This window comes from Burkholderia sp. Ac-20353 (genome assembly GCF_017104785.1).
In the GTDB taxonomy this organism is placed as follows: domain Bacteria; phylum Pseudomonadota; class Gammaproteobacteria; order Burkholderiales; family Burkholderiaceae; genus Burkholderia.
In genome coordinates this window covers 1-51,356 of sequence record NZ_JAAGPL010000046.1, presented here as the reverse complement: position 1 = coordinate 51,356, position 51,356 = coordinate 1, and the positions used below count along the sequence as shown (strand labels likewise).

The following is a 51,356-nucleotide window of genomic DNA, read 5'->3' as shown; positions in this document are numbered from 1 at the left end:
CGGGCGCGACAGCAGGCGGGACAGCCGGCGCAAATGCCGCGGCGCCCGACGCCGCACCCGGCGCGGCAGCGCCCGCGGGCGAGAAGGCGACTGCCGTGCCGGCGGCGGACGGGCAGGGCAAGGTCGCGCAGATCAAGCGATTCGAAGTGACGGGTTCGCTGATCCGGCAGTCCGACAAGGTCGGCTTCAACCAGGTGCAGACGATCACGCCGAAGGAAATCACGAGCAGCGGCGCGGTGACCGTGGCCGACTTCCTGCGCGATGCCGCGGCAAACTCGGCGAACAGCTGGGGCGAAGGCCAGTCGGGCAACTTCGCGGCCGGCGCGGCCGGCATCGCGTTGCGCGGCCTCTCCGAAAAGTACACGCTGGTGATGGTCGACGGACAGCGCGTCGCGCCGTTCGCGTTCTTCTCGAACAGCGTCGACTCGTTCTTCGACCTCAATACGTTGCCGCTCAACGCGATCGAGCGCATCGAGATCGTGAAGACCGGTGCGGTGTCGCAATACGGCTCGGACGCGATCGGCGGCGTGGTGAACATCATCACGAAGCACAACTTCCGCGGCCTGCAGCTCGACGGCAGCATCGGCAGCGCGATCAACGCGGGCAACGGCGATGGCACGACCAAGTTCGGCGTGCTCGGCGGCTTCGGCGACCTGAACGCCGATCGCTTCAACGTCACGGTGGCGGCCAGCTACTACAAGTCCAACGGCTTCACGCTGGCCGATCGCGATTCGACCCGCGACCAGGACTTCACGGCCAGGCCGGGCGGTTTCTCGCTGCTCGCACCGTCGTACTGGAACCTGGCCAACGGCAGCGCCCAGGCGCTGAACGGCGGCTGCCCGTTTGGCGGGGCGGTCCGCCCGGCCGCACCGAACTCGCTGTCGGCCGGCCTGCCGGGCACGGTCTGCTCGTACAACACGGCGGAAAGCACGTCGATCCTGCCGATGACCGAGCGCCTGAACGCGAAGCTGCATGGCGACTTCAAGATCAACGACACGACGACGGCGTTCGCGGATTTCCTCGAGAGCTACAACACCACCACGACCAACGACGGCCTGTGGAACAACGTCATTGGCAACCCGCAGAACCCGGCACTCATCTGGAATCCGCAGACGCAACTGCTGTCGCCGTTCAACACGGTCGTGCCGGTGTCGAACCCGTACAACACGACAGGCGCGGCGACGCCGCTGACCTACGCGTTCCCGAATACGGTCGCGCAGAAGACGTGGGCCAATTACTGGCGCGCGGCCACCGGCGTGAAAGGCTCGTTCACGCTGCCGAACGGCGACTGGGACTGGGCAACGTCCGTCAGCCATTCGCAGAGCACGGTGTCGAACGTGTTCACGAACCAGCTCAACGTGAACGTGCTGAACAACATCTACCAGAACGGCACGCTGAACTTCGCGAACCCGAGCGCCACGCCGAATGCGTTCAACGGCCTGTACCAGGAGGCGAACACCCTCGGCATCTCGAAGCTCGACACGATCGACGCGACGCTGTCGACGCCGACGCTGTTCCACCTGCCGACGGGTGATGTCGGCTTCGGCCTCGGTGCGCAGTTCACGCACCAGAGCGAAATGCTCACGCCGGGTTCGGAATACATGCAGGGCACCGTCGTCACGCCGAACCTGGAGACGGTGGACGGCCAGCGCAATGTCGCGGCGATCTACTACCAGATCAACATCCCGATCCTGCAGAACCTGACGTTCAGCCAGTCGGGCCGCTACGACCACTACACGGACGTGGGCGGTGCATTCTCGCCGCGCTTCGCGTTGCGCTACCAGCCGATCCAGGCCCTCACGCTGTATACGTCGTATAACCGCGGCTTCCGCGCGCCGACGTTCGTCGAGGACAGCAAGTCGCAGACGCTCGGCATCCAGATCGACCCGGCCACCGGCCAGAACTACACGTCGATCACCGTCGGCAACCCGAATCTCGCGCCCGAGCGCACGCGCAACCTGAACATCGGCTTCCAGCTGTCGCCGAGCCGCTACACGGACTTCGGCTTCGACTGGTACAAGATCCGCATCGACAACGTGATCGGCCAGGGCAAGCCGTCGCAGATCGCGACCGACCCGGTGACGGGGCAGCTGTTGTACAAGGTGATCCCGTACCAGAACCTCGGCTACCTCGATACGAACGGCTTTGAAACGACGTTCCGTCAGTCGGTGCCGGTGAAGGGCGCGGGCACGTTCACGCTGTCGGGCGACTGGGCGTACATCAAGGACTACAAGATCGGCTTCCCGGGTGCGGCACCGGTCAACGGCGCGGGCAACAACTTCACGATCACGCAGCCGTTCGGCGGCAGCTTCCCGCGCTGGCGCGGCAATACGACGCTGGACTGGAACTACCACGGCTTCGATACGGCGCTGACGTGGCAGTTCACGGGCCCGTATGCGCAGAACCTGATGGCGGCGCCGGCCAAGGTGGGTTCGTACAGCCAGTTCAACCTGATGATGACCTACACGGGCTTCAAGAACTGGACGATCTACGGCGGCATCGACAACATCTTCAACCGCACGCCGCCGTTCGACCCGCTCTTCGCGAACGGTACGCTGAGCCAGAGCGGCTACGACACGTCGCTGTACACGTATATCGGCCGTTTCGCGCAGGTCGGTGCGACGTACAAGTTCTGACTGTGATCGTGCAGACCTGACAGGCTTTCGACGGGCCGCTCCACATCCCTGTGATACCCACCCCTTGGGAGCGGCCTCTTTTTTGCCTGGCAGCGTCGTGGCATGCAGTAGCATCGAAACATTCCGCGGCAAGCGGGACGAGACCGGCCAAAGCGCGGCCGAAGCGCGGCGGACCGGCAGTGTGCGTCCGGCAACCCGAATTCACCTCGCGCGGGTCACGACCGCAGCGATTGCAAGCAGGCGAACGATGAGCGTGTTCAGATGGCGCAGGTCGGGCAGGACCGGCCCGATACGGCAGGGGCTGATGATCGTGCGGAACGGCGTGCGGAAAGGCGTGCGGATGGCGGTGCTCGTGTGCGCCGCGCTCGCTGCCTGTATCGCGGCGCCGCGCGTGGCGTTCGCGGCGGCGGCGATCGCGCAGTACGGTCAGCCGAAGTATCCGGCAGATTTCACGCATTTCGCCTATGCCGACGCGGACGCGCCGGACGACGGCACGCTCAACTTCGAAAACTACAACGAGGCGCAGAGCTACGACTCGCTCAATCCGTTTCTCGTGCGCGGATCGCCCGCGCCGGACATCCAGAACCTGATGTTCGATACGTTGATGCAGCGCAGCTGGGACGAACTCGCGTCCGAATACGCGCTGATCGCGGACGACGTCACGGTGGCGCCCGACAGGAATTCCGCGACGTTCCACGTCAATCCCGCCGCGCGCTTTTCGAACGGCGACCCGATCACCGCGGCCGACGTCAAGTATTCGTTCGACACGCTGACGAGCCCGCAGGCATCGCCGCTCTTCAACGCGCAGTTTTCGGTCATCCGGCGCGCGGTGGTCGTCGACGACCATACGATCCGCTTCGAATTCAAGCGCCCGGAGCGTGACGCCGCGCTGATCGCGGGCGACCTGCCCGTATTCTCGCCGAAGTGGGGACGACGCCCGGATGGTACGCGGCCGCCGTTCGACCAGATCGCGAACGTGCCGCCGATCGCGAGCGGACCATACCTGATCGAGCAGCGCAGGAACGACAGGCAGATCGCCTACGTGCGCAATCCGCACTACTGGGCCGCGCACCTGCCGTCCCGACGCGGGATGTTCCGGTTCGCGCGCGTGTCGTTCAAGCTGTATCTGGACCAGTACACCGAGCTCGAAGCGTTCAAGGCCGGCGACGTCGACGCGCGGATGGAGTACAGCTCGACCCAATGGGCGCGCAAGTACGTCGGCAAGAATTTCCGCAACGGGATGCTGAAGAAGGGCGAATTCCCGGACGGCCCCGCGCAGATGCAGGGCTTACTGATGAACCTGCGCAAGCCGATGTTCGCGGACGTGCGCGTGCGGCATGCGCTCGCGCTGGCGTTCGATTACGACTGGATGAACCGGATGATGTTTTACGGTCAGTATCGCCGCACCAACAGCTTCTGGGACGCGAGCCCGTTCGCGGCGTCAGGGATGCCGAGCGAAAAGGAGCTCGCGCTGCTCGAGCCGTACCGGTCCATGCTGCCTGCCGAAGTGTTCGGCCCGATGGTCCGGCAGCCGTCGACGGTGCCGCCCGGCTCGCTGCGCGACAACCTGAAGGCGGCCCGCGACCTGCTCGCGCAAGCGGGCTGGCACTATCGCGACGACGCGCTGCGCGACGCGAACGGCACTCCGATGACGATCGAGATCATCGACGACCAGCCGGGCATGGATCGCCTGATCCTGCCATACATCCAGGCGCTCGCGACGCTCGGCATCCAGGCAACCATGCACGAGATCGACAGCGCGTTGTACCAGAAGCGCCTCGACAGCTTCCAGTACGACATGACGACGTTCATCTATCCGCCCGTGACGATTCCCGGCGCCGAGCTGACGCGCCGCTTCGGCAGCGCGGCGGCGTCGCAGCCGGGCTCGGAGAACTATCCGGGCGTGCAGTCGAAGGCGGTCGACGCGCTGATCCGGGCGGCGCTTTCGGCCGACACGCTCGACGATCTCGAGACGGCCACGCACGCGCTCGACCGCGTACTGATCAACCTGTACGTGCTCGTGCCGGAGTACTACCTGCCGAACGCACGCATTGCGTACAAGGCGACGCTCGGCCATCCGGCGATCGTGCCGGACTCCTATCTATACGAGGACTGGATCGTGAACTACTGGTACGTGAAGCGAGCGGCCGGCGGCGGGCCGGCACAGAAGCCCGGTCCGGGCGCATGACGGGGAGGCGCGATGCTGGCTTATATTCTCAGACGCCTGTTGCTGATGATCCCGACGCTGATCGGCGTCGTGACGATCACGTTCGTGGTCACGCAGTTCGTGCCGGGCGGGCCGGTCGAGCAAGTGTTGATGCAGTTGCGCCACGGCGGATCGCGCGGCGGCGAGGCGAGCGGTGGCGGTGGCGGCTATCACGGCAGTCAGGGCGTCGATCCGCAGCAGATCGAGCAGATCAGGAAGCAGTTCGGCTTCGACAAGCCGCCGCTCGCGCGCTACGTGTTGATGCTGAAGAGCTATGCGAGCTTCGACCTCGGGCAATCGTATTACGCGCACCGGAGCGTGTGGGACGTGATTCGTTCGAAGCTGCCGGTGTCGATCACGCTCGGCTTGTGGACGGTGATCCTGACGTATCTCGTGTCGGTGCCGCTCGGCATCGCGAAGGCGGTGCGCAACGGCTCGCGGTTCGACACCACCACGAGCGTGCTGGTGCTGGCCGGCTACGCGATTCCCGGCTTCGTGCTGGGCGTGCTGCTGCTGATGCTGTTCGGCGGCGGCACGTTCTGGCAGGTGTTTCCGATGCGCGGCCTGACCTCGGACAACTTCGACGAGCTGACGCTCGTCGGCAAGGTGCTCGACTACCTGTGGCACGTCGCGATGCCGGTGACGGCGTCGGTCGTCGGCAATTTCGCGATCGTCACGATCCTGACGAAGAACACCTTCCTCGAAGAGATCGGTCGCCAATACGTGCTGACCGCGCGCGCGAAGGGTGCGCCGGAGCGCGACGTGCTGTGGAAACACGTGCTGCGCAACGCGGCGATCCCGCTGCTCACGGGGCTGCCGGCTGCGTTCGTCGGCGCGTTCCTGAACGGCAACCTGCTGATCGAGACGCTGTTTTCGCTCGATGGCATGGGACAGCTGTCGTATGACTCGGTGATCCGCCGCGACTACCCGGTCGTGCTCGGCTCGCTGTTCCTGTTCACGCTGATCGGCCTCCTGACCAAACTCATCGCTGACGTCTGCTATGTCCTCGTCGACCCCCGCATCCAGTTCAACCGCCTGGACCACTGATCCCGCGAGCGTCGCGTGCGCGGCGTCGCCGTCGCCTTGGCGGCGCACGTGGCTGAGGTTTCGCGCGCAACGGCTCGGCTACTGGAGCCTCGTGATTTTCGCGGCGCTGTTCGCGATCAGCCTGTGCGCCGGCGTGCTGTCGAACGATCGGCCACTGATGGTGCGCTACGCGGGGCATTACTTCTTCCCGATCGTAACGGACTACCCGGAAACGCAGTTCGGCGGCGACTTCCCGGCGAAATCCAACTACCTCGATCCGTATATCCGCGCGAAGCTCGAAGCGAACGGCAACTTCGCGATCTATCCGCCGAACCGCTACCGCTACGACACGATCGACTACTTCGCGTCGCGCCCGTATCCGGCGCCGCCGTCGGCGAGCAACTGGCTCGGCACCGACCAGTTCGGCCGCGACGTGCTGTCGCGGCTGCTGTACGGATTCCGGCTGTCGGTGCTGATGGCGTTCGCGCTGACGGTGTCGGGTGTCGCGCTCGGGGTGCTGGCGGGCGCCGTGCAGGGCTTCTACGGCGGCCGCACGGACCTGATCGGGCAGCGGCTGATCGAGGTCTGGAGCGCGTTGCCCGACCTGTACCTGCTGATCATCTTCGCATCGATCTTCGAGCCGTCGCTGTGGCTGCTGTTCATCCTGCTGTCGATGTTCGGCTGGCTCGCGCTGTCCGACTACGTGCGTGCGGAGTTCCTGCGCAACCGCGCGCTCGACTACGTGAAGGCGGCCCGTACGATGGGGCTCTCGAACTGGCAGATCATGTGGCGGCATGTGCTGCCGAACAGCCTGACGCCCGTGATCACGTTCCTGCCGTTCCGGATGAGCGCGGCGATCCTGTCGCTGACGAGCCTGGACTTCCTCGGCCTCGGCGTGCAGCCGCCGACGCCGAGCCTCGGCGAATTGCTGCAGGAGGGCAAGAACAACCTCGATGCGTGGTGGATCTCGATTTCGGCGTTCGCGGTGCTGGTGGCGACGCTGCTGCTGCTGACATTCATGGGTGATGCGCTGCGCAATGCGCTCGACACGCGCGCGCGCGGTTCGGCTTACGGTGGGGAACAGTGATGGCGAACGCGTTGCTGGAGATCGAGCGGTTCTCGGTGCACTTTGGCACGAAGATGGCCGTGCAGGACCTCAGCCTGTCGATCGGCCGAGGCGAGCGGGTCGCGCTTGTCGGCGAGTCGGGGTCGGGCAAGAGCGTGACGGCGCTGTCGATCCTGCGGCTGGTGCGGCACGCGACGCTCACCGGCCGCATCCTGTTCGACGGCGACGACCTGCTCGCGAAGACGGAGCAGCAGATGCGCGGGATCCGCGGCGCGGACATCGCGATGGTGTTCCAGGAGCCGATGACCGCGCTGAATCCGCTGTACACGGTAGGCCGGCAGATCGCGGAAAGCCTGCGGCTGCACGAAGGGTTGCGGCAGTCGGACGCGCGCGAGCGCGGCATCGAGCTGCTGCGCCGCACCGGGATTCCGGAGCCGGAGCGGCGGATCGACAGTTACCCGCACCAGTTGTCGGGCGGGCAGCGGCAGCGGGCGATGATCGCGATGGCGCTCGCATGCCGGCCGCGGCTGCTGCTGGCGGACGAGCCGACCACGGCGCTCGACGTGACGGTCCGGCAGCAGATCGTGGACCTGCTGATCGAACTGCAGGAGCAGGAAGCCGCCGCACGCGGGATGGCCGTGATGCTGATCACGCACGACCTGAACCTCGTGCGGCGCTTCGCGCAGCGGGTCGCGGTGATGCAGCACGGCGTGCTGGTGGAGACGAATACGACCGACGCGCTGTTTGCGAATCCGCAGCATCCGTACACGCAACGGCTGCTGGACAGCGCGCCGCGGCGGGCGATCGGGCCCGTCGCGGCCGATGCGGCGCGCCTGCTCGACGTGAAGGATCTCGCCGTCGACTACCAGATGCCCGCGAAGGGGTGGCGCGCGGTGTTCGGATCCACCGCGTTCCGCGCAGTACACGACGTGAAGCTGAGCCTGCGGCGCGGCGAGACGCTCGGCATCGTCGGCGAATCGGGATCGGGGAAATCGACGCTGGCGTCCGCCGTGCTCGGGCTGCAGCGGCCGGCGGCGGGCGGGATCGACATCGACGGGCTGCCGCTCGCGTCGCTGCGCACGGCGCGCGGCCGGCGCACGCTCTACGGCCGGATGCAGGTGGTGTTCCAGGATCCGTTCGGCTCGCTGTCGCCGCGCATGACGGTGGAGCAGATCGTCGGCGAGGGGCTGGCCGTGCACCAGCCACAAATGGCCCACGACGCGCGGCGCGCGCGGATTGCCGCGTTGCTGAACGAGGTCGGCTTGCCGGCGGAAGCGATGCTGCGGTATCCGCACGAATTCTCCGGCGGTCAGCGGCAGCGGATCGCGATCGCGCGCGCGCTGGCGGTCGAGCCGGAACTGCTGGTGCTGGACGAGCCGACCAGTGCGCTCGACGTGTCGATTCAGCAACAGGTGCTGAGCCTGCTGACGAATCTGCAGAAGAAGTACCAGCTGAGCTACCTGTTCATTACGCATGATCTCGCGGTGATGCGCGCGATGGCGCACCGCGTGATCGTGATGAAGGCGGGGCGCGTGGTCGAGGAGGGCGACACGCTCGACGTGCTGAATGCGCCGTCCCATCCGTATACACGGGCGCTGCTCGCGTCGTCGATTCTGACGCCGGAGCGGGCCGGGTAGCGCGCCGATGCCGTCGTTCTTCATCGACCGTCCGGTGTTTGCATGGATCGTCGCGCTCGCGATCGTCGTCGCGGGCGTGCTCGCGATCCCGCAACTGCCGATTTCGCAGTATCCGCGCCTCGCGCCGCCGCGCGTCGTGATCACCGCGACGTATCCGGGCGCGTCGACCGAAACGGTCGACGGCAACGTCGGCAGCATCATCGAAGAGAGTCTCGACGGCGCCGACGGACTGCTCTACTACGAGACCAGCAGCGACGGCCACGGCAACCTCGAGATCGACGTGACGTTCTCGCCGGGCACCGATCCGGACCTCGCGGTGGTCGACGTGCAGAACCGCCTGAAGCAGGTCGAACCGCGGCTGCCGCAGCAGGTCGTGCAGCAGGGGATCAGCGTGTTCAAGGCCGCGAACACGTTCCTGATGCTCGTCACATTGACGTCTGCCGACGGCACGCGCGATTCCGCGCAGCTCGGCGAATACCTGAACCGCTATCTGCTGCGCGAGCTCAAGCGGGCGCCCGGTGTCGGCTCGGCCGAGCTGTGGGATGCCGGCGAGGCGCTGCGGGTCTGGCTCGATCCTGTGAAGCTTCGCGAGTATGCACTCGGCGCCGACGACGTGATCGCGGCGATCGGCACGCAGAACGCGACGGTGACGGCCGGCGCGGTCGGCGACGCGCCGTTCGCGAGCGGCCAGCAACTGACGGCATCGGTAATCGTCAAGGGACAGCTCGCGTCGCCTGGCGAGTTCGGGCAGATCGTGCTCAAGTCGAAGCCGGACGGCTCCACGGTGCGCGTGGCCGACGTCGCGCGGGTCGAGATCGGTCGCGACGATTATTCGTTCTACTCGCGACTCAACGGCAAGCCCGCGGCGACCGTCGGCATCCAGCTCGGCCCGCGCGGCAACGCGCTCGAAACGTCGAATGCGATCCGCGCGCGCGTCGCCGAGCTGTCGAAAGCGCTGCCGCCCGGCGTTCGCATCGAGATCCCGTTCGACGGTGCGCATTTCGTGACGCTCGCGATCCGGGAAGTCGTGCTGACGCTCGTCGAGGCCGTCGTGCTGGTGTTCTGCGTGATGTGGCTGTTCCTGCGCGACCTGCGGTATACGCTCGTGCCGACGGTCGTGATTCCGGTGACGCTGATGGGCGCGTTCGTCGCGATGTGGGCATTCGGGCTGTCGATCAACGTGTTCACGATGTTCGGGCTGGTGCTCGCGATCGGCATCCTGGTCGACGACGCGATCGTCGTCGTCGAGAGCGTGCATCGCGCGATGGAAGAGGAGCACGCGTCGCCGCGCGACGCGACGCGCCGCGCGATGGGGCGGATCGGCGGTGCGATCGTCGGCGTCACCGCGGTGCTGACGGCGGTGTTCGTGCCGATGGCGTTCTTTCCGGGCAGCGTCGGCGGAATCTACCGGCAGTTCGCGGTGTCGATGATCGCGTCGATGCTCGTGTCGTCGTTCATGGCGCTGTCGCTGACGCCCGCGCTGTGTGCGAATCTGCTGAAGCCGTTGGCACACGATGCGCACGACGCGAACGCAGGCAAGCGCGGCCGGCGGCGCGATCGCACGGGTTTCGGCGCGCGGCTGTCGGCGCGCTTCACGGCGACCTTCTCGGCGGCCTTTGCCGCAACCTTCGCGCGCGCCGAGGCCGGCTATCGGCGCATCGTCGTGCGTGCGGTGCGGCGCGTCGGGATCGCCGTTGCCGTCTACATCGCGCTCGTGGCCGCGTGCGGGTTGCTGTACTGGACGATGCCCGGCGGCTTCCTGCCGGTGGAGGACCAGGGTGAGCTGCAGGTGATGATCCAGTTGCCGGCCGGCGCCACGCAGACGCGCACGCTTGCCGTCGTCGAGCGCGTCGAGGCCGTGCTGCGCGCCGAACCGGCGGTCGCGAACGTGACGAGCGTGATCGGCTGGAGCTTTGCCGGCAGCGGGCAGAACGTCGGAATGGCGTTCGTCGAGTTGCGGGACTGGGCGAAGCGCGACGTCGACGCGATCGCGTTGCGCGACCGGCTCAACGCGGCGTTCGGCACGATCCTCGACGGCGAGGTCGACGTGTCGCTGCCGCCGTCGGTGCGCGGCATCGGGCACGCGGACGGCTTCACGTTCCGGCTCGAAGACCGCGGCGGCGTCGGAATGGCGGCGCTGCGCGCGGCGCGCGACGCGCTGGCCGAGCGCGCGAAGGCGGACCCCGCGCTCGCGTCCGTGCATTCCGAAGACCTGCCGGACGGCCCGCGCATCGAACTCGACGTCGACCGCGCGAAGGCCTACGCGCTCGGCGTGCCGTTCGAGCGGATCGCAGGCCTGCTCGGCGGCACGTTCGGTTCGATCTACGTGGACGATTTCCCGGCGTCGGGCCGGATGCGCCGCGTGATCGTCGAAGCGGATCCGGCCGCGCGCGCGACCGATGCGCAGCTGATGACGCTGATGGTGCCGAACCGGACTGGCGACATGGTGCCGCTGTCGGCGCTCGCCGCGCCGCACTGGACGACCGGCCCCGTGATGCTGAGCCGCTACAACGGCTACCCGTCGCTCGACATTACGGGGCGGGCGGCGAGCGGCTACAGTTCGGGCGCGGCGATGGCCGAGCTCGAGCGACTCGCGGCGACGCTGCCGGTCGGCGTCGGCTATGACTGGGTCGATGCCGCACGCGAGGAGCAGGCCACCGCGCGGCAGACACCGCTGCTCGTCGGGCTGTCGGTGCTCGCGGTGTTCATGGCGCTCGCCGCGCTGTACGAGAGCTGGACGGTTCCGCTTTCGGTGCTGACGATCGTGCCGCTCGGCGTGATCGGCGCGGTTGCGGCCGCGCTGCTGCGCGGGATGCCGAACGATATCTATTTCAAGGTCGGGATGATCACGGTGATCGGGCTGTCCGCGAAGAACGCGATCCTGATCGTGCAGTTCGCGCGCGACCGGGTCCGGCACGGCGTCGCGCCGAGGCAGGCGGTCGTCGACGCGGCAGCCGCGCGCTTGCGCCCGATCGTGATGACGTCGATGGCGTTCCTGCTGGGCGTCGTCCCGCTCGTGCTCGCAACGGGAGCGGGCGCCGAGAGCCGGCGCTCGATCGGCACGGGCGCGTTCGGCGGCGTGCTGACGGCGACCGTGTTCGGGCTCGTGTTTGCGCCGGTTGCGTTCCGGATCGTCGTGTCGCTCGGGCAGCGCAGGCGGCGCGGGGCGCGTGTCGCGGAGCCCGGTGTCGACGCGTGCGAGGCCGAGGCGGTGGGGGAGTAGGCGGGATGCGCGTCATGCAGCGCTTCCCTTATCCGGAATGCTCATATTGTTCTGCGTATTTGTTGGTGGCAGCGCTACTCGTGAATTTTCATAATCGTGGTTTCATACGGCGGGATAAGTCGCGGGTAGCCACGTTGAATTCAGATGTCTACCGTACTTGATCGAAACTGCCGTCTCTGAATTTAGATCAAGGTTCATGAGGAGGCGGTTGATGTCTGAAGTCGCACCTTCGCCGGAGCGTGGCGATCGTTTTGTCTATGTATCAGCGAAGGACCCGCTGGCTCAGCCTCTGTTCGATGAGCTGAAATACGAATACAGCAGCCGGTACGCCGCTTATATTCCGGAAGAAGAGCTTGGCAAGGAGCTTGTACGCTATCCGGCCGAGGCCTTTTCCCCGCCGCAGGGTGCGTTTCTGCTTCTGTTGAGAGACGGGGTGGCCATCGCAGGTGGCGCCTTCATGCGTCATCACACGCCCGGCACGGCCGAATTCAAGCGCATCTGGGCCAGTCGCGCGCATCGTCGTCAAGGCCTCGCGCGGCGCGTGTTGGCCGAGCTCGAAGCGCAGGCCGCACGGCAAGGCTACACACGCATCCATCTGGGAACCGGGCCACGTCAGCCTGAAGCGGTAGGGCTTTACCAGTCTTCGGGCTACACGCTGCTGTCGTCGCATGATTTTGGTGAAGACCAGCCTCCCGGCGTGCTGTTCGAAAAATACCTGCTGCCCGTTCCGCTTGCGCATTCGAGCGGTCGGGATTGAGCCGATGACTCGCGAGGTAGTGCGCGAATCAGCACTGGATGATGTTGCAGGGCCAATTGCCGAGGCGCGACCTTCGGGCTCGATCGAAACGCGAGCTCGACGGCGAGACGCCCGCGATCTCCCCGATGACGCGAACGTCAATGCGAACATCGTGCTGGGCATCTGCGTCGCGATGGGCTTCACCACGCTGCTGGATCAGGCGATCTTCACACTTGCGGTGCCGAGGCTGAGGGATGGGCTGCATGCGTCGACATCCGAGATCCAGCTGATCACATCGATTTATTCGATCGCGTTTGGTGTTGCGCTCGTTCCTGCCGGTCGCCTTGGCGACGCAATCGGGCGACGCCTGCTGTTTCTCATCGGGCTCGCGATGTTTACGGGCTTCAGCGTGCTGGGCGGGCTGGCAGGTGGTGCGCAGACGGTGATTGTCGCGCGCGTGCTGCAGGGGCTCGGCGCGGGGATCATCAATACGCAGATATTCGGCTTGGTCCAGGATCTGTTCAAGGGGACGGCGCAAGCCAGGGCACTCGGACGCTATGCGTCGGCAGGCGGACTGGCGGGGCTCGTCGGGCCGATTCTCGGCGGGCTGGTTCTTGCCTCCACACCGCCCGATATCGGTTGGCGATTACTGTTCCTGGTCAACGCCCCGTTTGGCATTGCCGTGTTTTATCTGGCACTACGGCATTTGCCGCGCAACCGGCTATCGCATGCCCGATTCTCGATCGACCTGGGCGGGTTGATCCTGCTATCCACCATAGCGCTGGCGCTCATGCTCGCGACCCTGGTCGGGGGCGCCGGGTTGCCACGACAGAGCACATGCGTCGTCGTGGCGATTGCCGGGTTGCCGCTATTTGCCGTCTGGGAAACCTGGTACCGGCGTCGCGGCGGCACGCCAATCCTGGCACGCGGCTTGATCCGTTCGCGCGAGTATGTGCTGGGGACGTTCGTTGCGATGTGCCAGTTCGCGGCGGGCGTAACGCTGGGGATGGTCAGTGCATTGTTCTTTCTCGATGGCTTGCAGGTCAGCCCTTTGCTTTTTGCCGCACTGTCGATTTCGTCAGCGATCGGCTCGGTCGTATCGGCCGCGTGGAGCTGGCGTTTCGTCGGGCGATTCGGTCGTGCCGGAATTGCGATCGCAATCGGCATCTATGCGACCGCTGTAGCCGCGCAGGGCATGGCGATTGCATATTTTCCGGCTCGCTGGATCGTGCTTTCCTATCCGGTGATCGGATTGTTGCAGGGGCTTGCGGGCGGCCTGATTCATGCGCCGAATCAGGCGATGACGCTTGCCGAGATCGGGCAGGACGAAGGGCGCGGACTTGCCGCAGGGTTTCTGCAGTTGTCGCAGCGCCTCGCCTGTTCGATCGGGATGTCCTGGGGGATCGGTGTTTTCCTCGCGAAAGCATCGTCGTCGGCGACGCTGGACGCATACCGGGAAGCGTTCGCCGATGTGTTGATGCTCGTATTGCCGCTGGTCGGCGGCGCATTGGCGGCGGCATGTATCGACTGGATACGCAGGCGAGCACGGCATCCCGTATCGTGATTTTTACAATATGTAATCCTCATTGTTTAAGGTTTGCGGGAATAACGATCTGGAAAATACTTGGTTCTCGCGTGAATGGTTGTCCGGCACTATTTGAAACCGGATCGGTCGCTTGGTCGCTCGTTCGGGGCACAACGATCGGATGAACACTTTTTCGGGGTATCACGAGATGAATCGTCGTCGCAGGATCAATCTGGTATTGGCAGGGACGTTTGCCGTGGTGGCGATCGGAGTCGCAGGCATTGCGCAATCAGCGACGTCATTGAACCTGAGCCCCGATCAGCACGACCGACCCCGTGCTACGCCGGATGCAGCGGCGATCAAGTTGATTCCCGGGAATTTCCGGTTTGTCGAAAAGGGTGTGCTGACGGTCGGTATTGCGGTGGCAAATCCGCCGATCAGTACGTACGCGACGGATGCGAAGACGGTTGTCGGGGCTGATCCGGATCTCGCGCAGCTGGTTGCGGATGAACTCGGCCTGACGCTCAAGCTCGTTCCGCTTGCCTGGGAGGACTGGCCGCTTGCCGTCGCGTCCGGCAAGGTGGACGCGGTGCTGTCGAATGTGACCGTGACCGAGGCGCGCAAGCAGAAGTTCGACTTCTCGACCTACCGGCGCGACGTGCTGGGTTTTTACGTCGCACAGAGCAGCTCGATCAAGCAGATTCGCGAGCCGAAGGACATCGCGGGGCTGCGCGTCATTGGCGACTCCGGAACCAACCAGGAAAAGATTCTGCTGGCGTGGGACAAGGACAATGTCGCGCATGGCCTGAAGCCGATCCACGTGCAGTATTACGACGACCCGTCGGTGCGGATGCTGGCCTTGGTGTCGGGTCGTGCCGATGCGATTTTCAGTGTCAATACTGCCCTTGCTTATCAGGTGAGCCAGGGCGCGAAGATCAAGTCGGTCGGCACGGTCAGCGGCGGTTGGCCCCGTACGGCCGAATTGGCCGTCACGACCCGCAAGGGCAGCGGGTTCGCTACCCCCATTACCTACGTGATCAATGACCTGATCCAGAACGGCAAGTACCGCCAGGTGCTGGACCGCTGGAATCTCGGCAGCGAGGCAATCGACAAGGCCTCGACCAATCCTCCGGGGCTGCCGGATCTCTGATTTGGCTTGACTGGTTGGAGATGGGCCAGAGCACGGGTCCATTTCCATAAAACAATACGTACTGCGAATAGTATGGCCATCTTCCGGATGGCCAGCCATTGATAACGAGCGGAGAAATCATGCAGCACACGCGGGGTGAAGGGGTTTCGCTGAAAACGCGCAGGACAGTGATATCGGTTGCGGTCGCAGCAGGCGTATTCCATGGAGCGGCTTGGGCACAGGAAGGGAGCGACGGCGCTGCTGCCGCGGCGACGCCCGCGAGCAGTTCGGCGGTGCCTGCATCGCCAGCTCGACAAGCGACGGAGGGGGCGCCGGAGGGTTCGGTGAGGGTTCAGGACCGCGTTGTGGTCACGGGTTCGCGCACGGAAACCCGTGCGAGCAAAAGCCTGACGCCGATCGATGTGGTGACGGGTGAGCAACTGCGTGCGACGGGGCAGGCCAATCTGCGCGATGCGCTGGTGACATTGTCGCCGTCGATTACCAAGACCACATATTCGGGCGATACCGGCGTGCTGACCGACACGCTGTCGTTGCATGGCCTCACGCCTGACCATGTGCTGGTACTGGTGAACGGCAAGCGCCGCCATACGACCGCGAACATCACGCTCGATCCGGGTTCGAATCAGGGGGCGACAGGTGCGGACATCGACACCATCCCGGTTGGTCTGATCGACCATATCGAGGTGCTGCGTGACGGTGCTTCCGCGCAGTACGGCTCCGATGCAATCGCCGGCGTGATCAACATTATCCTGAAGCGCAACTCGCACGGTGGCGAACTCGACACGACCAACGGGCAGACCTACTCCGGCGACGGTTTCAAGACGAGCAATTCCGCGACGATCGGCCTGAATATTGCCGACAAGGGTTTCCTCGACCTGAGTGCCGGATTTGACCGTCAGAACCATACGATCCGGACCGGGCCGGACGATTATTTCGGCCGGTTCCCGCAGGGACAAGGCTATTACAACCCGATCCTCGGTGATCCGGCGAGTTCGCGCGAGACGGTCGGGTTCAATGCCGGCTATTACCTCGGCGATGACGTGGAGCTGTATGGCTTCGGTACTTATGCGCACCGCAACGGCGAGGCGTACCAGAACTTTCGTCCGCCTTCGGTGCTTCCCAAAGTCTACCCGAACGGGTTCGTACCCGTGGAAACGATCAACGAGAACGATTACTCGATCTCGGCCGGGATCAAGGGCAAGAATCTGTTCGGCTGGGCATGGGATCTGAGCACGACCTACGGCGGGGATTACGAAGTGTTCGGAATGCGTGATTCCGCCAATGCGGGGCTGTTTGCAGCAACAGGATATACGCCGCGCAAGTTCCATCTGTCGACCGTCAGCAATACGCAGCTGACGAACAACCTCGACCTGTCGCGGGCGTTCAACGTACCGCTGTTGCCGGCACCGCTGAACGTCGCGGTAGGCGTCGAGCAACGTCGCGAAACCTATACGATCCGGGATGGCGATCAGTCTTCGTGGATCGATGGCGGCTCGGCCGCATTGCCGGGGCTGGCGCCGGTGAGTGCGAGCGATGTGTCGCGCAACGTGGTCGGTACGTATATCGATCTGTCGACCTACCTGACGCCGAAATGGCAGGTGGATCTCGCCGGTCGTTACGAGCACTACAACGACGTCGGCGATACCACCAACGGCAAGGTCTCCACCCGTTATCAGTTCTCGCCGGCCATTGCGGTTCGCGGCAGCGTGAGTACAGGCTTTCGTGCACCGTCGCTGGCGGAGGAATCCTATACCAGCGTGAACACCTCGCCCGCATCGGTGGGCGGTATCCTGGCCACGACATCACCGGGCGCGCGCCTGATCGGCGCCCAGGCACTGAAGCCCGAACAATCGACCAGCTACAACTTCGGGCTGGTGCTGAATCCCGTTCGTAACCTGCAGGTGTCGATCGATGCGTACCAGATCAATATCCGCAACCGGATCGTTCTGGGTGGAACCGCATCGGGTGCCGGGGCGATCGCCGCGCTGCAGGGCGCGGGGCTGACGGTTCCGGGATCGGTGCCGGCGTCGGCGGTCAGTGCGAGTTACTTCACGAACGGCGCCAATACGCGGACCCGAGGGATCGACCTGGCGGCTACCTACCACACGAGTTTCGGTCGGTATGGTCAGGTGGACTGGGATCTCGGCGTGAACCTGAATACCACGTCGGTCACGCACGTGGCAGATGGATCGAACGGCAAGCCGTCGCTGAACGGTCAACAGATCGCGTCGCTGTCTACCACGACGCCGAAGAACAAGATCATCATCGGCGGCACCTGGCGTCTCGACAAGTGGGCGGTCACGCTGCACGAAACGCGCTACGGAAAGACGTCGAACGAGGAGACCTTCATTGTCGGTCCGAACGCGTTTTCGACCTCGCAGTTCATTCACTTCGAGAATGCCGCCCGGTATATCACGGATGTCGAAGTGCGCTATGACGTGACCAAGAAGTTCGAGATTGCCGCCGGTGCGCAGAACCTGTTCGATGTTCGTCCGAACAAGCTGCCGTATGAAGCGCAGCTGGAAGGCAGTCAGTATGACGGTGGCAGCACGATCGGTATCAATGGCGGATTTTATTATCTTCGGGCGCGCTATCTGTTCTGATTCGCGGTTCATATTCATAGCAGAAATGAGCGCAACGGATGCATCACGGGTTCTTCATAATTGAAGTCCTGTGCCTGACTTTGCTTCAGCGGCATCCGTCGTCGGTTTTCCGAATCCGGTGTGTCTGCCTATCTTCAAGGTTGAGTCTCATGTCATATTCCCTTTCGATTCTCGATAAAAGCCCGATCGCAGACGGGGCGACTGCGCATGACGCGCTGAGTTTCACGATCAGGCTGGCAAAGCGTGCCGAAGCACTTGGCTACAAGCGCTACTGGATTGCAGAGCACCATGGTGCGCCGGGGCTTGCCAGTTCGGCACCGGAAATTCTCATCTCGCATCTGCTCGCGCATACCTCGCGGATTCGCGTGGGGTCGGGCGGCGTGATGCTTCAGCACTACAGCCCGTTCAAGGTTGCCGAATCGTTCCGGGTGCTCGCTTCGCTCGCTCCGGGCCGGGTCGATCTCGGGGTCGGCAAGGCGCCCGGTGGCTTGCCGCTCACGACGCGAGCGCTGCAGTGGTTTCACGACAAGGCGAAGAAGCCGGATTTCGCCGGTCAACTCGCCGAGCTCGATGCGTTTCTCGGAGAGGGGGTCGCCGACGATCATCCGCTCGCCGGTGCTGTCGCATTGCCCGCGCCACCGGAATCGCCGCAGCGCATTCTGCTGGGCGGCAGTCCGGAAAGCGCCGAACTGGCTGCGCAGCACGGCTGGCAATTCTGCTACGCCGGTCACTTCAACGGTGATATCGCCAATATCGAACGTTCGATTGACGTCTATCGCAATGCTACCGGGCATGTGCCGTTGCTGGCGCTCTTTGCGGTGGCGGCGCAATCGGCGGAAGACGCGAAACGTCAGGTCGGCGCGCTGCGCATCTTCAAGCTGAGACTCGGTAACGGACAGAGCGTCAACCTGCAGAGCCCGGAGGCCGCGGCGGAGTTTGCCCGCCAGGTGGGGGTCACCGACTACCAGATCGATGAACTGCATCCGCAGGTGATCGCCGGGACGCCGGAAGATGTGCGCCGGGAACTCGATGCGCTGCATGAGCGCTTCGGGATCGAGGAGTTCGTCATCGATAACCCTGTTGCGGATTACGCGTTGCGCCTCGCATCGGTCGAAGCGCTGGCGGGTGTCGAGCAGACTGTTGGCGTGTAACGGCCATGCGCGAAGGCAGCGTGATGAACGATATCTCCCCGATTGCCGGCAACGTGCGGTTCGTGCCTGAAGGTGCACCGTCGGCCGCCGACCATGCCCATTACCGGATCGTTGCCGCCCGATATCCGGCGAGGACGATTGGCACCATCGTCGCGATCGTACTGATCGTTGCCGTGCTCTATTCGGCGCTCGACAATCCGCACTGGGGCTGGAACGTCTTTGCGCAGTGGTTTTTCTCGGAGGCCGTACTCGCAGGGCTGGGGCAGACCTTGCTGCTGACGGCGCTTGGTGCGGTTCTCGGCTTCGCGCTGGCCATTCCACTCGCGCTGGCACGGCTTTCACGCTCGCCGCTGTTGTCTGCGTGCTCATGGGCCTATATATGGCTGTTCCGGTCGATTCCGACGATCGTGCTGCTGCTGTTGCTGAACAACCTTGGCTATCTGTATGACACGGTTAGGCTCGGTATCCCGTTCACGGACATCGTGCTGCTGCACGGCCCGACCACGGACCTGATCACGCCGTTCATGGCGGCCATCCTGGGGCTCACGCTGACCCAGGCCGCCTTTGCAGCTGAGGCGATCCGCGGCGGGATTCTGTCGGTCGATCATGGGCAACGCGAGGCAGCGGCCGCCCTCGGGCTGCCGCGCGCCAGGCAAACCTGGCGGATCGTGTTGCCGCAGGCAATGCGAGCGATCCTGCCCGCAGCGTTCAACGATGTGATCGGCCTGGCAAAGGGAACGGCGGTTGTCTATATCCTTGCGATGCCGGATCTCTTTTACACGGTCCAGATCATTTACCACCGCAATCTGGAAGTGATTCCGTTGCTGATGGTTGCGACGGTCTGGTATCTGATCATTCTGACTGTATTGTCTGCGATCCAGGTGCATATCGAGCGCTACTATGCACGAGGCGCAACCCGTGACCATGTCGCCGTGTCGCCGTTGTCTATATTCCTTCGCAAAGGTCGCCGCGCGCGCCAGACACTGATTTCCAGCGCTGACCGTAAGGGAGTGTCGGGTGCAGAGGCAACGGGCTGGGCGCAGCAGCGGATCGGGGCAGCCGTCGGCATTCATCGCATATCGAAAAGCTTCGGAACGCTGAAGGTGCTCGATAACGTGTCGTTGTTGGTCCCGTCCGGAAGCGTGACCGTGATTCTGGGCCAGTCTGGCTCCGGCAAGTCGACGCTGCTGCGCACCGTCAATCATCTCGAACGGGTCGACGATGGCTTCATCGATATCGATGGCGAACTCGTCGGTTATCGCCGTGAAGGGCACACGCTCTACGAACTCAAGGAAAAGGATGTCCTGAAGCGTCGGGCAAAAGTCGGCATGGTGTTCCAGAGCTTCAACCTGTTTCCGCACCTGACCGTTCTCGAAAACATCATCGAGGCGCCGCTAGCCGCTGGTTTGCCACGTGCACGGGCCGAAGAGGAAGCGCGCGCGTTGCTCGCCCGTGTCGGGTTGGCGGGCAAGGCCGATGCGTGGCCCCGTCAACTGTCGGGCGGGCAGCAGCAACGCGTGGCGATTGCGCGCGCACTTGCGCTCAAGCCCCAGGTGCTGCTGTTCGACGAGCCGACTTCCGCGCTCGATCCTGAACTCGTCAATGAAGTACTCGACGTGATTCGTCAGCTTGCGCGTTCCGGAACCACGCTGATCATCGTCACGCATGAGATCGGCTTTGCGCGGGAGGTGGCGGATACGGTCGTCTTCATGGATGGCGGACGCATCGTCGAGGCGGGGCCGCCGTCCGCCGTGCTTGCGGCACCTTCGCATCCGCGGACGCGCGAGTTCCTGTCCAAGGTGCTGTCATAGGCGGTTCCTGATCGAACGGGGCGGAAACAATGCAGCGGCGGCGCTCAAACTAGCCGTGCAGTAGTACTAAATTGATGAAGGGTACGAAAAATGAGCAGCGTGCGTATTGATCATATTGCCTTCCTGACACCCGGGAACTATCCCGACGATGGTGCAGGCGCGGGATTCGAGCGGACACTCGAACTGTTCCGCGCGGGAGAGATACTCGGCTACGACAGTGCCTGGGTGCGGCAGCGCCATCTCGAGCGTGCGGTGTCGTCGGCAGCGACCTTTCTTGCCGCGGCGAGCCAGCGCACCACGCGGATCGGACTGGGTACGGCGGTGATCCAGATGGGGTACGAGAATCCGTTCCGGCTGGCGGAGGATCTCGCCACCGTGGACGTGCTCTCGAAGGGCCGGCTCAATGTCGGGCTCAGTGCGGGTGCGCCGAATCATGGGGAACTGCTGGGCGAGCGCTTTTTCGATACCGATCCGGATCTCGTCGACTTCTCGCATGCGCGTGTTGCCCGCCTGCGCCGCAATCTCGCCGGCGACTGGCTCGGTAACGAGGACACGTTCGTGGAATCGGCCGCGGGCCGGGTCCGGCCGCGCGTGAGCCCTTATGCGCCCGGGCTGACGGGTCGGCTCTGGTATGGAGGCGGCTCACGCCGATCGATCGAGTGGGCGGGCCGTAACGGCTTTAACCTGCTGATCGGCAATCTGACCACGGGCGAGGGAACCGACAGTTATATCGAGGCCCAGTTGCAGCAACTGGATCTGTACCGCTCCAACTGGAGTGAAGCCCAGGCGCCCCGTATCGCACTCGGGCGTGTGATCGTGCCGACCGATGGCGCCAGTTCCCGGGACCGCGAACGCTATCGGGCCTTTGCGGAAGGGCGTCATGCGCGCACGCTTGCGCCGCAGGGTGAACGACGCACGCTGTTCGCGCCGGATCTTGTCGGCACCTCGGACGAGATCGTGGAGCGATTGCTGGCGGATCCCGTTGTCGGACAGGTGCGGGAACTGCGCCTCGAATTGCCTTACGACCTGCCGTTCGAGAACTATCAGCAGATTATCGAGGACTTCATCACGCGCATCGCTCCGGCACTCGGCTGGCGTCCGGTCGACCAGCGGGAATCGGTTGCGGCCTGACCGAAAGGAATGCGAAGTGAGTTAACGAAACCAGGTCGAATGGAGCGGCAGAAGCCGGGTCCAGTCTGATCCAACCTTTAATGAAATACGGTGGTGACCATGAGTCGAGATCTGTTGCTGTTGCTTGAACCCGGATTTACCGATCCCGCCCACCCGGGCGAGCGCTTCGTCTGTCCCCACGGTATCCCGATCGAGGGGCTGCTGGCGGCTGATCCGTCGCGGGCTGAACGGCTCGAGGTGAAACGGGTGCCGTTTGCCCGGCCGAGACCGGATGTGATCGCCGCGCTCGACGGCGCGCATCAGGGGTTGCCGGTGCTGGTGCTCGGGGACGAGCACCCGGTGCCCGACGACGCGCAGGCGCTGGGCGACAAGCATTTCGTGACCGACACGAAACGCATCCTGGCCCTGCTGGCCGAACGGCACGGATTCCCCAAAGTGCATTGAGGCCGTTCGTTTCATAAATTTTTGGTGAAATTCGCGATGTCGTCACTCGATACATCTGCCGCATACCTGGACGAGAGACCAACTGGCTCTCGATCCGAACGCGCGGCTATTGGTCGCCCGCGTGAGTTTGGCAGGAAGCAGACCAACCCTGTACGTCGCTTTGGTGGTATCGCCATTGCCGTCGTCCTGCATGTCGTCCTGATATGGGCACTCGTGAACGGCCTGGCGACCCGGGTCGTCCAGATCGTCCAGCAGCCGATCGAGACCCGCATCATCGTGCCGGTGAAGCCGCCACCACCGCCGCCTCCGCCGCCGAAGGTGGTTGAAAAGATCGTGTCGAAGCCGCGCGTTGCACCGCCGCCGCCACCGTTCGTACCGCCGCCGGAAGTGCACGTACAGGCTCCTCCGCAACCGACCATTACGCACCAGAGTGCTCCTGCACCCACTGCTCCCGTGCACGAGGCGCCACCTGCGCCGGCGCCTGTAGCGGAAGCCAAGCCGGTGAACCACGAGATTGGTGTGGTCTGCCCGAATTCGGATGAAATCCGTTCGTCGATCGTTTATCCGCAGGAGGCGCAGGACAACAACATCACCGGCGATCTGACGATCGAGTTTACGGTGGATCCGGACGGCCACGTCACGAACGTGAGAGTCGCGAAATCGGCTGATCCGGTGCTCGATCGTGCGGCGCTCAAGGCCGTCAAGCGCTTCCACTGCATTGCGCAGGGGCAGTCGGTGCGGGTGCAGGTACCGTTTTCCTTTAACCTGAATTAAGGCGGTTCACGGGAAACCGTTTGATCTGGCCAGCTTCAGAATCGACAAATGACGCATATGGAGTCCTTATGAATAAGCGTATTCGCGCCGCAATCGCGGCAGGTTTGATGATCACTGCCGGTGTCGGGGGCACGCTGGCTGTACCGCAGGCCGCGTTTGCCCAGACGGGGGCTGCATCCGCCCCGGTTCAGGCAGCGTCCGGCGCTGCTCTGGCAGCGACGACACCCGCTGCGGCAAGTGCGGCCGACCAGGCCGTGCCGCCGCCCGAGCCCGCATCGTCGGCGACCGTCGAGAATCCGTATGGTCTGGGTGCGTTGTGGGCAAACGGTGACTTTGTTGCCCGTTTCGTGCTTGCGCTGCTCGTGATCATGTCGCTCGGCAGCTGGTACATCATGGTGACCAAGTTTCTCGAGCAGGCCCGCGCGAACAGCCGTGCGAAGTCGGCCGACGAACAGGTCTGGAATGCACCGTCGCTGGCCCTGGGCGCTGCCCAGCTCGATGAATCGTCGCCGTTCCGTTTCATCGCCGAGAATGCGATCGACGCAGGCGAGCACCACGACACCGCGCTGCTCGATTCGGTCGACCGCAATACCTGGATCGACCTGAACATCGAGCGCTCGATCACCAACGTGTCGAATCGCCTGCAGGACGGCCTCGCGTTCCTCGGCACGGTGGGTTCGACCGCGCCATTCGTCGGCCTGTTTGGTACGGTGTGGGGCATCTATCACGCGCTGACGGCCATCGGCATCGCCGGGCAGGCGTCGATCGACAAGGTCGCGGGTCCGGTCGGCGAGGCACTGATCATGACCGCAATCGGGCTGGCGGTGGCCGTGCCGGCCGTGCTCGGCTACAACTTCCTCGTGCGTCGCAACAAGGCCGTGATGGAGCGCGTGCGCAACTTCGGCGCAGAACTGCACACGGTGTTGCTCGCGGGCGGAAAACGGGCGGCTGGCAATGTCGCGGCGAAGGCAGTGCAGCAATCGCGGGCGCTTCATGCGCTCCAGCCGTAAACGGAGTCGGTCATGGCAATCAGTGTTGGCGGTGACGACAACGACGAGGTCATCTCGGCAATCAACACGACGCCGCTCGTGGACGTGATGCTGGTGTTGCTGATCATCTTTCTGATCACGATCCCGGTGGTGACCCACACGATCCAGGTGCAGTTGCCGCATGAGCGGATACAGCCGCTGCAGACGCAGCCGAAAAGCATCGAGGTCGCGGTGAACCGGCAGGGCGACATTTTTTGGGGCACGGAGCACGTGGACCTGCCGACGCTGGTGTCGCGGTTGAAGGAGACTTCGACGCAGACGCCGCAACCGGACGTGCATGTGCGCGGCGATCAGGCCACGCCGTATCAGTACATCGGCAAGGTCGTGACGGCGTGCGAGCGGGCGGGGATCGTCAAGGTTGCCTTCATCACGGAGCCGCCCGCTCGCGGGGGCTAGGAGTTCGAACGATGGGTATGAATGTAGGTTCCGGGGGAAGCCGGGACGAGCCGGAGGTGATGGTCGACATCAACACCACGCCGCTGATCGACGTGATGCTGGTGCTGCTGATCATGCTGATCATCACGATCCCGATCCAGATGCACTCGGTGAAGATGAACCTGCCGGTGGGAAACCCGCCGCCGCCGCCGCATCTGCCGCAGGTGGTGCAGATCGACATCGGCGCCGATGGGGCGATCAACTGGAACGGCACATCCGTGGGCGGGGCAGCGGGGCTGCAGGCGAAATTCCGCCAGGTGGCCGCCGAGGCCGACCAGGACGAGATCCGGCTGCGTCCGGACAAGGCGGCGCCTTACCGGGCAGTGGCCGAAGTATTGGCTGCCGCACAACGCGAAGGCGCGACGAAGATCGGGCTGATCGGCAACGAGCAGTTCATGGAGTGAGGACCCGAAAAATCCCATGACCTATCTGAGCACGACGGCGATCGAGAACTGGCACGCGCACGTCTATTTTGATGAAACGAGTCGCGACGACGCGTGGGCTTTCCGGCAGGTGGTCACGGCTCATTTCGGGGACGCCGTGCAGCTTGGGCGCTTCAATGAGCGGCTGGTTGGCCCGCATCCGCGATGGTCGTACGAGATCGCATTCTCGTCCGGAAACTTTGGCGTCATAGCAGGCTGGTTGATCCTCAATCACCGCGCACTCGATATCTTGCTTCATCCGAACACCGATGACGAACTACGTGACCATCGCGATTCGGCAGTATGGATCGGGCGGGCTTATACGCTGAATCTGTCCGCGTTGGAAAACGGGTCGAGTCCTGCTCCCGCTTGACTGGAGAGCCGTGGGTGAGCTGATTTCCAACAGGACGGAATCGGTATTCTTCAATTAAGGATTGCATAGGAATATTTCACCATGAGCGAAGCAAACGCAGTGCAGCCGACGGAGCGTTCCAGGCAGATTCATCTCGGTGCGACGATTCACGGACCTGGCGGCCACTACGCAGGGTGGCGTCACCCGGATGCGGTAATCGACGCGAGCATCAACCCGGACTTCGTCAAGCACGTTGCCCGGCAGGCGGAGGCGGGGAAATTCGATTTCGTGTTCGTCGCGGACGGCCTTCATATCAACGCGAAATCGATTCCGCACTTCCTGAACCGGTTCGAGCCGCTCACGCTGCTGTCCGCACTGTCGGCGCTCACCGAACGGGTGGGGCTGGTCGGCACGTTGTCGACGTCGTACAGCGAGCCGTTCACGGTTGCCCGGCAGTTTGCGAGCCTGGACCATCTGAGCCAGGGGCGCGCGGGCTGGAACGTGGTGACCTCGCCGCTCGAAGGTTCCGCAAGGAATTTCTCGCGTACCGAGCACCCTGAACATGACGAGCGTTACCGGATCGCTGACGAATACCTCGAGGTCACGAAGGGCCTGTGGGATTCGTGGGAGGAGGATGCATTCGTGCGCGATCGCGCGAGCGGGGTGTTCTTTGATCCGGCCAAACTCCATACGCTCAACCACAAGGGCAAGTATTTCTCGGTCGAGGGGCCGCTGAACGTCGGCCGCACGCCGCAGGGCCGCCCGATCCTGTTCCAGGCCGGCGCGTCCGACGCGGGCAAGCAGCTCGCGGCGAAGCAGGCGGATGCCGTGTTTACGCATCACGATACGCTGGCCCACGCGCGCGAGTACTATGCCGATCTCAAGCATCAGGTGATCGCGCAAGGGCGCCACCCTGACGACCTGAAGATATTCCAGGGGATCGGCGTGATCCTGGGCAGTTCGGCGGAAGAGGCCGAGCAGCGCTATCAGGAGAGCCTGAAGCTGATCACGATCGAGAGTGCACTTGACCACCTCGGCCGGTTTTTCGAGCATCACGATTTCAGCCAATACCCGCTTGACGAGCCGTTCCCGGATCTCGGCGATCTCGGCAGCAACAGTTTCCGTAGCGGGACGGACGAAATCAAGCGCAACGCGCGAGAGCGCGGCCTGACCTTGCGCCAGGTCGCGCTCGAATCAGCCGCGCCGCGTCCGGGTTTCATCGGTACACCAGAACATGTCGCGGACAGGCTGCAGGAATGGTTCGAGTCCCAGGCCGCGGATGGTTTCATCGTCGGGGGCGGGACGCCTACGGCATTCACCGAGTTCGTCGAGCAGGTGGTGCCGATCCTCCAGCAACGCGGCCTGTTCCGCACCGAGTATCGCGGCACGACATTGCGCGACCATCTCGATGCGCCCTATCCGCACAATCGTCACGCTGCGGCGTAACGATGCGCGTGGTGTTCGAATCGGCTGCTGGCGTGCAGGTCAAGCCGGACAAGCCGATTCGATCAACGCAAGTCCTTCGTTACGTCTTCACCGAGCCAGTGCAGCGAGATCCTTGACAACGTGCCATCCGTGCGCAGGCTCTGGACGGCCGCCGCCAGCCGCGCCTTCCACTCCGGGTCGCCCTTTTCGGTTACCACCCAGTTCGGCTCCGCATAAAGCTGCGCGGCGATACGAAAGACCGGCGCGCGCCGGATGCGCGCATTCGCGGTGGCGAGATCGGACACGACGGCGTCAAGACGCACGCCCGCGCCGAGCGCCAGATTCTCGAACGCCACCGACTCGTCGCCCGGGATGATCTGCACCGCGCCGAACGGGAACGCGATTGGCTTCGCGCCGGGAATGACCAGCGTCTTCTGCAGATAGCTCTCGTAGCTCGAGCCGGTTCCCACGCCGACCTTCTTGCCGGTGAGATCGGCAGCGGACTTGATCCGCGTCTCGGACCGGTTGACGACGAGTACCGCCGGGGAGCTGTAATACGGCGTCGCGAAGTCCAGCACCCGGACACGCTCCGCATTGGGCGTCATCGAGCAGATGCACGCGTCCCAGCGGCCGCTCCAGCGGCCGCCGACGAGCGTTTCCCACGCGGGTGCGTCGAGCACGAGCTTCACGCCGAGACGTTGCGCGAGCGCCTTCGCGACGTCGATATCGAAGCCGGCGAGCTGGTTCGAGTCGTCGATGAAACCCATCGGCGGATAGGTGTTGACCACCGCGATGCGCATCACGTGAGTCTGCTCGACGCGCTGGAGCGTGGCACCGGCATGTGCGGGAATCGAGGTCCAGGCCGCGCTAGCGGCAAGCAACAAAGGAATCAGGCGCTTCATGGTTGTACAAGATCAAAGTGGGGGACGTAGTTCGAAACCGCGTCCGTAACGTTTCTCGAGCCGCGTCTGCAGCAGTTCGCAAAGAATCGACATTACCCAGTAGATCGCCGCCGCGGTGACGAGCATTTCCATGTACCGGTAAGTGCTGCGCCCGTAGGACTGCGCGAGGAAATTGAGCTCCCATACGCCCATCAGCGACACGAGCGACGAGTCCTTGAGCATCGACACGAACAGGCTGCCCGCCGGCGGGATGATGATCCGCAATGCTTGCGGCGCCACCACGTGCCACGCGATCACGTGCGGCGGCAATCCCAGCGCCAGCGCCGCTTCGCGCTGTCCGCGCGGCACGGCAAGCACGCCACCGCGAATCGTCTCCGCGAGGTAGGCGCCGTAGTTGAGCGACAGCGCGATCACGCCGGATGTGACCGGCCCCATGATCACGCCCACCTGCGGCAAGGCCAGATAGATCAACAGCACCTGCAGCATCAGCGGCGTGCCGCGAAAGCACGAGCCGTAGAACGACGCGACGGCGAACGCGAACGCGTTCGACGACATGCGCCCCCATGCAACCAGCACGGCGACGACGATGCAGCAGACGATCGATATCAGCGTGATCAGGATCGTCAGCGGAGCGCCCTGGATGAACCCGTCCGGCGACAGATGCATGCCGAGCAGGAATGGCAGCTTGGCCTGGATCAGCGAGAACTGCAGCCCGAGTCCCGATAGCGCGGCGATCAGCGACACGAGGAGCCCGGCCCACGTGAGCGCGACGAGCGCGCGAAAGCGCCTGGCGCGGCTGACCTCGTATGCGGCGAAGCGATTCGCCGGATGCGCGGTTGCCGCTCGACGGCCCCGGGCGTGATCGCCCGATTCGGACACCATTTGTATTTCGACTTTTCGAATTTCTTTCGAGGACATGACGCGTCGCAGATCAACAAAACAGGGAGCGTGCGAAAGAGTAAGCGAATCGTTCGAACCCGTACAGGCATTTCCGGTTCAATTTGCAGATCAAATGCGGATTTAGTTATCTGAATTGACTATAAAAGCGTGCGCGTGACGGGGTTAGCATGAGCATCTTCAACAATCCAGAACCAGACCGGCGGAAGCTTCGCATTTCGCGATTCATGCGAGTGATCGATCTTTTCGCATGCCTTAGCACAAACAACAATGAAGAAAAGATCGGAAGCACGAAGCACGCTGGCCGCGGGGATCGGATCACTGCTGGCGCTGGGGTCGACAACGATCGCCGTCGCGCAGCCGGTTCAGCCGATAGCGAATCCCGCGACCAACGCGGCCACCCTCGCTGCCGCGTCGCAGGACACCGCCGCGCCGCAGGCGGACGCTCGAACGAACGCGGCGAGCCGATCGAGCGTGTCGCTCGATACCGTCGTCGTCACCGGCAGCCGCGCCAACCATCAACGTCAGCGCGACAGCAGCACACCGATCCAGGTCGTCACCGCGCAACAACTCGTGGCGACGGGCCAGGGCAACCTGCTCGACGCGCTGAAGGCGGTCGTGCCGTCCCTGACCACGCCGGCCGTGGGCTACGATGCGGGGGCGCTGTCGCGCACGTTCCAGCTGCGCGGGCTCGGCCCTTCGTCGACCCTCGTGCTCGTCAACGGCAAGCGCCGCCATCTGTCCGCGACTCTTTATGCCGACGAGGATCCGTCGCAAGGCGCGAACGCGGTCGACTTCGACCTGATCCCGATCGCCGCGATCGACCACATCGAAGTGCTGCTCGGCGACGCCGCCGCGCAGTACGGGTCGGATGCGATCGCCGGCGTCGTCAACATCATCCTGAAGAAGGACAGCGAAGGCACGACGGTCACGGCGTCCGGAGGCGGATATCTGAACGGCGGCGGCGCGACAGGCCAGGTCGACCTCGTGCACGGGATGCCGCTCGGCGACGACGGCTCGCTTACGCTGAGCGCGACACTGCGCCACCACGGTTACTCGAACCGCAGCAGCGACAGCGGCGGCCCGGAACCGGCGCGAGTGCAGGGCGATCCGCAAACGAATCTCGCCACGTTCGGCTACAACCTCGAAAAGCCGCTCAACGCGGGCGTCACGCTCTACAGCTTCGGCACGGTGTCCGACCGGGCAGTCAGGGCGTACGAAAACTATCGGTCGCCTTCGTACCTCGCCGCGAACCTGCCGGGGCTCGACGCGATCTATCCGAACGGATTCTCGCCGATCGAACGCAGCCATGAAACCGACTACAGCTTTACCGCAGGCGTGAAGGGCACGACCGCATCGAACTGGAACTGGGATCTGAGCACCACCTACGGCCGCGACGACATCACGCTGTCGAACCTGAACACGGCCAACTACAGCCTGCTGACCGACACAGGTTCGACGCCGACGCAGTTCAAGGTCGGCGGGTATGCGTCGTCCGAGCTCACGACCAACTTCGATCTCAAGCGCAGCTTCTCGTTCGCGCACTGGAGCGCGCCCGTCAACGTCGCGCTCGGGCTCGAGCACCGTTACGAGACCTTCAGCATGGACGCGGGCGACGCCGCGTCCTATTACCAGACCGGCGCGATCGCGTTCCCGGGCTACCGGCCGTCCGATGCGAGCAATGCGCACCGCCACAGCATCGCGGCGTATGCCGACGTGTCGACGCGCATCCTGCCGCAGTGGCAAGTCGACGGCGCGATCCGCGGCGAGGATTACCAGCGCCTCGGCGCATCGCTGGATGGCACCGTGTCGACGCGCTACGACTTCAGCCGCGCACTCGGCCTGCGCGGCTCCGCGGGCACCGGCACGCATGCACCGACACTCGTGCAGGAGAACTATTCGGCCACCAACGTGACGACCGGCGGCGCGACGATCCAGATCCCGCTCAATTCCGCGGGCGCGCGCGTGCTCGGCGCGCCTGCACTCAAGAACGAGACCTCGCGGCAGTTCAGCTTCGGCGTGGTCGCCGAACCGGTCGCCGGGCTGCATCTGAGCGTGGACGCGTATCAGGTCGACGTGGACAACCGCATCGTCGATTCCGGCCAGATCTCGGGGGCGCTCGCCGCGTCGGCGATCGCGGCCAACGGCACGGTCGTGCCGCCCGATGCCGTCGCGAACACGTACGCGCAGTTCTTTACGAACGGCGCCAACACGCGCACGCGCGGCATCGACCTGGCGCTCGCCTACCGGTCCGATTTCGGACGCTATGGCAAGGTCGACTGGAACCTCAACGGCAATTACAACCGCACGACGATCCGCTCGTCCAATACGCCGGCCTCGCTGCAGGCCGCCGGCGTGGCGGTACTCGACGCGATCCAGACCTCGAACCTGACTACTGCGACACCGCGGATCGTGATCTCCGGATCGGGCGCGTACTCGTACGGCCCGTGGCGGTTCACGCTGCGCGAGACCTATTACGGGAAGTCGTCGCAGACGCAGTGGGCGAGCGATTACAGCGGCTTCTACGAAGATCACGTGAACCCTGCATTCATCACCGACGTCGACATTGCGTACCGGATCACGCGACACGCGACCATCGCGATCGGTGCAAATAACGTGTTCAACAAGTACCCGAACCAGACCAATCCGAACGCGCGACCGAACTACGACCTGTACCCGCACCTGTCGCCCTATGGCATCAACGGCGGCTACTACTATGCGCGCCTGACCGTGTCGATCTGAGTGGCGGCAAGTACAGGCAAGGCTCCTTCTTGAAGGCTTTCCCTATGGCAATGAAGCCGGATCTGCTGCTGAGCTGATCGGTATGCTCCGGGAGTCATGCCTGTCCATTGCCGAAATGCGCGATGGAACGTTGCGGGCGAGCTAAAGCCAAGAGCGTAGGCGATCTCTCCCAGTGAAATGTCCGTGCGGGCCAAGTCGAGAATTGCCAGATCGCGACGTAGGTCGTCCTTGATCTCTTGAAAGGAAAGGTGCTGCGACTGCAATCTACGTATAAGCGTACGAGAGGAAATATTGAGCTTGTGTGAGACGTCGTCCAACGTGGCTGCAAGATCTGCATACAGCATTTCCCGAACCTGGAGCTGTATTGCGTGTTCTCGATATGCTGTAAAGATCCAGTCTCGCGGCGCACGCTCAAGAAATCTCCGCACTTCGGCAGCGGTCCTTTCCGCCCGAATACTCCCAAATTCTGACTGAAACAATATTCTCGATGTCGGCGCATCGAATTCAACCTGAACAGGAAAAAGGATGGAGTAATCCTCGGCAAAAATCGGCCTTGAAAACGCAAAAAGTACCCCTTGAACCGGAACTTCCCGGCCGACCAGCCACGAAACGATGCCATGAATCAACTTCAGCAATAAGGTATGTCCAAAACGATTTAGTCCGACACTGGAAGACCGAGGTACCAGCTCCAGCCACATAGTGGCTTCATCGTGATGCAAGTCCAATCGATAGTCGTCGAGCAGGAGGTTCCAGAACTGACTAAACCTGTAAACGGCTACTTTAATCGATGATGCGCCCAACACGGATCGTATGAGGTATTTAAGTGTACCCGTACGTATCGGGCGGCTCCATAAACCCATCATCTCGTCGCCAGTCGCTGCTGCGCTCTCCTTATATAGTCGAACCAGTTGATCATGGGTCAAGCGCGCCTCCGGATGATCCAGAAACTTTTTGACAATTCCTGCACGCTTAAAGCATTCGTCCAAGGTCGATTCTGAACTCACCGTGCGAAGGCTTCTTATCAAGTCTGCAACGAAAGCAGAGGAGACCGTGAAGATCGCCGGTCCGCTGGCATTCCACATGCCGCTGCCCTGCTCGATTGCTGTGTCCGGATCACTCATGACTTTGTCCCTTCGGCCTCGACTTGTCCAACCGTGCTCCCGATGACGAGAGGGGCAACGAGAGCATCAAGGTCGAGTCTAGTCCGACTGCGCGTTCAGGAGCCGACGCTGTCAGTTTATGCAAATCCGGAGTCTCCATCTGCCATAGCAGCACGACGGCGGGAGGGCTACATTTTCCCTGAGGCGCTGCGAGATGCACCGGCATGCGGCTCGTGCCGAAGTGATCGAAATAGCGCTCTGTTTCGCCAGTGGCGTCCACCTTGACTTTATTAATCGAAATATCGGGAAACATCTCAATGGCCGAACCGTACCTGCTGACGTCCGAGCTAGAAAATATCGGCATCGTCACATTGAACCGGGCACACAAGCGCAATGCCCTCGACGAAAGCGCGATCGCCGAAATTGACGCGTACTTTTCCAGCGTCCCTTCCCACATCCGCGTCATCCTCCTTACCGCCAAGGGCGATCATTTCTGCGCTGGACTCGATCTGAAGGAGCATCACGACAAGGCGCGCAGCGGCGTGGAATTCATGCGCGTGTGCCAAGGCTGGCACCGCGCCTTCGACAAGATACAGCATGGTGGCATTCCCGTGGTCGCCTGTCTGCAGGGTGCGGTAGTGGGGGGTGGACTGGAACTGGCCAGCGCAGCCCATGTGCGCGTGGCCGACAGCGGCACCTTCTTCGCGCTGCCCGAAGGCACGCGCGGAATCTTTACCGGCGGCGGGGCCACGGTGCGAACGGCGCGCATCCTCTCAGCCCCGCGCATGGTCGAGATGATGCTTACCGGCCGGGTCGTCGACGCGCAGGAAGGCCGCCAACTGGGGCTGACCCACTACATCTGCGATTCCGCGAAGGGCGACACACCCGCGCCAGAGTTCGCGCTGGCCTTGGCGAAAAAGATCGCAGGGAACGCGGTGCTCTCCAACTACGCCATCGTCAGCGCCATCAGCCGCATCGCCGACATGTCGGCCACGGACGGGCTGTTCACCGAAGGACTGGTGATGGCCATGATCCAGCAGGGTCACGACGTTCAGGAACGCTTGGGCGATTTCGTCAACAAGAAAGCCTGCAAGGTGAAGCCGAATTGACCGGCAGCAAGGATGCCAGACCGCGCCGGCACAGGGAGTGCAGCGCAAGTGCGGTATCCATCGACGGGCTCGCGAGTCTCGCGACCGCCATTGAACTGGTCGGCCTACCGGAACAACTGCGCGGTTACGGCCATGTCCGGGAAAAGTGCGTTGGTCCCGTGCGCAAACGGCATCATCTCAACGCATAGCCATGAACAGTATGAAAGTTCCTTTCAAGCAAATCGACGTTTTCACCAGCGATCCTTATCGCGGAAATCCTGTCGCTGTCGTCCTCGACGCGCAAGGGCTCACCACCGAGCAGATGCAGCGTATCGCCAACTGGACCAACCTCTCGGAAACCACCTTCGTTCTTCCACCAACGCAAGCCACCGCAGACTATCGCGTGCGCATCTTCACGCCGCGTTCCGAGCTACCGTTTGCCGGCCATCCGACATTGGGGACGGCCCATGCGCTTCTGGAGGCTGGAATGATCAGCGCCAAGGACGGCAGGCTCACGCAAGAGTGTGCGGCGGGATTGGTTGAACTGACCGTCTCTCCTGTAGACAGCGGCGGCCCGGTGATTGCCTTCGAGCTGCCTCCGCCCGGATATCAACCTTTGTCGGCCGAGCAAGTTATCGCACTTGAGAGCATCCTGGCGTCGCCCGTTCTCCGGACACCTGCACCTAAGTTCATTGACGTAGGTCCCACCTGGACGGTTGTTCAGTTGGCCACTGCAGAGGCTGTTCTGGCGCTTCAGCCCGATCTGGCGCATATGACGGCCTTCAACCTGAATACCGATTCCACAGGCGTCGTGGTGTTCGGCACATACCCAGAGAACGCTGCTGCTGCGATAGAAGTCCGCACGTTCGCACCCAGTCATGGTGTCAATGAAGACCCCGTATGTGGAAGCGGCAACGGCGCGATCGCGGCCTTCCTTCGCGAAGCTGAAGTACACAGCTCCGGCCACACCTACATGAGTTCGCAGGGAACTGCCGTTGGCCGCAATGGGAGGATATCCATAACCTTTGATGAAGGCGGCGCGATTCGTGTGGGGGGGCAGTGCGTTACCTGCGTCGACGGGACTATTGCCTGCCCACACTGAAATTCCGATCAACCACCCCGGGGCGTTGATCGCGCCTTGTTAGGGCATCCGCAATTGGAGAAGCAGCTTTCACTTATCGAGCACCTGTCGACGACAATTTTTCGGAGTTCGTCGGTCAACGCGCTCCGGCGTTGGGGAGGGGGAGGATGCGATCGTCCTTCACCGCCTTCAGCGAGAAACTCGAATAGAGTTCCTTTACGCCCGGTAACGCTTGCAGGACGTTCCGGGCGAACTCCCCGAACGACTTCAGGTCGACTGCGACTACCTCCAGCAGGAAGTCATACCTGCCAGATACGTGGTGGCACGAGACGATCTCCGGGATCTCCGACAAGCGCTGCTCAAACTGCCTCAGCACGTGCTGAGCGTGGTCTCCCATCATCACATTCACAAATGCTGTCACGCCGTAGCCAAGTTGCTCGGACGACAGGATAGCCCGATAGGCCCTGACTAGTCCGAGTTCTTCGAGACGCTTGACTCGTCGCCAACACGGTGACGAGGTCAACGAGACACGCTCGCCGAGCTCCGCCACGGTCAGCCGAGCATTCTCCTGAAGCGCCTCTAAAAGGGCGCAATCAGTGCGATCGAGTACAGGGGAGATGGTCATGGGCAAATCATTCCAAGAATTGTCTTCGTCACGACGGGATCATGCCGATGGAAGGCCATATAGTCAACAATTTGGGAGCAATTTTCACTTTGTGAGGCATAGACTTATTGCACCCAAACTAGTATGACTGAGGAGACGTCACATGTCCGAAAAGAACCTGAACTCGGGCTTCAGCACTCGAGCAATTCATCACGGCTACAACCCCATCGACAATCAGGGCTCGCTCGTTCCCCCGATGTATCTGTCCGCCACGTTCGCGTTCCCGTCAGTTGAATACGGTGGTCGCTGCTTCGCTGGCGAAGAGCAAGGCTACTTCTACACCCGCATCTCCAACCCGACGCTGTCGCTCCTTGAGTCGCGCATGGCAACGCTCGAGGGTGGCGAGGCGGCGGTTGCGTTCTCGTCGGGCATGGGCGCGATTACTTCGACCCTCTGGACGCTGGTTCGGCCGGGTGACGAAATTCTCGCGGACCGCACTCTGTATGGCTGCACTTTCGCGTTCCTGCAGCATGGCATCGGGAAGTTCGGCGTGCGAGTGCGGCACGTTGACATGTCGAATCTCGACGAAGTGGCAGAGTCCATCACGCCGCAGACGAAAGTCATCTATTTCGAGTCGCCGGCCAACCCGAACATGCGGCTCGCCGACATCGAAGGCATTGCTGAACTGGCCCATCGAGCCGGGGCAAAGCTTGTCGTGGACAACACGTACTGCACCCCGTACCTGCAGCGCCCGCTCGAACTGGGCGCGGATGTCGTGGTTCATTCAGCAACGAAATATCTCAGCGGGCATGGCGACATTACCGCCGGCATCGCGATCGCCAGCAAAGAGATCATCGACCAGATTCGCCTGTACGGTCTCAAGGACATGACTGGCGCAGTGATGTCCCCCCAGGATGCATTTCTGTTGATGCGCGGCCTGAAAACGCTCGCCATTCGTATGGAGCGCCATTGCGAATCTGCAGAACTGCTTGCCGGGATGCTCGCCAGCCACCCCGCGGTCGCAGAGGTTCATTTCCCGGGCCTTTCGTCGTTTCCCCAGCATCAGCTGGCGACGCGCCAAATGCGTCGGTACGGCGGAATGATTGCGTTTGAACTCAAGGGCGGGGAGCCTGCCGGCAAGCGATTCATGAACGCACTGAAGCTGTTTACGCGGGCGGTGAGCCTTGGTGACTGCGAATCCCTGGCACAGCATCCGGCAAGCATGACGCACTCGACCTACACGCCGGAAGAGCGGGCGGCCCACGGCATCTCGGAAGGATTGGTGCGCTTGTCGGTAGGTCTGGAAGATGCGCCGGACATCCTGCAAGACGTCAAGCAGGCTTTGGAAGCATGCATACAGTGAGCATTTCGCATAACTAATAGATCGTTTGGCCCACCGGCGAGTTGGTTTGGTGGGCGCTTACCTGACTGCAAACGGTACAGCCATCACGCAGGTTTCTCGGCATGCCGGGTATGCACGGAACCTTCGAAGCCAACCAGGCAATGCAGGAGTGTGACGTTGTGCGACATGTTATTGCCGGATGAATCGCCCGCACTTGAACTGACTTAGCAGCCAGAGAAGTGTCGAGTAACTCCAACTAGATAGAGATCATGCAGGAGGCAACAATGAAGGCCAATATCGACGCCGGAACCGGCCATGAACATTCCGGTGGGGCTCCGGTCGATGAGGATGTGCAGGAGACCAAGGAATGGCTCGACGCTCTCGAAGGCGTGCTGAGAACGGCAGGTCCGGACCGAGCTCACTTCATCCTGGAAAATCTCGACCGCCACGCAAAGAATCTGAAGATCCGCAAGTCGCGGCATCCGTACTCGGCGTATCAGAACACCATCTCGGTCGACGAGCAACCGCGCTATCCGGGTGACTTGGTGATCGAGCAGAAGCTGACATCGATCATTCGATGGAACGCGCTGGCAATGGTGGTGCGTGCGAACAAGTCCTATGGGGAATTGGGCGGACACATCGCGAGCTACGCATCGGCGGCCGAGCTGTTTGAAGTCGGATTCAATCACTTTTTCCGAGCGGACACGGAGAGCGAGAAGGGCGATTTGGTGTACTTCCAGCCGCATTCCGCCCCAGGCGTTTATGCCCGCGCGTACCTTGAGGGGCGACTCAGCGAGGGCGAACTGTCGAACTATCGTCAGGAAGTCGGGAAGAACGGACTTTGTTCCTACCCCCATCCATGGCTGATGCCGAACTTCTGGCAGTTCCCGACCGGGTCGATGGGTATCGGTCCGATCAGTGCGATCTATCAGGCGCGCTTCCTGCGTTATCTGGAACACCGCGGGCTTGCCAGGACGGCCTCACGTCATGTCTGGGGCGTCTTCGGCGACGGCGAAATGGACGAACCGGAATCGATTGCTGCGCTGTCGCTCGCCACCAGGGAACGTCTCGACAATTTGACCTTCGTTATCAACTGCAACCTGCAGCGCCTCGACGGACCCGTGCGCGGAAACGGGCAGGTGATCAATGAACTCGAAGCGCTTTTCTCGGGCGCCGGGTGGAACGTCATCAAGGTCGTTTGGGGCTCTGAATGGGATGCATTGTTTGCGCGCGATAAGAATCACGCGTTGCTCCGCAGGTTCTCCACCATGGTCGATGGTGAATACCAGACGCTCGGCGCAAAAAATGGCGAGTACAACCTCGCGCACTTCTTTGACACTGATCCGGAGCTCAAGGCTCTCGTCAGCGGGCTCACGACCGCTGAGATTGACGGGTTGCGTCGCGGTGGCCACGACTTCAAGAAGCTGTATGCAGCGTTCCATGCCGCCGCGAATCACAAGGGCGCTCCCACGGTCGTCTTGGCCAAAACCAAGAAGGGATTCGGGATGGGTGCTGCCGGCGAATCGAGGATGACTGCGCACCAGCAGAAGAAGCTGGACGTCGACGCGCTTCGTGCCTTCCGGGATCGATTCTCTCTGCCTCTGGACGATGCGTCCGTGGAGGAAATGCGCTTCTACAAGCCGGACGAAAGCTCCCCGGAGATGCAGTACTTGCGATCGCAACGTGCGAGCCTCGGCGGCTACCTGCCGCGTCGAGTGGGCCAGGCAGAAAAGCTTGCGGTTCCCCGTCTCGAGGATTATGGGCAATTCGCGTTGCAGGGTGACGAGCGCGAATCATCGACTACGACAGGCCTTGTCCGACTCTTTACCAACCTGATCAAGGACAAGACTGTCGGGCCGCGTGTGGTACCGATCGTCGCCGACGAGGCTAGGACATTCGGGATGGCCAATCTTTTCCGGCAGATTGGCATCTATTCGCCGGTCGGACAAAAGTACGAACCGGAAGACGCTGGTTCGATGCTCTTTTACAAGGAGGCCGTCGACGGTCAATTGCTGGAGGAGGGGATCACGGAGGCAGGTGCGATCGCGTCCTGGACGGCCGCCGCAACCTCCTACAGCGTGAACGGTGTAGCGATGTTGCCGTTCTACATCTACTACTCGATGTTCGGTTTCCAGCGAGTCGGGGATCTGATTTGGGCGGCGGCGGATCAGCGCGCGAGAGGGTTCCTCATTGGTGCGACATCGGGACGAACGACCTTGGCAGGCGAAGGGTTGCAGCACCAGGACGGAACCAGCCATCTGATTGCGTCGACCGTACCGAACTGTCGGGCGTACGACCCGGCATTTGTAAGCGAAGCAGCAGTGATCGTGCATAACGGCACTAAACGCATGCTTGAGGATCAAGAGGACGAGTTCTACTACATCACGGTCGGCAACGAAAACTATCCCCAAGCCGCGCTTGCGGAAGACAAGCACGATGCAGTGGTCAAGGGAATGTATCTGTTCGACGAAGTCGAGGCGGAAAGCGGATCAACGCGAGTGCGACTGCTCGGCTCCGGCGCAATTCTCCGGGAAGTCATCGCAGCGGGCGAACTGCTCGCGAGGGATTGGGGCATCACTGCGGAAATCTGGAGTGTGACCAGCTTCTCGGAACTCGCAAAGGACGCTCGAGAATGCGAACGCCGCCGCATCTTTGGCGGTGACGCGACTGCCGAGAGTCACCTTGAGAGATGCTTGCCGGGTGAGATCCCCGTTGTGGCTGCAACCGATTACGTGCGAGCGTATCCCCAGCTGATCGCTTCGTACGTCAGGGCGCCGTTCTCGGTTTTGGGTACCGATGGCTTCGGACGTAGTGACACTCGCGCAGAGCTTCGAGGATTCTTCGAGATTGATCGCCACCATATCGTGGCTGCAGCTGTCCATGCCGTGGCACCAGAGAAGCATGCCGAGGTTCTGAGCCAATATGGAATCAAGGCAGGCGCAAATGCACCGTGGATGATCTAGGAACGCCGCAACCCCACTAGCATGACCGTACGGGACACCGGCACAAGATAGGGAAATCTCGATCAGTGCCGCGTCTCTCTCAAAGAAGCGCATAAATGACGAAGCGCGTGTCAACAGCGCATTCGCAAATAATGGAGACAGCAGCATGAGTTTGTTCCGCAAGAAGAGCATCGACCTGATGATGAAGGACGGTGAGAAGGCTGGAGGCTTGAGGAGGAGTCTCGGTCCGGTTGATCTTGTCTTCATGGGTATCGGCGCGATCATTGGGACCGGAATATTTGTGCTGACCGGAACCGGCGCGTTGACCGCGGGGCCAGCGCTCACTGTATCTTTCGTTGTTGCCGCGTTGGCCTGCGGCTTCGCGGCACTCTGTTACGCGGAATTTGCGGCAACAGTTCCCGTATCCGGTTCGATCTATACGTATAGCTACGCAACGCTCGGTGAGCTCGTTGCCTGGATAATCGGGTGGGACTTGCTCCTCGAGTACGGTCTCGGTGCGGCCGCGGTGTCAGTGGGGTGGTCCGGATATCTGCAATCGTTGCTGTCAGGATTCGGTATCTCGTTACCCGTCGTACTGACAGCTGCGCCTGGAAGCATGAGTGGCGTGGAAACCTGGTTCAATCTGCCTGCATTCGTCATCATGATCGTACTGACGGGAGCACTCTCGCTGGGCATTCGTGAATCTGCGCGCGTCAACAACGTAATGGTGGCGATCAAGATTGTCGTGGTCCTGCTGTTCATTTTTGTCGGTGCTCGCCATGTACAGCCCGTCAATTGGCATCCTTTCGCACCTTTCGGTGTCGCCGGTGTACTGAATGCTGCGGCGCTTGTCTTCTTCGCCTTCATCGGATTCGATGCCGTTACGTCCGCGGCGGAGGAGGTACGTCGGCCACATCGAGACCTGCCGATCGGGATCGTCGGATCGCTCGCGGTATGCGCCGTGCTGTACGTGATCGTCGCCGCAATCATGACGGGTATCGTTCCGTTCCAACGGTTCGAGGGGATTTCCCACCCGGTCTCGCTTGCGCTCCAATACGCTGGAGAAACGTGGATTGCTGGCTTCGTGGATCTCGGCGCGATTCTTGGCATGACGACGGTGATTCTGGTCATGAGTTACGGGCAGTCCCGTATTGTGTTTGCGATGTCGCGTGACGGATTGCTTCCGGCGCGATTGTCGAAAGTGCATCCGCGGCACGGCACACCATTTCTCGCAACCTGGGCAGTCGGGATTGTCTTCTCTACGGTCGCAGCGTTCGCACCGCTGCATATCCTGGCTGAGCTCATCAACGTCGGCACCTTGGTGGCCTTCACGCTGATATCTGTCGCTGTGCTCGTCCTCAGAAAAACGCGACCGGATCTTCCTCGTGGTTTCCGGTGCCCGGGAGTTCCGTTCGTACCCGTTGCAGCGATTGTGTTCTGCGTGACTTTGATGGCGTTTCTGCAGCCACTGACGTGGATCGCATTCGGAGCGTGGATCGCAATTGGCCTTCTTGTTTACTTCGGATATGCGCGCAAGCGATCGGTATTGGGGAAATCGGACCGCGGCGACGCCGTCGCTGTTCCGTCTACCTCCTGCCAGTAACGGTCTGCCTGTTCTCCCGGGTCTCTGCCTGCATTGCACTGCGATTGACCAGGGCTTCACCAATAGTTTTCCAACAAAGTGAGCCGCAGTGCCGCCTTTTAAGTGGCACTGGCTATCAAGGAACGCACGAAGAATGAGTCAAGCGAGCGAAATTAGAGTTCCGGACATCGGCGACTACAAGGGCGTGCCGGTTATCGAGATCCATGTGAAGCCGGGTGACGTCATCCAGGCCGAGGATGCCGTGGTGACGCTTGAGTCGGACAAGGCGACAATGGATGTTCCGACTCCGACGTCCGGCACCGTCAAGGAAGTTCTGATCAAAATTGGTGACGAGGTGTCGCAAGGATCGTTGCTGTTGATGCTGGAGACCGCCAATAACGCGGCCGCGGTGCCTTCGGCTTCGGCGAGTACCACCGCGCCTGTTTTACCTCCTGCAACTGTGGCGGCACAAGCAGAGGCCGCAGTATCTGCGGCCGTTCCTGCGGCGATCGTGGCACCGGTCGTGTCTGCGCCGTCGTATACCCCGATGACCGGCTCCGCCGCGCACGCCAGTCCGTCCATTCGCAAGTTTGCGCGGGAACTGGGTGTCTATGTGTCGCGCGTCCCCGCGACGGGTCCCAAGGGCCGAGTTACGCAGGATGACGTGCAGCGCTTCGTGAAAGGCGTAATGAGCGGGCAGACCGCGGCGCAGAATCCATCGGGAGCGGCCGGCGGCGCTGGCGGCGAACTGAATCTGCTGCCGTGGCCGAAAGTCGACTTCACGCGCTTCGGTGAGATCGAAACCCAGCCGTTATCGCGCATCAAGAAGATCTCCGGTGCCAACCTTCATCGCAACTGGGTCATGATCCCGCACGTGACCAACTGCGAGGAGGCGGACATTACGGATGTGGAAGCGCTGCGCGTCAAGCTCAACAAGGAGTATGAAAAGCAGGGCGTCAAAGTCACGATGCTTGCTTTCCTGATCAAGGCAGCCGTTGCGGCGTTGAAGAAGTTTCCGACGTTTAACGCGTCGATTGACGGCGACAACCTGGTACTGAAAAAGTACATCAACATTGGTTTTGCCGCTGATACACCGAATGGCCTCGTGGTACCTGTGATCAAGGACGCTGATAAGAAAGGCGTGCTGGAGATCGGCGAGGAGATGGTCGAAATGGCCAGGCTGGCCCGCGAAGGCAAGCTTAAACCCGACCAGATGCAAGGGGGGTGCTTCTCCATCTCGTCACTCGGCGGCATTGGCGGTACCTACTTCACTCCGATCATCAACGCGCCGGAAGTTGCAATTTTGGGAGTGGGCAAGTCGTATCAGAAGCCGGTCTGGGACGGAAAGCAATTCTCGCCGCGTCTGACGTTGCCGCTGTCACTGTCCTGGGACCATCGCGTCATCGACGGTGCGGAGGCCGGCCGCTTCAACGCGTACTTCGCCCAGTTGCTGGCTGATTTCCGCCGCATCCTGCTTTAAGCCAGTGGGGCGGTACAGCAAGCTTGGGAGTGGTCTGGAGGCGTACACCTGTACCAAGAAGGATGCGTTTGCTTCAGTTCTGTTTGGGCAACGCATTGAGGAGCGAAGGATGAGTGTGATTGAAGTCAACGTGCCGGACATCGAATGTGAAGTACTCGTACTGGGCGCTGGGCCTGGTGGCTACTCAGCCGCGTTCCGCGCAGCAGACCTCGGAATGAGGACCGTGCTGGTCGAGCGTTACTCGACGCTCGGCGGGGTCTGCCTGAATGTGGGTTGCATCCCGTCGAAGGCACTGCTGCACAACGCTGCTGTCGTCGATGAGGCCAAAGCGCTTGCGGCCCACGGCATCACATTCGGTGACGTCAAGGTTGATCTGGATGGCCTGCGAAGCTACAAGCGGTCGGTCGTCAGCAAGCTGACCAACGGCCTTGCCGGTATGGCCAAGGCGCGCAAAGTACAAGTTGTGCGCGGGATCGGCTCCTTCGTCGATTCGCATCATCTTGTGGTCGACCTGACTGAGGGCGATGGAAAGGCGGTCACCGGCAAAAAGTCCGTGATTCGCTTCGAGAAAGCCATCATTGCAGCTGGAAGTCAGGCAGTGAAGCTGCCATTCATCCCCGAGGATCCACGTATCGTCGATTCGACCGGTGCGTTGGAACTTCCCGAGGTGCCGAAAAAGATGCTTGTTATCGGAGGGGGAATCATCGGTCTCGAGATGGCGACCGTCTACAGCACGTTGGGGGCGGAGATTGACGTCGTCGAAATGCTCGACGGTCTGATGAACGGCGCGGACCGCGATCTTGTGAAAGTATGGGAGAAGAAGAACAAGAACCGATTCGGCAAGATCATGCTGAGGACCAGGGTAGTCGGAGTGGAAGCCCAAAGCGACGGCATATATGTGGCGTTTGAAGGCGAACAGGCGCCGGCCGAACCCCAGCGCTATGACTCTGTTCTTGTATCTGTTGGCCGCTCCCCGAACGGCAAGCGTATTGGCATGGAGAAGGCCGGTGTGATCGTGTCCGACCGCGGATACATCGCCGTTGACGCTCAGATGCGCACAAATGTGCCCCACATTTTCGCGATCGGTGACATCGTTGGGCAGCCGATGCTGGCGCACAAGGCGGTTCACGAAGGGCACGTTGCTGCTGAAGCTGCGCATGGCGAGAAGGCCTGTTTCGATGCACGACAGATCCCGTCGGTTGCCTTTACCGATCCCGAAGTGGCATGGGCTGGCCTGACCGAGGCGCTGTGCAAGGAGCAGGGCATCAGGTACGGTAAGGGAATGTTCCCGTGGGCCGCGTCCGGGCGCGCGATCGCCAACGGTCGTGACGAGGGCTTTACCAAACTGCTGTTCGACGAGGAAACCCATCGCATTATTGGCGGAGGCATCGTCGGTACGCACGCCGGCGATCTGATCGGAGAGATCTGTCTCGCGATCGAGATGGGTGCCGATGCTGTCGACATCGGCCGCACAATTCATCCGCATCCCACGCTAGGTGAATCTGTGGGAATGGCGGCGGAGATCTACGAAGGTGTTTGCACCGACGTACCGCCGCCGCGCAAGAAGTAGTTGCTCTATTGATTTCAGTTGCTAACCAGGCGACTCATTTTAGCGATAGCCCCACGAACTAAAGTCACGCCTGCCCCGGTAGCCGCGGATGCCTGTAGCCAGGCGCGTCGCGAGTACAAGTAGCGTACGCAAGAGCGCACATTTAGTTCCAAATTTTCGGAACTAAAGTTTGGACAAAGTTGCCGGGTGAACTAAAGTTGCGCGATTTCTGCGTTGCAGTCGAATCTGCTTGGGCAGGAACGGAATTGGCCTGCGGAGGCACGCGCCCACTCGTGTCGGATTTGCGCAAGAGCGTCTCTTCGAGGGGTAATCGTCCGAATCGTGCAAAAAATGGCGCTTTGGTCGAGAAAACGTTTATCCATCAATGTGTTGCACGATTCCCGTTGGGCCGACCAATGTGCCGGCGCAGTGCCTTGCTGGAAGCGGCGCTGGAGGTTGTCACCGCCAGATTTCGCACGATTCGGACGATTACCCCTCGAAGAGATGCTCTTTGCGACCGGAACGGGCGGCGCGTGGATCGACTCACTGCATCGAGAAAAGACATTACCGCGTCATCTGCACAGCGCATCCCGAGCGGCCTGGAGTATTTCTTGCGACAGAGCTTCGTTATCGACCACGCGCGACATCATCAGCGCACCGATCATGGCTGACGCGGCCGCCAGTGACTTGCCACGCTTGCTCGCTTCCGCGCCTCCCAACTGTTCCGCAATGAGACCCGCGAGACGTAGAAACCCGTCCGTCGCGACTTGCCGTGTGCGCGTGTCGGCTCTCGCCATATCTCCACCCAGCGCCGCAAACGGGCAGCCAATTGACATATTGTCTCGATGCGTGACCGACAGGTAGCGCTCCGCAATCTCCCGGCGCGCCTCACGCGGCGGCTTCCCCTGCACGAACGACTCGAGCGTCTCGTATAGCGTCGCGCTGGCGACATCGCATGCTTCCGCCACGAGATGGTCCTTCGACTCGAAGTGCCGATAGAACCCGCCTGGGGTCAAGCCGGCAGCCGACATAATGTCGGCAATCCCTGCGCCAACCACGCCCTTCTCGCGCAACTCCCTTGCGGCGGTTTCCACAATCCGCTTGCGGGTCTCGCTTGCCTCTTCCCTGGACTTTCTCATATCGATCAGGCGCCTGAGCGCTCCGTGTAAAACTTTTCATTGACACTTAGAGTGTATTCATACTCTAATTGGATGTCGACCATACTCTTATTTATCCAAGGGGGCGGAAGTGGGACAGGACTGGAAGCATGGATACGTCCATACCAACGGCATTCGCATGCACTACGTGGAGCAGGGCTCCGGGCCGCTGATCCTGCTCTGTCACGGGTGGCCTGAATCGTGGTTTTCGTGGCGCCATCAAATCGCGCCATTGGCGCGGGCCGGGTACCGGGTTGTCGCAATGGATCAGCGAGGCTACGGCGACACCGATGCATCGCAAGCAATCGACGCATACAACGTCCTGAATCTCGTTGCGGATCTGGTCGGCCTGGTTCATGCGTTGGGGGAAGAACACGCGATTCTCGTCGGACACGATTGGGGATCCATGGTCGCAGCGCCCGCTGCACTGCTTCGTCCCGACATGTTCCGCAAACTGGCTTTGCTGAGCGTGCCGTACCTGCCGCGCCAGACACTGCGGCCGTCCGTCCGCTTTCAATTGCTCGCGCAAGAGCAGCATTTCTATCAACAGTATTTTCAGGAACCCGAACGGATCGAGCGCGAGCTGGAAGCCGACGTTCGACGCGCTTTGCTGGGCATTCTGTATTCGGCCTCGGGGCAGGCTCGCTCGAGTGAAAAACACCGCCATTCCAGCTTTGTCCGTTTCGACAAGGCCAGTCGTCTTGTCGACAGTCTCGTGTTCCCCGACAAGCAACCCGTCTGGCTGACGACGGAGGAACTCGACTACTTCACGGCACAGTTCAAGATGTCGGGCTTTCGGGGCGGCATCAACTGGTATCGGAACTTCGATCGGAACTGGGAACTGACGCCTTTCCTCGACGGCGCTCGGATTCTGCAACCCACGGTATTCATCACCGGGGAAATGGATGGTGTCCTGAAGATGGCAAAGGACGAGTACGAAGCGCTCGAGCGCAACGTTCCCAATCTCCGCGGCAAGCACCTTATTGTTGGTACCGGACACTATGCGCAGCAGGAAGCCCCCGATGCGGTAAATGAACTGTTGCTGTCGTTTCTTTCGAATTGATGAGGGAAACGAGGCACATGAACGACATCACCAATAAATTGGACGCGGCGGCTTTCCGACGCGCCCGAATCCTGAACGGTCCTTTACTCGGTACGTTGTTGTCGCTCGGCGTTCCCACGATGGCGGTTCTGATCGCTCAAACGCTGGTCGGCGTGCTGGAGACCTGGTACGTCAGCTTTCTCGGCACCGATTCGCTGGTCGGGGTATCGCTCGTGTTCCCGATTTCGATGCTGATGACGATGATGTCCAACGGTGGTATCGGCGGCGGCGTTGCATCTGCCGTCGCTCGCGCAATCGGAATTGGCAAGCGGCATGAAGCGGATGCGCTCGTTCTACATGCTGTCGTGTTAGCCGTTGTGCTTGGCTGCCTGTTCATGATTCTGGCGTGGGTGTGCGGCCCACAGCTCTATTCCGCGCTCGGCGGGCGTGGCCAGGGTTTGGCTGCCGCGGTGACCTACTCCAATTACGTGTTCGCCGGCGCCGTGCCGATTTGGATCGTCAACCTGTTATGCGCGGCCTTGCGCGGCAGCGGTAACGTTAAGGTGCCGGCACTCGTCACCTTCGTGGGCGCACTCGTGCTGGTTCCCCTGTCGCCGCTGTTGATCTTCGGCATCGGCTCGCTTCCCGGTCTGGGTATCGCCGGTGCGGGCGTGGCCGTCTCGCTCTATTACAGCGTCACCGCCATCGTGCTGCTGATCTATATGGCCAAGGGGCGCGCGGGACTCCTGTTGCATCGTACTCGGCTGAGCTGGCGCTACTTTGCCGATGTTCTTGGGGTAGGGGTATTGTCGTCGATTGGCGCTCTCCAACTGAACCTGATGGTCGTCTTGCTCACGGCGGCAGTCGGGCAGTTTGGTCAATCGGCGCTGGCTGGCTATGGCATCGCCTCGCGGCTCGACTACGTCCTGATTCCTCTGCTGTTCGGTGTCGGCACAGCCGTATTAACGGTCGTTGGCACCTGCATGGGCGCCGGGGAACTTGAGCGCGCACGACGAGCGACATTGTTCGGCGTCGCAATGGGAGCCGGTTTTACGCAAGTCATTGGGCTTGGCGTCGCAATCGTCCCATCAGTCTGGTTGGGGTTGTTCGCACACGACGTCACCACGATTCACTTCGGAGAGCTCTACCTCAGAACGGTCGCCCCGCTGTACGGCCTCGTGGGCGTGTCCTTCGTACTCTCGTTCGCCGCGCAGGGCATTGGCCGTCCGTTCTGGACGATTCTGGGCGGCACGGCCCGATTGCTGATCGCAGCAGGCGGCGGTTGGCTCGCCGTCAATCAGCTTGGCGGCGGCATGAATGTTCTGTTCGGATTCGTGGCCGCCGGCACCCTCGGTTCGGCTCTGGTCTGCCTCGCAGCAATGGTCCCGACGCGCATCTGGACGCGCGTCGAGGTGTGAACGGCCGCGCCATGCTGATGCACGGACGTAACGAAATTACATAAAGGAACACGCAATGAATCACACCGTTATTGCGGGCTATGTCCGCACCCCGTTCACCTTCGCTCGCAAAGGTCCGTTTCATGCCACTCGCCCCGACGACCTCGCTGCAGTCGCGCTGCGCGAGCTGGTCCAGCGCAGTCGAATCGATCCGTTGCTGATCGAGGACGTGTTGATGGGTTGCGCCTATCCCGAAGGTGCGCAAGGCGACAACGTCGCACGCGTCGCGTCGCTGCTCGCAGGCCTGCCCGTGCGGATCGGCGGGGCTACGCTGAACCGCTTCTGCGGCTCGTCGATGTACGCGATCCATATCGCAGCCGGCCAGATCGCGATCGGCGCGGGTGACGCTTTCATCGCAGCCGGCGTCGAGAGCATGACGATGGTGCCGCAGGGCGGGCTGTCCTCGTCGCCGAATCCGCGTTTCGCGACGTTCGAGCAGTCCAGTGCCGAGATCGCCATTCAAGCCTATACGCCCATGGGCATCACGGCCGAGAACGTTGCTGCGCGCTGGGGCGTTTCGCGCGCCGAGCAAGACGTATTTGCGTACGAATCGCAACGCAAAGCGGCTGCCGCGCAGGCGGCAGGTCGTCTTGCGGACGAAATCGTGGCGGTCACCACGCCGGACGGCACGCACGTCGAACAGGATCTCTGTCTGCGTCCGCAGACCACGCCCGAGGGGCTGGCCGCACTCAAGCCGGCCTTCGGCGAAACCGGCACCGTGACCGCGGGTACGGCCTCGCCGCTCACGGACGGCGCGGTCGCCGTGCTCGTGACCTCGGAGGCCTTCGCCCGGCAGCACGGCCTCGATATCCTCGCGCGCGTCCACACGACCGCGATCGCCGGCCTCGAGCCCGAGATCATGGGCATGGGCCCGGTTCACGCGACGCGCAAAGCGCTTGCCCGGTCGGGTCTGCGCATCGAAGACATGGACGTGATCGAGATCAACGAGGCCTTTGCGTCGCAAGCGATTGCCTGCATGCGCGAGCTCGGCATCGATCCCGCACGTACCAATATCGACGGTGGCGCGATTGCACTCGGCCATCCACTTGGCGCCACGGGCGCGCGCATCACGGCCAAGGCCGCGGCGCTGTTGCGGCGCGTCGGCGGGCGTTATGCGCTGGCTACGCAGTGCATCGGTGGTGGGCAAGGGATCGCGACGATCTTGGAATCGGCGTGATTGATGGACTGAGGCCGTTGCCTGCTATTGGACGCCGCGTGGTTGGCTCTGCTCGTGCCGTTGTTGCCATACGTGCGTGAACTCAGCGCGCTGCGGCGCATGTCATCCGCATCATTCGGTATTTTGATGAGTGCGGAGCCGGCGATCGCAGCTGCGATTGGTTTCGTTGTCCTTTCGCAGCCGCTGACACCACTGCAGATCGCCGGCACCTTGTGTGTAATCGGTGCCAGTATCGGTTCTGTCGTACAGGAAAAGTTCAAGTGAATTGCGATGGCGAACCGGAACAATCACCTGCTTCGCGAGCTGCGAGGCGAAAATCAATCAGCGTCATCAAAGGAGAAGTGACATGGATGCCGTACAGCTTCAGCGCACCTATCTCGACCTCACGACACCTCACGTCGCCGATGCGTGCATGCGTCTGGGTGTCCCGGTACGCTTTGCACCTGCGAGCACGCGCCCGTTGTGGGGTGGCACGCATCTGAGTGGCCGCGTCAACCCGGTACGGCACTTCGGTAGCGTCGACGTGTTCCTTGAGGCCATCGATCGCGCGGCGCCGGGCGACGTGCTGGTCGTCGATAACGGTGGCCGACTGGACGAAGCGTGTGTGGGCGACCTGATCACGCTGGAAGCGAGCCGCGCCGGGTTGGCGGGCATCGTGATCTGGGGCTTGCACCGGGATACGCAAGAACTTCGCACGATCCGTTTGCCGGTCTTCAGTCTGGGTGCAGTGCCCGCCGGACCGCAGCGTCTCGATCCGGTAGACACGGAAGTGCTCTCATCTGCCCATGTTGGCGAGCATCTCGTCACGTCGAATGACTTCGTCTTGGGCGACGATGATGGTGTTCTGTTTGTCCCGCTTGACAAGGCCGGTGCCGTCGCAGAGCTTGCCATCACGATTCGCGACACCGAGCGCCAACAGGCGACTCGTATGCAACTGGGCACCAGCTTCAGGAAGCAGGCACGTTTCGACGAGTATATCGCGGCACGAAACGCTGACGCGAACCTCACGTTCCGGCAGTACCTTCGCGCGATTGGTGGTGCCATCGAGGAGTAAGTCTCCATAGGGAAGGGCAGGAAGGAGCTGTGCTGACGTTGAACGCAGTTCCTCTAATACAAGGAGATGCCTCGCGCGCGCCACCGCCACGTACAGCATTCGCATTAGGCATCGCTTCGGCCGGACAGAAACCAGGTGTGCAACTTGCCGACTCCCTTCGCCTCGATCGTGCCGCGTTCTTCGAACACGAACGGTTCACCCAACCGGTGCCGGGTCGCATCCGTTACCTGCACCCGTCCCGCCACACCGTGCGATTCCATCCGGCTGGCCGTGTTGACCGCATCGCCCCACAAGTCGTAGATGAACTTGTGCTTGCCTATGACGCCAGCCACCACCGCGCCGCTGTTGATCCCGATGCGCATCTGCAGGTTGTAGCCGCGGCGCTGATTGAAGCGTGCCAGCGCGTCGGTCATGTCGAGCGCCATATGCGCCGCGCGCGCCGCGTGCTCTGCCGCCGGTTCCGGCAGCCCCGCGGCTACCATGTAAGCGTCGCCGATGGTCTTGATCTTCTCGAGGCCACGGATGTCGGCGAGGGTATCGAATTCGCTGAAGATCTCGTCGAGCACGCTCACCAAGCGCTCGGGGCTCATGCCCGCAGAAAACCGTCTGAACGACACGATGTCAGCGCACAGGACGGTCACTTCCGGAAAGCTGTCGGCGATGACTTCCGGGATGCTGTTGCCGAGCAGTGCGTGACGTGCCTTCAGCCGTTCTGCGCGCGCGATGCCGCAACTGATGAGCACCGGCGCCGACGAGTTGACGTCGTTTTGCCAAACGCTGCTCACCGAGTTCCCTCTACGACCAGATCGTGGCCGAGCAGAAGGTGTCGGAGCGGCGGTCGTCATGGAAGCCTGCAGCACGGCACACCATTGGGCTCGGCGGGCAAGCCGGATACATGCATGCAGACCGTTTCGACATCACGAACAAGAAGCTTGCAAAAGGCGTCGGGTCCATACATGCACGAAAAGAGCGCAACTTTAGTTCGGCGGACTATTTTTGCCCCGCGCTTGCTGACGTGAAATTGTCGTGCTAGTTTTTCATGAAATTTCTCGACGATAATTTCACCGGAGTCCGCATGTTCGTGCAGTCGGATCGCCACGTCGCAAGCTATTACGCCGGCACCCATCCGGTGCCGATCCCGCATCGTCCCGCGCTGGACGAGCGCGTCGACGTCGACGTGCTGGTCGTCGGCGCGGGCTTCAGCGGGCTGCATACGGCGCTGCGTCTCGCGCTGGCCGGCAAGCGGGTTGCGGTGCTCGAGGCGAGCCGCGTCGCGTGGGCGGCGTCGGGCCGCAACGGCGGGCAGGCGCTGCTCGGCTGGTCGTGCGACATGCCGCCGATCGAGGATTCGCTGGGCC

At 62.3% G+C, this 51,356-nt stretch carries 38 protein-coding genes and 2 pseudogenes; 34 read left to right on the top strand and 6 right to left on the bottom strand.

Annotation, left to right across the window (positions count from 1 at the left end):
• The 20 genes from G3N94_RS16130 to G3N94_RS16035 all read left to right on the top strand — a co-directional run.
• Window positions 1–2,636: TonB-dependent receptor (locus tag G3N94_RS16130; protein ID WP_205793517.1), on the top strand; the 2,636-nt coding region annotated here is incomplete at its 5' end.
• 340 nt (window positions 2,637–2,976) lie between these two features.
• Window positions 2,977–4,824, top strand: a complete 1,848-nt coding sequence (locus G3N94_RS16125; protein WP_241021878.1) for an extracellular solute-binding protein — start codon at window positions 2,977–2,979, stop codon at window positions 4,822–4,824.
• Between the two features lie 12 nt (window positions 4,825–4,836).
• Window positions 4,837–5,889, top strand: coding sequence for an ABC transporter permease subunit (locus G3N94_RS16120; protein WP_205793516.1), 1,053 nt, complete (start codon window positions 4,837–4,839; stop codon window positions 5,887–5,889).
• Window positions 5,843–6,955 (top strand): ABC transporter permease, encoded by a 1,113-nt coding sequence (locus G3N94_RS16115; protein ID WP_205793515.1) that lies wholly within the window; start codon window positions 5,843–5,845, stop codon window positions 6,953–6,955. The genes G3N94_RS16120 and G3N94_RS16115 overlap by 47 nt, the downstream gene beginning before the upstream one ends.
• Complete coding sequence (locus tag G3N94_RS16110; RefSeq protein ID WP_205793514.1) at window positions 6,955–8,571, top strand: dipeptide ABC transporter ATP-binding protein; 1,617 nt, start codon at window positions 6,955–6,957, stop codon at window positions 8,569–8,571. The genes G3N94_RS16115 and G3N94_RS16110 overlap by 1 nt, the downstream gene beginning before the upstream one ends.
• Window positions 8,572–8,578: 7 nt before the next feature.
• Entirely contained in the window at window positions 8,579–11,794 is a 3,216-nt protein-coding gene (locus G3N94_RS16105) for a multidrug efflux RND transporter permease subunit (RefSeq protein ID WP_205793513.1), read from the top strand.
• A 211-nt stretch (window positions 11,795–12,005) separates the two neighbouring features.
• Complete coding sequence (locus G3N94_RS16100; RefSeq protein ID WP_205793512.1) at window positions 12,006–12,551, top strand: GNAT family N-acetyltransferase; 546 nt, start codon at window positions 12,006–12,008, stop codon at window positions 12,549–12,551.
• A 4-nt stretch (window positions 12,552–12,555) separates the two neighbouring features.
• Window positions 12,556–14,094, top strand: a complete 1,539-nt coding sequence (locus tag G3N94_RS16095) for an MFS transporter (RefSeq protein ID WP_205793511.1) — start codon at window positions 12,556–12,558, stop codon at window positions 14,092–14,094.
• 169 nt (window positions 14,095–14,263) lie between these two features.
• Window positions 14,264–15,205 (top strand): ABC transporter substrate-binding protein, encoded by a 942-nt coding sequence (locus tag G3N94_RS16090; RefSeq protein ID WP_205793523.1) that lies wholly within the window; start codon window positions 14,264–14,266, stop codon window positions 15,203–15,205.
• A gap of 119 nt (window positions 15,206–15,324) precedes the next feature.
• Window positions 15,325–17,808 carry a TonB-dependent receptor gene (locus tag G3N94_RS16085; protein WP_205793510.1) on the top strand — a complete coding sequence of 828 codons (2,484 nt, stop codon included), beginning with the start codon at window positions 15,325–15,327 and terminating at the stop codon, window positions 17,806–17,808.
• Window positions 17,809–17,957: 149 nt separating this feature from the next.
• Window positions 17,958–18,959 (top strand): LLM class flavin-dependent oxidoreductase, encoded by a 1,002-nt coding sequence (locus tag G3N94_RS16080; protein ID WP_205793522.1) that lies wholly within the window; start codon window positions 17,958–17,960, stop codon window positions 18,957–18,959.
• A 23-nt stretch (window positions 18,960–18,982) separates the two neighbouring features.
• Window positions 18,983–20,770: an amino acid ABC transporter permease/ATP-binding protein gene (locus G3N94_RS42975; RefSeq protein ID WP_205793521.1), complete on the top strand. Its 1,788-nt coding sequence runs from the start codon at window positions 18,983–18,985 to the stop codon at window positions 20,768–20,770.
• Window positions 20,771–20,860: 90 nt separating this feature from the next.
• Window positions 20,861–21,901: an LLM class flavin-dependent oxidoreductase gene (locus tag G3N94_RS16070; RefSeq protein ID WP_205793509.1), complete on the top strand. Its 1,041-nt coding sequence runs from the start codon at window positions 20,861–20,863 to the stop codon at window positions 21,899–21,901.
• A gap of 99 nt (window positions 21,902–22,000) precedes the next feature.
• On the top strand, window positions 22,001–22,345 hold the full coding sequence (locus tag G3N94_RS16065; protein ID WP_205793508.1) for a DUF3088 domain-containing protein: 345 nt from the start codon (window positions 22,001–22,003) through the stop codon (window positions 22,343–22,345).
• A 36-nt stretch (window positions 22,346–22,381) separates the two neighbouring features.
• Window positions 22,382–23,119, top strand: a complete 738-nt coding sequence (locus tag G3N94_RS16060; RefSeq protein ID WP_205793507.1) for an energy transducer TonB — start codon at window positions 22,382–22,384, stop codon at window positions 23,117–23,119.
• A gap of 68 nt (window positions 23,120–23,187) precedes the next feature.
• Window positions 23,188–24,129 carry a MotA/TolQ/ExbB proton channel family protein gene (locus G3N94_RS16055; RefSeq protein WP_205793506.1) on the top strand — a complete coding sequence of 314 codons (942 nt, stop codon included), beginning with the start codon at window positions 23,188–23,190 and terminating at the stop codon, window positions 24,127–24,129.
• Window positions 24,130–24,141: 12 nt separating this feature from the next.
• A complete protein-coding gene (locus G3N94_RS16050) occupies window positions 24,142–24,564 on the top strand; it encodes a biopolymer transporter ExbD (RefSeq protein WP_205793505.1) in 423 nt (140 codons plus the stop codon).
• An 11-nt stretch (window positions 24,565–24,575) separates the two neighbouring features.
• A complete protein-coding gene (locus G3N94_RS16045) occupies window positions 24,576–25,007 on the top strand; it encodes a biopolymer transporter ExbD (protein ID WP_205793504.1) in 432 nt (143 codons plus the stop codon).
• A 16-nt stretch (window positions 25,008–25,023) separates the two neighbouring features.
• Window positions 25,024–25,398 carry a DOPA 4,5-dioxygenase family protein gene (locus G3N94_RS16040; protein WP_205793503.1) on the top strand — a complete coding sequence of 125 codons (375 nt, stop codon included), beginning with the start codon at window positions 25,024–25,026 and terminating at the stop codon, window positions 25,396–25,398.
• Window positions 25,399–25,479: 81 nt separating this feature from the next.
• Window positions 25,480–26,823: an LLM class flavin-dependent oxidoreductase gene (locus G3N94_RS16035; protein WP_205793502.1), complete on the top strand. Its 1,344-nt coding sequence runs from the start codon at window positions 25,480–25,482 to the stop codon at window positions 26,821–26,823.
• A 62-nt stretch (window positions 26,824–26,885) separates the two neighbouring features.
• Here G3N94_RS16035 and G3N94_RS16030 read toward each other — a convergent pair whose 3' ends face one another.
• Together G3N94_RS16030 and G3N94_RS16025 are read right to left on the bottom strand one after the other, a co-directional pair.
• Window positions 26,886–27,704: a transporter substrate-binding domain-containing protein gene (locus G3N94_RS16030; protein ID WP_205793501.1), complete on the bottom strand. Its 819-nt coding sequence runs from the start codon at window positions 27,702–27,704 to the stop codon at window positions 26,886–26,888.
• A gap of 12 nt (window positions 27,705–27,716) precedes the next feature.
• The gene (locus G3N94_RS16025; protein WP_205793500.1) at window positions 27,717–28,586 is read right to left on the bottom strand and encodes an amino acid ABC transporter permease; all 870 of its coding nucleotides are present in this window, start codon (window positions 28,584–28,586) and stop codon (window positions 27,717–27,719) included.
• A 285-nt stretch (window positions 28,587–28,871) separates the two neighbouring features.
• Between G3N94_RS16025 and G3N94_RS16020 the strand changes: the two genes are divergently transcribed.
• Window positions 28,872–31,343 (top strand): TonB-dependent receptor, encoded by a 2,472-nt coding sequence (locus G3N94_RS16020; RefSeq protein WP_205793499.1) that lies wholly within the window; start codon window positions 28,872–28,874, stop codon window positions 31,341–31,343.
• Here G3N94_RS16020 and G3N94_RS16015 read toward each other — a convergent pair.
• The gene (locus G3N94_RS16015; protein WP_241021875.1) at window positions 31,316–32,464 is read right to left on the bottom strand and encodes an AraC family transcriptional regulator; all 1,149 of its coding nucleotides are present in this window, start codon (window positions 32,462–32,464) and stop codon (window positions 31,316–31,318) included. The two genes, G3N94_RS16020 and G3N94_RS16015, sit on opposite strands and share 28 nt — an antisense overlap.
• Before the next feature lie 296 nt (window positions 32,465–32,760).
• On the opposite strand from G3N94_RS16015, the gene G3N94_RS16010 reads away from it, so the two are divergent.
• Complete coding sequence (locus G3N94_RS16010; RefSeq protein ID WP_205793498.1) at window positions 32,761–33,552, top strand: crotonase/enoyl-CoA hydratase family protein; 792 nt, start codon at window positions 32,761–32,763, stop codon at window positions 33,550–33,552.
• Between the two features lie 190 nt (window positions 33,553–33,742).
• The gene (locus G3N94_RS16005) at window positions 33,743–34,633 is read left to right on the top strand and encodes a PhzF family phenazine biosynthesis protein (RefSeq protein WP_277398545.1); all 891 of its coding nucleotides are present in this window, start codon (window positions 33,743–33,745) and stop codon (window positions 34,631–34,633) included.
• Between the two features lie 115 nt (window positions 34,634–34,748).
• On the opposite strand, the gene G3N94_RS16000 is transcribed toward G3N94_RS16005, so the two are convergent.
• Complete coding sequence (locus G3N94_RS16000) at window positions 34,749–35,237, bottom strand: Lrp/AsnC family transcriptional regulator (RefSeq protein WP_205793497.1); 489 nt, start codon at window positions 35,235–35,237, stop codon at window positions 34,749–34,751.
• Between the two features lie 142 nt (window positions 35,238–35,379).
• On the opposite strand from G3N94_RS16000, the gene G3N94_RS15995 reads away from it, so the two are divergent.
• The 5 genes and pseudogenes from G3N94_RS15995 to lpdA all read left to right on the top strand — a co-directional run.
• Entirely contained in the window at window positions 35,380–36,579 is a 1,200-nt protein-coding gene (locus G3N94_RS15995; RefSeq protein WP_205793496.1) for a methionine gamma-lyase, read from the top strand.
• Window positions 36,580–36,842: 263 nt separating this feature from the next.
• A complete protein-coding gene (mdeB, locus tag G3N94_RS15990; RefSeq protein ID WP_205793495.1) occupies window positions 36,843–39,521 on the top strand; it encodes an alpha-ketoglutarate dehydrogenase in 2,679 nt (892 codons plus the stop codon).
• 145 nt (window positions 39,522–39,666) lie between these two features.
• Window positions 39,667–41,103, top strand: coding sequence for an amino acid permease (locus tag G3N94_RS15985; protein WP_205793494.1), 1,437 nt, complete (start codon window positions 39,667–39,669; stop codon window positions 41,101–41,103).
• A gap of 133 nt (window positions 41,104–41,236) precedes the next feature.
• The gene (aceF, locus tag G3N94_RS15980) at window positions 41,237–42,562 is read left to right on the top strand and encodes a dihydrolipoyllysine-residue acetyltransferase (protein ID WP_205793493.1); all 1,326 of its coding nucleotides are present in this window, start codon (window positions 41,237–41,239) and stop codon (window positions 42,560–42,562) included.
• 136 nt (window positions 42,563–42,698) lie between these two features.
• Window positions 42,699–44,132, top strand: a pseudogene (gene lpdA / locus G3N94_RS15975) (dihydrolipoyl dehydrogenase); the annotation flags it as partial.
• A gap of 551 nt (window positions 44,133–44,683) precedes the next feature.
• Here lpdA and G3N94_RS15970 read toward each other — a convergent pair.
• Window positions 44,684–45,250 carry a TetR family transcriptional regulator gene (locus G3N94_RS15970; RefSeq protein WP_205793492.1) on the bottom strand — a complete coding sequence of 189 codons (567 nt, stop codon included), beginning with the start codon at window positions 45,248–45,250 and terminating at the stop codon, window positions 44,684–44,686.
• 109 nt (window positions 45,251–45,359) lie between these two features.
• On the opposite strand from G3N94_RS15970, the gene G3N94_RS15965 reads away from it, so the two are divergent.
• From G3N94_RS15965 to G3N94_RS15945, 5 genes are all read left to right on the top strand, one after another.
• The gene (locus G3N94_RS15965; RefSeq protein WP_205793491.1) at window positions 45,360–46,331 is read left to right on the top strand and encodes an alpha/beta hydrolase; all 972 of its coding nucleotides are present in this window, start codon (window positions 45,360–45,362) and stop codon (window positions 46,329–46,331) included.
• Window positions 46,332–46,348: 17 nt separating this feature from the next.
• Window positions 46,349–47,728, top strand: coding sequence for an MATE family efflux transporter (locus G3N94_RS15960; protein ID WP_205793489.1), 1,380 nt, complete (start codon window positions 46,349–46,351; stop codon window positions 47,726–47,728).
• Between the two features lie 55 nt (window positions 47,729–47,783).
• Window positions 47,784–48,944, top strand: coding sequence for a thiolase family protein (locus G3N94_RS15955; protein ID WP_205793488.1), 1,161 nt, complete (start codon window positions 47,784–47,786; stop codon window positions 48,942–48,944).
• 42 nt (window positions 48,945–48,986) lie between these two features.
• Window positions 48,987–49,208 carry an EamA family transporter gene (locus tag G3N94_RS15950; RefSeq protein WP_241021874.1) on the top strand — a complete coding sequence of 74 codons (222 nt, stop codon included), beginning with the start codon at window positions 48,987–48,989 and terminating at the stop codon, window positions 49,206–49,208.
• A gap of 82 nt (window positions 49,209–49,290) precedes the next feature.
• Window positions 49,291–49,998 carry an RraA family protein gene (locus tag G3N94_RS15945; protein ID WP_205793486.1) on the top strand — a complete coding sequence of 236 codons (708 nt, stop codon included), beginning with the start codon at window positions 49,291–49,293 and terminating at the stop codon, window positions 49,996–49,998.
• Between the two features lie 104 nt (window positions 49,999–50,102).
• Here G3N94_RS15945 and G3N94_RS15940 read toward each other — a convergent pair.
• Window positions 50,103–50,714, bottom strand: a pseudogene (locus tag G3N94_RS15940) (adenylate/guanylate cyclase domain-containing protein); the annotation flags it as partial.
• 359 nt (window positions 50,715–51,073) lie between these two features.
• Here G3N94_RS15940 and G3N94_RS15935 point away from each other — a divergent pair.
• Window positions 51,074–51,356 (top strand): FAD-binding oxidoreductase (locus tag G3N94_RS15935; protein WP_205793485.1); only part of this gene is annotated, 283 nt, incomplete at its 3' end.

Excerpts from the sequence above, each read along its gene's own strand:
- G3N94_RS16125 (WP_241021878.1), top strand. The coding sequence starts at position 2,977 with ATGGCGGTGCTCGTGTGCGCCGCGCTCGCTGCCTGTATCGCGGCGCCG.
- G3N94_RS16120 (WP_205793516.1), top strand. The coding sequence starts at position 4,837 with ATGCTGGCTTATATTCTCAGACGCCTGTTGCTGATGATCCCGACGCTG.
- G3N94_RS16115 (WP_205793515.1), top strand. The coding sequence starts at position 5,843 with ATGTCCTCGTCGACCCCCGCATCCAGTTCAACCGCCTGGACCACTGAT.
- G3N94_RS16110 (WP_205793514.1), top strand. The coding sequence starts at position 6,955 with ATGGCGAACGCGTTGCTGGAGATCGAGCGGTTCTCGGTGCACTTTGGC.
- G3N94_RS16105 (WP_205793513.1), top strand. The coding sequence starts at position 8,579 with ATGCCGTCGTTCTTCATCGACCGTCCGGTGTTTGCATGGATCGTCGCG.
- G3N94_RS16100 (WP_205793512.1), top strand. The coding sequence starts at position 12,006 with ATGTCTGAAGTCGCACCTTCGCCGGAGCGTGGCGATCGTTTTGTCTAT.
- G3N94_RS16095 (WP_205793511.1), top strand. The coding sequence starts at position 12,556 with ATGACTCGCGAGGTAGTGCGCGAATCAGCACTGGATGATGTTGCAGGG.
- G3N94_RS16090 (WP_205793523.1), top strand. The coding sequence starts at position 14,264 with ATGAATCGTCGTCGCAGGATCAATCTGGTATTGGCAGGGACGTTTGCC.
- G3N94_RS16085 (WP_205793510.1), top strand. The coding sequence starts at position 15,325 with ATGCAGCACACGCGGGGTGAAGGGGTTTCGCTGAAAACGCGCAGGACA.
- G3N94_RS16080 (WP_205793522.1), top strand. The coding sequence starts at position 17,958 with ATGTCATATTCCCTTTCGATTCTCGATAAAAGCCCGATCGCAGACGGG.
- G3N94_RS42975 (WP_205793521.1), top strand. The coding sequence starts at position 18,983 with ATGAACGATATCTCCCCGATTGCCGGCAACGTGCGGTTCGTGCCTGAA.
- G3N94_RS16070 (WP_205793509.1), top strand. The coding sequence starts at position 20,861 with ATGAGCAGCGTGCGTATTGATCATATTGCCTTCCTGACACCCGGGAAC.
- G3N94_RS16065 (WP_205793508.1), top strand. The coding sequence starts at position 22,001 with ATGAGTCGAGATCTGTTGCTGTTGCTTGAACCCGGATTTACCGATCCC.
- G3N94_RS16060 (WP_205793507.1), top strand. The coding sequence starts at position 22,382 with ATGTCGTCACTCGATACATCTGCCGCATACCTGGACGAGAGACCAACT.
- G3N94_RS16055 (WP_205793506.1), top strand. The coding sequence starts at position 23,188 with ATGAATAAGCGTATTCGCGCCGCAATCGCGGCAGGTTTGATGATCACT.
- G3N94_RS16050 (WP_205793505.1), top strand. The coding sequence starts at position 24,142 with ATGGCAATCAGTGTTGGCGGTGACGACAACGACGAGGTCATCTCGGCA.
- G3N94_RS16045 (WP_205793504.1), top strand. The coding sequence starts at position 24,576 with ATGGGTATGAATGTAGGTTCCGGGGGAAGCCGGGACGAGCCGGAGGTG.
- G3N94_RS16040 (WP_205793503.1), top strand. The coding sequence starts at position 25,024 with ATGACCTATCTGAGCACGACGGCGATCGAGAACTGGCACGCGCACGTC.
- G3N94_RS16035 (WP_205793502.1), top strand. The coding sequence starts at position 25,480 with ATGAGCGAAGCAAACGCAGTGCAGCCGACGGAGCGTTCCAGGCAGATT.
- G3N94_RS16030 (WP_205793501.1), bottom strand. The coding sequence starts at position 27,704 with ATGAAGCGCCTGATTCCTTTGTTGCTTGCCGCTAGCGCGGCCTGGACC.
- G3N94_RS16025 (WP_205793500.1), bottom strand. The coding sequence starts at position 28,586 with ATGGTGTCCGAATCGGGCGATCACGCCCGGGGCCGTCGAGCGGCAACC.
- G3N94_RS16020 (WP_205793499.1), top strand. The coding sequence starts at position 28,872 with ATGAAGAAAAGATCGGAAGCACGAAGCACGCTGGCCGCGGGGATCGGA.
- G3N94_RS16015 (WP_241021875.1), bottom strand. The coding sequence starts at position 32,464 with ATGAGTGATCCGGACACAGCAATCGAGCAGGGCAGCGGCATGTGGAAT.
- G3N94_RS16010 (WP_205793498.1), top strand. The coding sequence starts at position 32,761 with ATGGCCGAACCGTACCTGCTGACGTCCGAGCTAGAAAATATCGGCATC.
- G3N94_RS16005 (WP_277398545.1), top strand. The coding sequence starts at position 33,743 with ATGAACAGTATGAAAGTTCCTTTCAAGCAAATCGACGTTTTCACCAGC.
- G3N94_RS16000 (WP_205793497.1), bottom strand. The coding sequence starts at position 35,237 with ATGACCATCTCCCCTGTACTCGATCGCACTGATTGCGCCCTTTTAGAG.
- G3N94_RS15995 (WP_205793496.1), top strand. The coding sequence starts at position 35,380 with ATGTCCGAAAAGAACCTGAACTCGGGCTTCAGCACTCGAGCAATTCAT.
- mdeB (WP_205793495.1), top strand. The coding sequence starts at position 36,843 with ATGAAGGCCAATATCGACGCCGGAACCGGCCATGAACATTCCGGTGGG.
- G3N94_RS15985 (WP_205793494.1), top strand. The coding sequence starts at position 39,667 with ATGAGTTTGTTCCGCAAGAAGAGCATCGACCTGATGATGAAGGACGGT.
- aceF (WP_205793493.1), top strand. The coding sequence starts at position 41,237 with ATGAGTCAAGCGAGCGAAATTAGAGTTCCGGACATCGGCGACTACAAG.
- G3N94_RS15970 (WP_205793492.1), bottom strand. The coding sequence starts at position 45,250 with ATGAGAAAGTCCAGGGAAGAGGCAAGCGAGACCCGCAAGCGGATTGTG.
- G3N94_RS15960 (WP_205793489.1), top strand. The coding sequence starts at position 46,349 with ATGAACGACATCACCAATAAATTGGACGCGGCGGCTTTCCGACGCGCC.
- G3N94_RS15955 (WP_205793488.1), top strand. The coding sequence starts at position 47,784 with ATGAATCACACCGTTATTGCGGGCTATGTCCGCACCCCGTTCACCTTC.
- G3N94_RS15945 (WP_205793486.1), top strand. The coding sequence starts at position 49,291 with ATGGATGCCGTACAGCTTCAGCGCACCTATCTCGACCTCACGACACCT.